At 68.3% G+C, this 45,120-nt stretch carries 42 protein-coding genes; 19 read left to right on the top strand and 23 right to left on the bottom strand.

Going from position 1 to position 45,120, the window contains the following annotated elements:
• From ACE3N6_RS10685 to ACE3N6_RS10670, 4 genes are all read right to left on the bottom strand, one after another.
• Positions 1-2,949 (bottom strand): tetratricopeptide repeat protein (locus tag ACE3N6_RS10685; protein WP_374245585.1); only part of this gene is annotated, 2,949 nt, incomplete at its 3' end.
• A gap of 13 nt (positions 2,950-2,962) precedes the next feature.
• The gene (locus ACE3N6_RS10680; protein WP_374245583.1) at positions 2,963-3,262 is read right to left on the bottom strand and encodes a hypothetical protein; all 300 of its coding nucleotides are present in this window, start codon (positions 3,260-3,262) and stop codon (positions 2,963-2,965) included.
• A gap of 244 nt (positions 3,263-3,506) precedes the next feature.
• The gene (locus tag ACE3N6_RS10675) at positions 3,507-3,710 is read right to left on the bottom strand and encodes a YbdD/YjiX family protein (protein WP_374245581.1); all 204 of its coding nucleotides are present in this window, start codon (positions 3,708-3,710) and stop codon (positions 3,507-3,509) included.
• A gap of 13 nt (positions 3,711-3,723) precedes the next feature.
• Positions 3,724-5,784, bottom strand: a complete 2,061-nt coding sequence (locus ACE3N6_RS10670) for a carbon starvation CstA family protein (protein ID WP_374245579.1) — start codon at positions 5,782-5,784, stop codon at positions 3,724-3,726.
• 384 nt (positions 5,785-6,168) lie between these two features.
• On the opposite strand from ACE3N6_RS10670, the gene ACE3N6_RS10665 reads away from it, so the two are divergent.
• Positions 6,169-7,320, top strand: coding sequence for a glycerophosphodiester phosphodiesterase (locus ACE3N6_RS10665; RefSeq protein ID WP_374245577.1), 1,152 nt, complete (start codon positions 6,169-6,171; stop codon positions 7,318-7,320).
• 274 nt (positions 7,321-7,594) lie between these two features.
• On the opposite strand, the gene parE is transcribed toward ACE3N6_RS10665, so the two are convergent.
• The 3 genes from parE to ACE3N6_RS10650 all read right to left on the bottom strand — a co-directional run bounded on the left by parE (position 7,595) and on the right by ACE3N6_RS10650 (position 11,508).
• A complete protein-coding gene (parE, locus tag ACE3N6_RS10660) occupies positions 7,595-9,556 on the bottom strand; it encodes a DNA topoisomerase IV subunit B (protein WP_374245575.1) in 1,962 nt (653 codons plus the stop codon).
• Positions 9,557-9,650: 94 nt separating this feature from the next.
• Positions 9,651-10,136: a DUF302 domain-containing protein gene (locus ACE3N6_RS10655; protein WP_374245574.1), complete on the bottom strand. Its 486-nt coding sequence runs from the start codon at positions 10,134-10,136 to the stop codon at positions 9,651-9,653.
• Positions 10,137-10,275: 139 nt separating this feature from the next.
• Positions 10,276-11,508, bottom strand: coding sequence for a porin (locus tag ACE3N6_RS10650; protein ID WP_374245572.1), 1,233 nt, complete (start codon positions 11,506-11,508; stop codon positions 10,276-10,278).
• 414 nt (positions 11,509-11,922) lie between these two features.
• Here ACE3N6_RS10650 and pyrF point away from each other — a divergent pair, with 414 nt between their 5' ends.
• The 3 genes from pyrF to ACE3N6_RS10635 all read left to right on the top strand — a co-directional run bounded on the left by pyrF (position 11,923) and on the right by ACE3N6_RS10635 (position 14,373).
• Entirely contained in the window at positions 11,923-12,741 is an 819-nt protein-coding gene (gene pyrF / locus ACE3N6_RS10645) for an orotidine-5'-phosphate decarboxylase (RefSeq protein ID WP_374245570.1), read from the top strand.
• A gap of 179 nt (positions 12,742-12,920) precedes the next feature.
• A complete protein-coding gene (locus ACE3N6_RS10640; RefSeq protein ID WP_374245568.1) occupies positions 12,921-13,799 on the top strand; it encodes a transglutaminase family protein in 879 nt (292 codons plus the stop codon).
• Between the two features lie 49 nt (positions 13,800-13,848).
• Positions 13,849-14,373 carry a hypothetical protein gene (locus ACE3N6_RS10635; protein WP_374245566.1) on the top strand — a complete coding sequence of 175 codons (525 nt, stop codon included), beginning with the start codon at positions 13,849-13,851 and terminating at the stop codon, positions 14,371-14,373.
• A gap of 4 nt (positions 14,374-14,377) precedes the next feature.
• On the opposite strand, the gene ACE3N6_RS10630 is transcribed toward ACE3N6_RS10635, so the two are convergent.
• Both ACE3N6_RS10630 and ACE3N6_RS10625 read right to left on the bottom strand, forming a co-directional pair.
• Positions 14,378-14,986 carry a DUF938 domain-containing protein gene (locus ACE3N6_RS10630; protein ID WP_374245564.1) on the bottom strand — a complete coding sequence of 203 codons (609 nt, stop codon included), beginning with the start codon at positions 14,984-14,986 and terminating at the stop codon, positions 14,378-14,380.
• A complete protein-coding gene (locus tag ACE3N6_RS10625) occupies positions 14,983-15,888 on the bottom strand; it encodes a LysR substrate-binding domain-containing protein (protein WP_374245562.1) in 906 nt (301 codons plus the stop codon). The genes ACE3N6_RS10630 and ACE3N6_RS10625 overlap by 4 nt, the downstream gene beginning before the upstream one ends.
• Positions 15,889-15,988: 100 nt before the next feature.
• On the opposite strand from ACE3N6_RS10625, the gene ACE3N6_RS10620 reads away from it, so the two are divergent.
• The 4 genes from ACE3N6_RS10620 (at position 15,989) to ACE3N6_RS10605 (ending at position 18,964) form a co-directional block, all read left to right on the top strand.
• Complete coding sequence (locus ACE3N6_RS10620; RefSeq protein WP_374245560.1) at positions 15,989-17,176, top strand: YbfB/YjiJ family MFS transporter; 1,188 nt, start codon at positions 15,989-15,991, stop codon at positions 17,174-17,176.
• A 35-nt stretch (positions 17,177-17,211) separates the two neighbouring features.
• On the top strand, positions 17,212-17,607 hold the full coding sequence (locus ACE3N6_RS10615) for a 4-oxalocrotonate tautomerase family protein (RefSeq protein WP_374245558.1): 396 nt from the start codon (positions 17,212-17,214) through the stop codon (positions 17,605-17,607).
• Between the two features lie 28 nt (positions 17,608-17,635).
• Positions 17,636-17,857 (top strand): 2-hydroxymuconate tautomerase family protein, encoded by a 222-nt coding sequence (locus tag ACE3N6_RS10610; RefSeq protein ID WP_374245556.1) that lies wholly within the window; start codon positions 17,636-17,638, stop codon positions 17,855-17,857.
• Positions 17,858-17,947: 90 nt separating this feature from the next.
• Positions 17,948-18,964, top strand: a complete 1,017-nt coding sequence (locus ACE3N6_RS10605; protein WP_374245554.1) for a Fe(3+) ABC transporter substrate-binding protein — start codon at positions 17,948-17,950, stop codon at positions 18,962-18,964.
• Between the two features lie 72 nt (positions 18,965-19,036).
• Here the strand turns inward: ACE3N6_RS10605 and ACE3N6_RS10600 are convergent, their stop codons facing one another.
• Positions 19,037-20,701, bottom strand: a complete 1,665-nt coding sequence (locus ACE3N6_RS10600; protein ID WP_374245552.1) for an ABC transporter permease — start codon at positions 20,699-20,701, stop codon at positions 19,037-19,039.
• A 40-nt stretch (positions 20,702-20,741) separates the two neighbouring features.
• Between ACE3N6_RS10600 and ACE3N6_RS10595 the strand changes: the two genes are divergently transcribed.
• Positions 20,742-21,809 (top strand): ABC transporter ATP-binding protein, encoded by a 1,068-nt coding sequence (locus ACE3N6_RS10595; protein ID WP_374245550.1) that lies wholly within the window; start codon positions 20,742-20,744, stop codon positions 21,807-21,809.
• A 7-nt stretch (positions 21,810-21,816) separates the two neighbouring features.
• On the opposite strand, the gene ACE3N6_RS10590 is transcribed toward ACE3N6_RS10595, so the two are convergent.
• A complete protein-coding gene (locus tag ACE3N6_RS10590) occupies positions 21,817-22,485 on the bottom strand; it encodes a pseudouridine synthase (protein ID WP_374245548.1) in 669 nt (222 codons plus the stop codon).
• Positions 22,486-22,665: 180 nt separating this feature from the next.
• The gene (locus ACE3N6_RS10585) at positions 22,666-24,675 is read right to left on the bottom strand and encodes an ATP-binding protein (protein WP_374245546.1); all 2,010 of its coding nucleotides are present in this window, start codon (positions 24,673-24,675) and stop codon (positions 22,666-22,668) included.
• A gap of 402 nt (positions 24,676-25,077) precedes the next feature.
• Between ACE3N6_RS10585 and ACE3N6_RS10580 the strand changes: the two genes are divergently transcribed.
• The gene (locus ACE3N6_RS10580) at positions 25,078-26,469 is read left to right on the top strand and encodes a circularly permuted type 2 ATP-grasp protein (protein ID WP_374245544.1); all 1,392 of its coding nucleotides are present in this window, start codon (positions 25,078-25,080) and stop codon (positions 26,467-26,469) included.
• Between the two features lies 1 nt (position 26,470).
• Positions 26,471-27,418 carry an alpha-E domain-containing protein gene (locus tag ACE3N6_RS10575; protein ID WP_374245542.1) on the top strand — a complete coding sequence of 316 codons (948 nt, stop codon included), beginning with the start codon at positions 26,471-26,473 and terminating at the stop codon, positions 27,416-27,418.
• 84 nt (positions 27,419-27,502) lie between these two features.
• Here ACE3N6_RS10575 and ACE3N6_RS10570 read toward each other — a convergent pair whose 3' ends face one another.
• A complete protein-coding gene (locus ACE3N6_RS10570; RefSeq protein WP_374245540.1) occupies positions 27,503-28,978 on the bottom strand; it encodes a transglycosylase SLT domain-containing protein in 1,476 nt (491 codons plus the stop codon).
• A 208-nt stretch (positions 28,979-29,186) separates the two neighbouring features.
• On the opposite strand from ACE3N6_RS10570, the gene ACE3N6_RS10565 reads away from it, so the two are divergent.
• A complete protein-coding gene (locus ACE3N6_RS10565; RefSeq protein ID WP_374245538.1) occupies positions 29,187-30,140 on the top strand; it encodes a diguanylate cyclase in 954 nt (317 codons plus the stop codon).
• A 9-nt stretch (positions 30,141-30,149) separates the two neighbouring features.
• Here ACE3N6_RS10565 and gloB read toward each other — a convergent pair whose 3' ends face one another.
• A complete protein-coding gene (gloB, locus tag ACE3N6_RS10560) occupies positions 30,150-30,911 on the bottom strand; it encodes a hydroxyacylglutathione hydrolase (RefSeq protein ID WP_374245536.1) in 762 nt (253 codons plus the stop codon).
• A 49-nt stretch (positions 30,912-30,960) separates the two neighbouring features.
• Here gloB and ACE3N6_RS10555 point away from each other — a divergent pair, with 49 nt between their 5' ends.
• Genes ACE3N6_RS10555 through dnaQ form a run of 3 tightly spaced genes read left to right on the top strand, consistent with a single transcriptional unit; the run spans position 30,961 to position 32,978 of the window.
• Complete coding sequence (locus ACE3N6_RS10555; RefSeq protein WP_374245534.1) at positions 30,961-31,740, top strand: class I SAM-dependent methyltransferase; 780 nt, start codon at positions 30,961-30,963, stop codon at positions 31,738-31,740.
• Between the two features lie 36 nt (positions 31,741-31,776).
• A complete protein-coding gene (rnhA, locus tag ACE3N6_RS10550; protein WP_374245532.1) occupies positions 31,777-32,250 on the top strand; it encodes a ribonuclease HI in 474 nt (157 codons plus the stop codon).
• Positions 32,247-32,978 carry a DNA polymerase III subunit epsilon gene (dnaQ, locus tag ACE3N6_RS10545; protein ID WP_374245530.1) on the top strand — a complete coding sequence of 244 codons (732 nt, stop codon included), beginning with the start codon at positions 32,247-32,249 and terminating at the stop codon, positions 32,976-32,978. Before rnhA ends, dnaQ begins: the two co-directional genes overlap by 4 nt.
• Before the next feature lie 63 nt (positions 32,979-33,041).
• Here dnaQ and fabI read toward each other — a convergent pair whose 3' ends face one another.
• Positions 33,042-33,839: an enoyl-ACP reductase FabI gene (gene fabI / locus ACE3N6_RS10540; protein WP_374245528.1), complete on the bottom strand. Its 798-nt coding sequence runs from the start codon at positions 33,837-33,839 to the stop codon at positions 33,042-33,044.
• Between the two features lie 109 nt (positions 33,840-33,948).
• Between fabI and ACE3N6_RS10535 the strand changes: the two genes are divergently transcribed.
• Positions 33,949-36,138, top strand: coding sequence for an ABC transporter substrate-binding protein (locus ACE3N6_RS10535; protein WP_374245526.1), 2,190 nt, complete (start codon positions 33,949-33,951; stop codon positions 36,136-36,138).
• Between the two features lie 10 nt (positions 36,139-36,148).
• Here the strand turns inward: ACE3N6_RS10535 and ACE3N6_RS10530 are convergent, their stop codons facing one another.
• From ACE3N6_RS10530 to ACE3N6_RS10505, 6 genes are all read right to left on the bottom strand, one after another.
• Positions 36,149-36,610, bottom strand: a complete 462-nt coding sequence (locus ACE3N6_RS10530) for a hypothetical protein (protein ID WP_374245524.1) — start codon at positions 36,608-36,610, stop codon at positions 36,149-36,151.
• Positions 36,603-37,523: an FAD:protein FMN transferase gene (locus ACE3N6_RS10525; RefSeq protein WP_374245522.1), complete on the bottom strand. Its 921-nt coding sequence runs from the start codon at positions 37,521-37,523 to the stop codon at positions 36,603-36,605. Before ACE3N6_RS10525 ends, ACE3N6_RS10530 begins: the two co-directional genes overlap by 8 nt.
• Positions 37,520-38,089, bottom strand: a complete 570-nt coding sequence (locus ACE3N6_RS10520) for an FMN-binding protein (RefSeq protein WP_374245520.1) — start codon at positions 38,087-38,089, stop codon at positions 37,520-37,522. The genes ACE3N6_RS10525 and ACE3N6_RS10520 overlap by 4 nt, the downstream gene beginning before the upstream one ends.
• A gap of 79 nt (positions 38,090-38,168) precedes the next feature.
• Positions 38,169-39,557 (bottom strand): porin, encoded by a 1,389-nt coding sequence (locus ACE3N6_RS10515; protein WP_374245518.1) that lies wholly within the window; start codon positions 39,555-39,557, stop codon positions 38,169-38,171.
• A gap of 7 nt (positions 39,558-39,564) precedes the next feature.
• Positions 39,565-40,737: a cytochrome-c peroxidase gene (locus tag ACE3N6_RS10510; RefSeq protein ID WP_374245516.1), complete on the bottom strand. Its 1,173-nt coding sequence runs from the start codon at positions 40,735-40,737 to the stop codon at positions 39,565-39,567.
• 276 nt (positions 40,738-41,013) lie between these two features.
• Complete coding sequence (locus tag ACE3N6_RS10505) at positions 41,014-41,394, bottom strand: rhodanese-like domain-containing protein (protein WP_374245514.1); 381 nt, start codon at positions 41,392-41,394, stop codon at positions 41,014-41,016.
• 180 nt (positions 41,395-41,574) lie between these two features.
• Here ACE3N6_RS10505 and ACE3N6_RS10500 point away from each other — a divergent pair, with 180 nt between their 5' ends.
• From ACE3N6_RS10500 to bfr (ACE3N6_RS10490), 3 genes are all read left to right on the top strand, one after another.
• Positions 41,575-42,204, top strand: coding sequence for a cyclopropane-fatty-acyl-phospholipid synthase family protein (locus ACE3N6_RS10500; RefSeq protein ID WP_374245512.1), 630 nt, complete (start codon positions 41,575-41,577; stop codon positions 42,202-42,204).
• A gap of 312 nt (positions 42,205-42,516) precedes the next feature.
• Positions 42,517-42,996, top strand: coding sequence for a bacterioferritin (gene bfr / locus ACE3N6_RS10495; RefSeq protein ID WP_374245510.1), 480 nt, complete (start codon positions 42,517-42,519; stop codon positions 42,994-42,996).
• Between the two features lie 9 nt (positions 42,997-43,005).
• Entirely contained in the window at positions 43,006-43,488 is a 483-nt protein-coding gene (bfr, locus tag ACE3N6_RS10490) for a bacterioferritin (protein ID WP_374245508.1), read from the top strand.
• 441 nt (positions 43,489-43,929) lie between these two features.
• Here the strand turns inward: bfr (ACE3N6_RS10490) and ACE3N6_RS10485 are convergent, their stop codons facing one another.
• Together ACE3N6_RS10485 and ACE3N6_RS10480 are read right to left on the bottom strand one after the other, a co-directional pair.
• Complete coding sequence (locus tag ACE3N6_RS10485; protein WP_374245506.1) at positions 43,930-44,730, bottom strand: DNA adenine methylase; 801 nt, start codon at positions 44,728-44,730, stop codon at positions 43,930-43,932.
• A gap of 201 nt (positions 44,731-44,931) precedes the next feature.
• A partial coding sequence (locus tag ACE3N6_RS10480; protein ID WP_374245504.1) for a hypothetical protein occupies positions 44,932-45,120 on the bottom strand: 189 nt, incomplete at its 5' end.

Genomic DNA, 45,120 nt, shown 5'->3' with positions numbered 1-45,120 from the left:
GTCGTCGAGGCGCGCGTTTCGCCGGTGGAGGTCGCCGAGGGCTTTCAGGGTGTTGGCCTCGCCGAGTCGAGCGTCGACGGCGCGGTAGAGTTCGAGGGCCTTTTGATAGGCTTGGCGGGCGTCGTCGAGGCGATCGTTTCGCCGGTGGAGGTCGCCGAGGGCTTTCAGGGTGTTGGCCTCGCCGAGTCGATCCTCGACGGCGCGGAAGAGTTCGAGGGCCTTTTGATAGGCTTGGCGGGCGTCGTCGAGGCGCGCGTTTCGCAGGTGGAGGTCGCCGAGGGCTCTGAGGGTGTTGGCCTCGCCGAGTCGATCCTCGACGGCGCGGTAGAGATCGAGGGCCTTTTGATAGGCTTGGCGGGCGTCGTCGAGGCGATCGTTTCGCCGGTGGAGGTCGCCGAGGGCTTGAAGGGTGTTGGCCTCGCCGTGGGCATCGTGGTGGGCGCGGGCATCGTCCAGCCCGGCTTCGGTGAGTTGCTGCCAGACTCCAAGACGTTGCGACATCATCATCAGGTTGCGGGCCGTGCCAGCGATTCGGGCGAGGGCAGACGGGCCGGTGGCAGGGGTTTCAACAGGGGCGGGTGGGCGGGCGAGGCTGAGCAAAGTGCGCTCTTCCTTGAGCCAGTCGGCCACCCAGGTGGGCGACTGGTCGCCAACCAGACCGGCGTTGAGGGTGTCCACGTAGTCGGCGTAGGCGACAAGGGCGGCCTGCCGGGCGGCAGGGCTCAGGCGGGTTGCACCCCGGGCCTTGTGCTCGGCGTACCACTGCAGGGGCATGGGATAGTGGGTGCGGCTGCCTTGCCATTCCAGCAGGTGGTAGCGGTAGAGCTGGTCCAGGCTGTCGGTGGCGAGGGCTTCCCGTTGCCAGGGCGTGGCGTCGATGTTGGCGGCGAGGGTGGCGATGGCCACGGATTCGGGCACGCCGCCGGGAAACGCCGCCAGCTGCAAGAATGCGGCGGCGGCCTGGGGATGGCGTTCGGCCACCACGTCGAAAGAGAAATCGATGCTGGCCACGAGGCTGCGCATGCGTTGGGCGTCGGCGTCGCTCAGAATGGCATGGGCGTCTTTTCGGCCGATGAGGGCCGGGTCGACCACCGCATCGGCGCGGGCTTTCTCGAGGCGTTCCACCACTTTGCTCAGGCTGGCCCGCGGGCCGTCGAAGTGGCGCGACACCAGCCACACCGAACGGGGGTGACCGTCGAGAAAATCCAGCAGTCGCTGCCAGGCTGGGTCTGCGGCCCAGGCGGCGCGGATTTCGGCCGTCTGCACTGCGCCCAGGGCAAGCTCGGCCGTGAGCAGCGTATCGGTTTCGGCGCGGCTCATGGGCGGAATGTCGATGGGCAGCTCGCGAACCGCTTGTGTCTCGCCCACCGCCCAGCGGGTTGTGAGGAGCAGTTGCAAAGCCGAGGCATTGGAGAGCCATTGGTCGATCTGGCGGGCGAAGGCGGTCTGGGCCTCGCTGCTTGCCATCATGTCTTCGGCGTTGTCGATCACCAGCAGGGTGGGCTGCGCATCGAGCAGGCGGCCGAGGCCGGCGTCGCTTTCCGGCACGCTGGCGTGCCCCAGGCTGGTGGCAATCAAGCCGCGCAGGGCACCGGGGGCGAGGCCACGGTTGATGGTTTGATAGACGATTCGCCGCTCTGGGTGAGCAGCCCCATAGTCGCGAGCGCATTCCTTGCCGAGTTCGGTCTTGCCGATACCGGGCAGGCCCACGAGGGAAACCAGGCGATGCGCGGCGAGGCCCGCACGAATCTGCGCCATGATCTCGGGGCGCGGTTGAAAGCTGTCGCGTGTGGGCGGCAGCGTATTGCGGGCAGCGTGGTCGCGGGCCCGTGCCGCGGCATCTTGCGGCAGCAGCCAGGGGCGGGCGAGGCAGATGGGAATGCTCCAGGCGTCCCGTAGCGGGGTACCTTCGTAGGCCCGCGCGCGAGCGCTGGCGAGGGCTTGGCCGGGGCTGATACCGGCTTTGGCGATGAGTTGGTGATAAAAGCCCGCGGCGAGCTCTGCGCTGCGGGCCACCGGCAGGTTGGCCTGGGTGGCAATCACCACGTTCAGGTTGCCCCCGGCGGGCGACAACAATTGCTGGGCCACGCCGGAGAGGCTGACCTCGCCGGTAATGCCGCTCTGACACGAGCACAAAAAGGCGAGCTGCACGCCCAGCCCGCGGATCGCTTGCCCCAGCTGCCCGGCTTCTACCCAGTCGGCTTGGCCATCAGGGCCGTTGAGGGCAATGAGGCCAGACAAACCGTCATGCCCGCCGTGGGCGAGCAGATGGAGCAGCGCAAAGGGTTGGTGTTGGTCGGCAGCAGCCTGCAAGGCCGCTTTGAGGCTGCCGAGGCTGGCATCGTGTAGCACGGTGAGGCGGTCGCCGAACCCATCCCGTAACAGGTCTTCATGGGGGCTGGGGTCGAAACAGTAGCCAGCGCCCTCGGGCCGTGCCCACGCGAAGAGGATGCGGGCGGGAGCTGAGAGGCAGAAGTCGGCCGCGGGTTCGTACTCGAAACAGCGGGTGAGCGCGGCGCGGGGCCGGGCGAACAGAAACTGGCCTTGGTCGTGGAGGAGTTCAAGGGGGAGTTGGGCGAAGGCTTCGGTCTGCGATCCGAAGCTGACGATGAGGCTCAGCGGACGCCCGGCAGCCCTGGCGAGAATGGCCGCCCAAGCTTGACCGAGGGTCGCATCGGCTTTCAACAGGGCCCCCAGCAGCGCTTGACCGAAGGCCAGCTGATCGCCCGTGCCGCTACGGTTAGTCCGGTAGTCGTCCAGAAAACCTGCCCAACTGATCGTGTGGCCCGGCAGCGTTTGTTCGGCGTGGATATCGAGATCGAGCACGCCGGATCCGTGGGCGCCGGCCGCATCGCGAAGGATAAGGTGAATCTTGCGGCGGTTCTCGCTGGCCGAGAGGGTTGCGGACAAATAGACCGGGTAGGCCTCGGCGGTTTCGAAGGGTTGCATGGAGGCTCCCGGCTCAGGGGGTGTCGTGGTCGGCGAACAGGCGATCGACCCGCAGTTGCAGGTCGGCATCACTCACGCCGGGCTTGCGCTTGACGCGGCGCATTTCGTCCAGCACCCGCGCCTTGAGATCGTCTACCCGGCGGGCGCCGTAGCGGCTGCGGAGATTCTTGAGCACGTCGTAAGCCATGTTGCCGACAATGCCGGAGGCGAGAATCTCGGCCAGCCATCGGGCGATCTCGGCAAGATTGGCCAGATCGAGGCTGGGCTGGTTGGCAAGGCCGTCAGGCGTCGGGTTGGTGATCGAATCAGTCATGGTGGCTTGCCTCCGTCATTGATTGACAAATTTTATGGCGAGGTGGGGGGCTACACAAGCGTACAGGCAGGGGCGGGTTCAAGCGTCGCCTTGGCGAGCTGGGTTTGTCTTCGGTGCGGCGGCTTGGCATGCGCCGGTTGGCGCGTCGATAACGTCCGGCCTTCGATGGAAAACTGCCCGCAAAAAAACGGCCGGGGCATTGCCCGGCCGATCGATGAAGCGCGAGTGCGTTCAGCTGCTTGGGTCAGCAACACCGCCCCGGCCGCCCGTCGGCGCCCCCGTACCGCGCCTCCTGACGTTCCCGGAAGAAGGCTTCGTAGGTCATCACTGGCTGGTCGGGGTGGGTGAGGCGCATGTGCTGGACGTAGGTGTCGTAGTCGGGCACGCCCACCATCAGGCGGGCGGCCTGGCCGAGGTATTTGCCCATGCGGGCGAGGTCGCCAAACATCTGCCGGCTTCCTTCAGCTGCTGGCCGGCATCGGCTCGAAGGGGGTTTCCACCGCCGTCGGCTTGCTGTTGCCCAGGGCGCGGAAGCAGGCCGGAATCGCGTAGGCGAGGATGCTCACCACCAGCAGCATGAAGAGGCCCGCCAGCGCCGCGTCCACGTAGTTGTTGGTGACGATCTGGTGCATCTGCTCCAGCGACTTGGCCGGGGCCAGCACTTCGCCGCGGGCGATGCCGCCTTCGTACTTGTGGGCGTTGGCCAGGAAGCCGATCTTCGGGTTGTCGTGGAAGACCTTCTGCCAGCCGGCGGTGAGGGTGCACACCAGCAGCCACGCGGTGGGCGCGGCGGTGACCCACGCAAAGCGCTGGCGCTTCATCTTGAACAGCACCACGGTGGCGAGGGTGAGCGCCACGCCGGCGAGCATCTGGTTGGCGATGCCGAACAGCGGCCACAGGGTGTTGATGCCGCCCAGCGGGTCGACCACGCCCTGGTACAGGAAGTAGCCCCACGCGGCCACGCACAGGGCGGTGGCGACGAGGCTGGCGAAGATGGAATCCATCTTGCGCATCGACGGCACGAAGGTGCCCAGCAGATCCTGCAGCATGAAGCGCCCGGCGCGGGTGCCGGCGTCCACGGCGGTGAGGATGAACAGCGCCTCGAAGAGGATCGCGAAGTGATACCAGAAGGCCATCATGGCCTTGCCACCGAGGGCGTTGGAGAGGATGTGGGCCATGCCGACGGCCAGCGTCGGGGCACCGCCGGCGCGGGAGATGATGGTCTTCTCGCCCACGTCCTGGGCGGTCTGGAGCAGCATTTCGGGGGTGACCGTGAAGCCCCACTGGCCGATGGCCTGGGCTGCGCTTTCGGCGGTCTTGCCGATCACGGCGGCCGGGCTGTTCATCGCAAAGTACACGCCCGGTTCGATCACCGATGCCGCCACCAGCGCCATGATCGCCACGAAGGACTCCATGAGCATGCCGCCGTAGCCGATGAAGCGGGCGTTCTTTTCGTTATCCAGCAGCTTGGGCGTGGTGCCCGACGAGATCAGCGCGTGGAAGCCGGACACCGCGCCGCAGGCGATGGTGATGAACAGGAAGGGGAACAGGCTGCCGGACCACACCGGGCCGGTGCCGTCGATGAACTTGGTGAGCGCCGGCATCTGCAGGGTGGGGGCGACGATGGCGATGCCGATGGCGAGGCCGACGATGGTGCCGATCTTGAGGAAGGTGGAGAGGTAATCCCGCGGCGCCAGCAGCAGCCACACCGGCAGCACCGAGGCGACGAAGCCGTAGCCGATCAGGAGCCAGGTGAGCTGCTTGCCGTCGAAGGTGAACAGCGGGCCCCAGGTGGGGCTGGCGGCAATGTCGCCGCCGTAGACGATGGAGGCCATCAGCAGCACGAAGCCGATCACCGACATCTCGCCGATGCGGCCCGGGCGGAGGTAGCGGCTATACACGCCCATCAGGAGCGCGATGGGGATGGTGGCGGCCACGGTGAACATGCCCCACGGCGATTCGGCCAGGGCCTTCACCACGATCAGCGCCAGCACCGCGAGGATGATGACCATGATCATGAAGGTGCCGAACAGGGCGATCACGCCGGGCACGGCGCCCAGCTCGGACTTGACCAGATCGCCCAGCGAACGGCCGTCGCGGCGGGTGGAGATGAACAGCACCATGAAATCCTGCACCGCGCCGGCAAACACCACGCCGGCGAGGATCCACAGCATGCCCGGCAGGTAGCCCATCTGGGCGGCGAGCACCGGGCCCACCAGCGGGCCGGCGCCGGCGATGGCGGCAAAGTGGTGGCCGAACAGCACGTATTTGTTGGTGGGGACGTAGTCCAGCCCGTCGTTGTGACGCAGGGCGGGGGTCATGCGGGTGGGGTCGAGTTCCATCACCTTCTCGGCGATGAACAGGCTGTAGTAGCGGTAGGCGATGAGATAGCAGCACACCGCGGCGATGACCAGCCACAGGGCGTTGATGGATTCTCCGTGATTGAGCGCGACGATGGCGGTGGCGACCGCGCCCAGGATGGCGACGGCGCCCCATCCCAGGTGACGCTGGATGGCGTTCATGGCTTTCCTCTTTTCTTGTTGGCGAAAGCGGAAAGGCCCGGCCTGCAGGAAAGATGAAGCAACAGTTCGGGGCGACGCGGCGCGGGGAGCTGCACTGGATCTAACGCGGGGTCGGGGCTCTACCCGCTGGAGCCTGAGGCCGCGGCCCGACCGCGAACTCAGCCCGCGGGCATTTTTCCATACGGAGCCGTATGGTCAATCAGGGTTTTACACATCATTGACCTGGGGTTGACCCAGATCAGCGAATCGCCCGGAGCCGGCGGCGCCGGTGCGGGGTGGCGCGCCGTCACGCCCCCTTAACCGCGGGCGGCTAGGCTAAGGCGCGTCTCCCTTCTTTCTGCACGCTCCCTGCTCCCTCCACCCCAACCCCACGGAAGCCCCACGATGAAGATCAAAGCCCTGATTCCGCTGCTGTCCCTCGCCTTTCTTCAGGCCTGCGGCGGCAGCGACGACGACAGCCAGCCGGCGTTCAAGACCCTCTCCGGTGCCGCGCCGCTGGTGATCGGCCACCGGGGAGCCTCGGGCACCTTCCCCGAGCACACCCTCGAATCCTACAAGGCGGCCATCGACCAGGGCGCCGACTTCATCGAGCCCGATCTGGTGCTGACCAAGGACGGCGCGATGATCGCCCGCCACGAGCCCATGCTCGATGGCACCACCGACGTGGCGACCAAGTTTCCGGCGTCGCGCATGAGCACCCGCAACGTGGACGGCGTGCCCACCACGGCCTACTTTGCCAGCGACTTCACCCTGGCCGAGATCCGCACCCTGCGGGCGGTGCAGGCCCGCGCGGGCCGGTCGCAGGTGTACAACGGGCTGTTCGGCATCCCCACCCTGGACGAGGTGATCGCCCTGGCCAAGTCGGAAGGCGCCCGCCTGGGGCGCACGGTGGGCATCTACCCGGAGATCAAGCACTCCACCTTCCACGCCGACGAGGTGCGCTTTGGCGCCAACGTGTTCGAGGACAAGCTGCTGGCCACCCTGCACGCCGCCTATGGCAACGTGGCCAGCGCGCCGGTGTTCATCCAGTCCTTCGAGGTGAGCAACCTGCAATACCTCAACACGAAAACCGACATCAGGCTGGTGCAGCTGATCGACGCCGACGACGTGAACAACGACGGCAGCCTGTCGCTGGTGGCGCCCTACCACAAGCCCTACGATTTCGTGGTGAAGAACGACGCCCGCAGCTTTGCCGATCTGCTCACCGCCACCGGGCTGGACTTCGTGAAGACCTACGCCGACGCGGTGGGGCCGTGGAAGCCCTATCTGGTGAAGACGGTGAACGACGGCGTGGAGCGCACCGGCGACGGCACGCTCACCATCAACGACCGCCGGGTGGACGGGAGCACCGGGGTGATCGAGCTGGCCCACCGCAAGGGCCTGCTGGTGCACACCTGGACCTTCCGGGATGACGCCAGCGGCTACGGCTTCGCCGACCCCAAGGCCGAGATGCAGTACTACATGCGTCTGGGCATCGACGGAGTGTTCACCGACTTCCCGGCCACCGGCGTGGCGGCGGTCAGCGGCATCCGCTGAACGCCAGGCAGGCTTGAGCCCACCGATGGGTTGCGGCAAGCCATCGATGGGCAAATTCCGCTCATCGATGGGTGACGGACACTCACCCCTGAGCAACCGCCACTCACCCGTGACCGCCCGCGACCCACGCATGAGCAACAGCTGCCCATGCGTGGGTCGCGGCCATTCATCGATGAGCGGATTTCACCCATCGGTGAGTCTCGCGAACTCATGCATGAGCAAAAATCACTCATCGATGAGTGCCGGAGACCCACGCATGGGCGGCGGCGGGGCATCAAACGTCGGCTTCGACCGAATCGCCTTTCTCTTCCATCCAGGCGCGGCGGCCGGAGGCTTCGCCCTTGCCCATCAGCAGGGTGAACATGCGCTGGGTTTCCTCGAAGGCGCCGCCGCGCACGTGCACCGGCAGCACCCGGCGGGTGGCCGGGTCCATGGTGGTCTCGCGGAGCTGTTCGGGGTTCATCTCGCCCAGGCCCTTGAATCGGCCCACCTCGATGTGTTCGGGCTTGACGCCTTCGTGGCCCAGGCGATCGCGGAGCGAGGCCAGCTCCTGGTCGTCCAGGGCGTAGAGGCGGCGCGGCGGGCGCTTCTTGCCGGAGGCGGGCACGTCGAGGCGGTACAGCGGCGGCTGGGCCACGTAGATGTGGCCGCGCTCGATGAGCTTGGGGAAGTGGCGGAAGAACAGGGTGAGGAGCAGGGTCTGGATGTGGGAGCCATCCACGTCGGCGTCGGACATGATGATGACCTTGCCGTAGCGCAGCTCGGAGAGATCGGGCTCGGAATCCTGGGTGTGGGCGTCGACGCCCAGGGCCACCGCGATGTCGTGGATTTCGGCGTTGGCGAAGAGGCGCTCCCGGTCCACCTCCCAGGCGTTCTGCACCTTGCCGCGCAGCGGGAGGATGGCCTGGGTGTCCTTGTCGCGGGCCATCTTGGCGCTGCCGCCGGCGGAGTCGCCCTCCACCAGGAAGAGTTCGTTGCGCTCGATGTCCTCGGATTCGCAATCCGAGAGCTTGCCCGGCAGCACGGCCACGCCGGACGACTTGCGCTTTTCCACCTTCTGCGCGGCGCGGGCGCGGGCCTGGGCGGCCTTGATGGCCAGCTCGGCGAGCTTCTTGCCGTAATCCACGTGCTCGTTGAGCCACAGCTCGAAGGGGTCGCGCACCATGCGCGACACCAGCTGCACCGCGTCGCGGCTGTTGAGGCGCTCCTTGGTCTGGCCCTGGAAGCTCGGGTCGAGCACCCGGGCGGAGAGCAGGAAGGAGGCACGGCCGAAGGCGTCGTCGGCGGTGAGCTTGACGCCCTTGGGCAGCAGGGCGTGGTGATCGATGAAGTTCTTGATGGCGGTGAAGATGCCGTCCCGCAGGCCAGCCTCGTGGGTGCCGCCGGCGGGGGTGGGGATGAGGTTCACGTAGGATTCGCGCACCGGGGCGCCTTCCAGCGTCCACGCCACGGCCCACGCGGCGCCTTCGCCGGCGGCAAACGTTTCGTCGCCCTTGGGGGCGAACTTCTCGCCGGAGAACAGGGGGATCAGCGGCTCGTCGGAAAGGGCTTCGCCCAGGTAGCCGCGCATGCCTTCCTCGAACAGCCAGGTGCGGGTGTCGCCGCCTTCGATGGCGAGGCTCACTTCCAGGCCCGGCATCAGCACGGCCTTGGAGCGCAGCAGGCGCTCGAGTTCGGCGCGGGGCAGGTCGGGGGCGTCGAAGTACTTGGCGTCGGGCCAGGCGCGCACGGTGGTGCCGCTCTGCTTCTTGGGCGCGTCGCCCAGGCGGGCCAGGGGTTCGATCACGTCGCCGCCCGAGAACACCAGCCGGTGCCGCCCGCCGTCGCGCACCACGTCCACCTCCAGCCGGTGCGACAGGGCGTTGGTGACCGACACGCCCACCCCGTGCAGACCGCCGGAGAAGCGGTAGGCCGAGTCGTCGTCGGTCTTGTTGAACTTGCCGCCGGCGTGAAGGCGGGTGAACACCACCTCGACCGTCGACACGCCCTCGACCGGGTGGATCTCGACCGGAATGCCGCGGCCGTCGTCGGAAACGCTCACCGAGCCGTCGAGGTGCAGGGTCACGCCGATCTTGCGGCAGAAGCCGGCCATGGCCTCGTCGGCGGCGTTGTCGATGACTTCCTGGATCACGTGCAGGGGGTTCTCGGTGCGGGTGTACATCCCCGGCCGCTGCTTGACGGGTTCGAGGCCCTTGAGGACGGTGATCGATTCGGCGGTGTAGGTTTTCTGGGTCATGCTTGAGGCGTGAATCCGGTGGGGTTTTCGAAGCGGTGCGGACTATACCGCGCGCTGGGCGTTCGGGCGAGGCGTCGTGGCGCCGGCCGGGCGCTCAGTGGTCGATGCCGGCGCGTCCGGCGTTGTCGGCGGTCTGGCGGGCGATGCGGGCCAGCAGGGCGTTGGCGGCCCGGGCGCCGGGGCTGTCGCCCAGCGCGCCGCGCCAGGCCAGGTACACCGTGGCGGGCTCGCCGGGCAGGGTGAAGATCGCCATCGACAGGGGGCACTGGGCCACGTTGAGGGGGTTCTCCTTCGCCATCTGCCAGGCGATGCGGGCGCTGCAGAAGTGGAGCACCTCGGCCTGGGCATAGACGGGCTTGTCTTCGCCCAGGGCCGGGCCGGTGCGGGCCAGCATGTCGCCGAAGACGCTGGGCGGGGAGGGCATCAGCCCTTCGGCCTCGATGGCATCCACCAGCGCCTCGCGGGCGTCGGCGTAGCGGCTGGGGGCGATGCGCTGCTCGCGGATGTCGTCGGCCGTGGCGGCCGGGCTGGTGACCAGAAAGGCGAGGGCGGCGAGGGCGGTGAGCAGGGGGCGCGGCATGGACGGCTCCGGGGCAGGGGCGAAGACCGGACGATACAAAAAAAGATGGCGCCACGGGGGCGCCAGAAGGAGGGAGAACACAGCAAGAGACGGTTTCGATGGCGGGCCTTGTGGCGGCCCGTCCATCCGATCGGGTTGTTTAGAAGAACAGGATCGCGCCGGCGGACAGGGTGCGGTTCTTGGTTTCGCTGTCGTCCACGGTGCTGGTGATCTTTTCCTGGTTCAGTTCGCCCACCAGGGTCACGAACTTGTTCAGGCTGTGATAGACGCCCAGGGTGTAGGCCTTGTTCTTGCGCTCGTTGCCGGCGCCCAGGATGCCGTCGTTGTCCTTGTTCTGGCCGAAGTTGATGCCGAACTTGGTCTTGTTGTACTGGTAGGTGCCCTGCAGGAAGTAGCCCTTGGAGTCGGTCTTGTTGCCAAGGCCGTCGGAGCCGCCGAAGAACTGGGCGCCCACGGTGGACAGGCCCAGGCCCTTGCCGGTGAAGGCGTAGGCCACGGCGCCGAAGTTGTTCATGCTGGCCTTGGCACCGACTTCGTAGCCGGAGGCGGTGAAGGACTTGTCCGGGTTGGTGCCGGTGCCGTCGCACACGGAGCCCTTGGAGCAGCTGGTGCTCTGGGTGATCAGGCCGCCCCAGACCTTGCCCGGCGCCATGCCCTTCCAGTCGTAGTCCACCTTGGCCTGGAAGCCCGGGGTCTTGGTCTGGTCGCCGGCGAAGGAGCTGGGCTGGAAGATGCCGGCCGAAGCCTGCAGGCCGTCGAAGTTGGGGGTGGTGTAGGTGATCTGGGCCTGGAAGCCGGTGTACATGTAACCGTGGCCGATCATGCCGAAGGTGGTGTTGAACGGGATGCCGGCGTTGGAGGTGCCGCCCACACCCAGCAGGGTCATGTCGGACAGGATGATGTTCTGACCGAACAGGCCGATGTCGCGGCCGAACTTCAGGGTGCCCCAGTCGTTGTTGCCGAACTGGAAGTACACGTTACGCACGTCGATCTGGCTGTACGGGCTGGAGGCGCCCGGCACGGCGCCGGCACCGGTGCCGACGGTAGAGGGCAGGCCAACCACGGAGGAGGAGTCGTTGATACCCGGGGCAAAGCTGAAGTGCGCCTTGATGTCCTGGTCGGCGGCCTTGGTGGTCACCACGAAGTTGATCCAGCCCGGCAGCAGGCCGTTGGTGAGGGCGCTGTTCTGGGTCTTGGTCTCGGGACCGCCGGCGACGGTGGTCTTGGATTCGCGGTTGACGTAGAAACCGTTGATGGTGCCGTTGATGTCGAGGGTCACATCGTTCTGGGTGAAGCTCACGGCGTGAGCGCCACCGGCGGCAGCGGCAAGGCAGGCAAGGGCGACGGACTGAGCCAGCAGGGACTTCTTCATGATCTTTTGTCTCCGGAATTTTCTGTTTGATTTCACCCGCGCAACGGCAACGGCCCTGCGCTTGTGCTCCGCTCCTCCCGTTGTCGCATTCCAGCGTCGATCGCGCCTTGAAACACGCCGTTACGGAGCGCGCTAAACATTGCGAGTGCTGTGCCAGCCCGAAGGCCAGACACCGAAGAAATAGATCAAGCTTATGATCGGAAAAGGAAAATTTACATTGCCGGGAAAAATGCCCGGGTAAAGCCGGGCAATCCGGTGTTCATTTCCTGAACAATTGCCCCGCAGCCGCTGAAACGGGGTGGAGCATGCTGTAGCGCAACATGTGCCGTTTTGCACAGCGGGCGGCGGGGTGCCAAGGGCTGGTAAAATCGGCGCCGACCTTCAACTGCCCGGCCGTGCGCGGCCCGTCTCCCCATGGATTTCCGTTCCAAGCTGGCTGCCGCCTGGCAGCGTCACGACTCCCTGCTGTGCGTCGGGCTCGACCCGGACATTGCCCGCTTTCCGGCCCACCTGAAGGATCGCCCGGACGCGGTGCTGGCCTTCTGCAAGGGCATCGTCGATGCCACCGCCGACCTGGCCTGCGCCTTCAAGCCGCAGATCGCCTACTTCGCCGCCGCCCGCGCCGAAGACCAGTTGCAGGATCTGATCGCCCACATCCACGCCACGCACCCGCAGGTGCCGGTGGTGCTCGACGCCAAGCGCGGCGACATCGGCGCCACCGCCCAGCAGTACGCCCGCGAGGCCTTCGAGCGCTTCCAGGCCGACGCGCTCACCGTCAACCCCTACATGGGCTTCGACTCGGTCGAGCCCTACCTCGAATTTGCCGACAAGGGCCTGATCGTGCTGTGCCGCACCTCCAACCCGGGCGGCTCCGATCTGCAGAACCTCGAGATCGCCGGCGGCCGCAAGCTCTACCAGCACGTGGCCGAGCTGGTGGCCGGCAAGTGGAACACCCACGGCCAGAACGCGCTGGTGGTGGGCGCCACCTTCCCCCAGGAGCTTGCCGACGTGCGCGCCATCGTGGGCGATCTGCCGCTGCTGGTGCCGGGCATCGGCGCCCAGGGCGGCGACGTGGAGGCCACCGTCAAGGCCGGCCGCAGCGCCGCCGGCACGGGGCTGATGATCTCCTCGTCGCGGGCCATCCTGTACGCCGGCAAGGGCGAGGATTTTGCCGCGGCGGCCCGTCAGGTGGCCCTGGCCACCCGCGACGAGGTGAATCTGTACCGTCGCTGAGGCGTCGGCGCCCGGCCGACGACCACCGCGCCGGGCAGAAAACCTGTCATGTTGCAGCGCCGCAGAGTAGGATGAAGGGCCTTGCGCCGGTGCCGACCTTCCGTCGGCGCCGGCGTCGGCTTTTTTTGCTGCTGAGACAGGCGCAATCCCGCGCCGAAGCAGGCCCCTTTGGAACGCCCATGGTCAGGCTGAAGTTTTCGGTGGAGTTGAAGTACGCGGTGGCCGCGCCGGGCTGCGACTTCATCTTCAACATCCACGCCGCCCACACCCGCCGCCAGCGGGTGGTGACGGAGATGATGGAGATCGGCCAGTTCCTGCTGCCCCAGGTGCACACCGACGCCGCCACCGGCAACCGCTACATGCGCCTGAAGGCCGAACCCGGCCCGCTGCGTCTGCGCTACAGCGCCACGGTCGAGGTTCAGCATCACCTCGGCGTGCCGGCGCTGATCGGCGAGCAGCCGGTGTCGCGCCTGCCGCCCGAGGTGCTCACCTATCTCTACCCCAGCCGCTACTGCCAGTCCGACCGCCTCTTCGACCTGGCCCTGCGGGAGTTCGGCCATCTGCCCACCGGCTACGGGCGGGTGCGGGCGATCTGCGACTGGGTGGCGAACCACGTGCGCTTCAAGTCCGCCACCACCAACGCCAGCACGTCGGCGCTCGACACGCTCCACGACCGGGTTGGCGTGTGCCGCGATTTTGCCCACCTGATGATCGCCCTGTGCCGGGCGCTCAACATGCCGGCCCGCTTCGCCACCGGGATCGACTACGGTGCCGACCCGGCCCTGGGGCCGAGCGATTTTCACGCCTACGTGGAAGTCTACCTGGAGGACCGCTGGTATCTGTTCGACCCCTCCGGCACCGCGATCCCGATGGGGCTGATGCGCTTCGGGGTCGGGCGCGACGCGGCCGACGTGTCCTACGCGACGATCTTCGGCGGGGTGCAGGCCGAGCCGCCCCACATCGCCATCGTCGCCATCGAGGACAGCTTTGCCGGCGCCGAACTGCCGCGCCACCGGCCCGACGCCTTGTCCACCGACGACGGCCCGCCGGTTGCCTGAACGCCCGCAGCCACCCCACCCGATTCAAACCTTCCGAGAGGAGCAAGCCATGACCACCATCGACGACATCGCCGCCCGCCACGGTTTCAGCGGGGACGCCGGCCGCGCCGCCTACGCCGCCCTGCAGGCCGGCGGCTTCAGCCAGGCCCAGTTCTGCCACCCCGAACTGGGCGGCATGGGCCAGTGGATGAGCGGCGGCATGATGATGATCGGCGACATGTTCAACGAAGGGCTCAAGTGGCGCGTGGGCGCGCTGCTGGCCGAGCTGTCCCAGCACCGCGAGCCGGTGCAGCAGGCCGCGCCGGCCTTCGGCGGCGGCTTTGCGGCCAACCCCAACTGGTGGCCGGCCGAGCTGGGCTACCCGTCCACCTCGGGCAGCCAGAACGACATGGCCTACGCCTGGTTCCCCAACGCCGCCAAGCTACTGGTGAAGGTGGGCAGCGACGTGTTCGCCTTCGACACCGGCGCGCTCACCATCTACGGCGTGCAGCAACAGCAGGGCGGCGGCATCGGTTCGGTGGTGCTCAACACCTCCAACGGCCCGATGGGGCTGCTCGGGCTCAACCGGGCCTGATCCCTCAGGGGCCGCGCCGCCACACCGCGCAGCGGTTGTTGGCGGGCATCGCGCGGTCCTCCAACAGCGTAAAGCCCCGCGCCCGGGCGAGCGCGTCCACGGCCTCGAAATCGCGGATGCCGCGCTTCGGGTCGTCGGCCCGCAGCGCGGCATCGAAGGCGGCGTTGCTGTCGCTGGAGAACTTTCCCCCGTAATTGAACGGCCCATAGATCGCCAGCCGCGCGTCGGCGGCGAGGGCGGTGTCGAGCCCGGCGAAGAGGGCTTCCACCTCCGGCCAGCCCAGGATGTGCAGGGTGTTGGCCGAGAAGGCCGCATCGAAGCCCGTCGCCGGCCACGGCCGGGTCACGTCCAGCGCCAGCGGCGGCGGGGTGTTGGGCAGGCCCGCCTCGTCCAGCCACAGCCGGATGCCGGCCAGGTGGGTCGGCCGGTCGCTGGTCTGCCAGACGAGGTGGGGCAGGGCGGCGGCAAAGTGCACCGCGTGTTGGCCGGTGCCGGCGCCCAGCTCCAGCACCCGGCGGCGGTCGGCAAAGTGGCTGCGCAGCACCGTCAGGATCGGCGCCCGGTTGCGTTCGCAGGCGGCCGACCAGGGTTTCTCGGGCTGGATCTCCATCATTGCAGCGACGCACCAGGCTGGCCGAGCTTCGCCGTCAACCTGGCGGCGAAGGCTTCCCGCGCCGGCTGCCGGCTGCGGGCCTTGTGCCAGATCATCACGGTGGTCACCCAGGCCATGTCCTCGGGCAGGGGGTGCACCTTCAACACGCCGGCGGCTCCGGTGAGCGGTTTGCCGACGATGGCCCGCGGCACCAGGCTCACCCCCATCCCCGCCGCCACGCAGCCCACGATGGCCTCGAAGGTGCCAAAGCTGCTGGTGCTGGCGATGGGCACCCCGTCGCGCCACAGCCAGTCGAGCAGGCGCTGGCGATAGCTGCAGCCTTCGCGGAAGGTAATCAGCTCCACCGGCCCGCGGGCCACCAGATCGGCGCTGGAGGCGATCGGCGCCCAGTCGGCGGCGCTGATGAGCACCAACTCCTCGCGGATCGCCGGCAGTTGCGCCAGCTCGGGGTGGTTGATCGGCCCGGCGACGAGGGCGGCGTCGAGGCGATGGGCCAGCACGTCCTGCACCAGCCCGGCGGTGTGGGCGGTGGCGAGGCGCAGCTCGACCTGGGGGTGGTGGCGCCGGAAATCCGCGATCACCGCCGGCAGGCGGGTGGCGGCGGTGGTCTCCATCGAGCCCAGGCGCAGCAGCCCCTGGGGCGCGGCGGCGCTGCGCACCGCGTCGCGGGCCTCGTCGGCCAGCTTGAGCAGGCGGTCGGCGTAGCGCTCCAGCAGGCTGCCGGCGGGGGTGATGACCAGCCGCCGGTTGATGCGGTCGAACAGCGGCGTGCCCAGGCTCTCCTCCAGCAGACGCAGGCGGGTGGTGACGTTGGACTGCACCGTGTGCAGGCGCTGGGCGGCGCGGGTGATGCTGCCTTCCTCGGCCACGGCGCGGAAGAGGCGAAGATCGGCGAGATCCATGAGGTCATCTCTTTTTGTGATGAAGTCGATCCTATTAAATCATTTTTGTTGCTGATCTGTCCCGGTTAGGCTGCGCCCATTCCTTCCCCGAAAGCCCGCCATGGATCGCCGCACCGTCGCCCCCCGGCCCTCCGTCCTGTCCAGCCCGCCCGCCATCGCCGCCGCCGGCCTGCTGGCGCTGCTACTGGCGATGGGCATCGGGCGCTTTGCCTTCACCGCGCTGCTGCCGCGGATGCGGGACGAGGGCCTGCTGGACATCGACGGCGCCGGGCTGATGGCGGCGATGAACTACCTGGGCTATCTGGCCGGCGCCCTGTGGGCGGCCTTCAGCCGCAAGGCCGATCCGGCCCGCAGGCTGGCCGGGGGGCTCGCGGCCAGCGTGCTCACCACCCTGGCGATGGGCGTGGACCTGGGCTTTGGCGGGTGGTGTGCGCTGCGTTTCGTGTCGGGCGTGGCGAGCGCGGCGGTGTACGTCTACGCCACCGGGATCGTGCTGCGCAGCCTGGCCGACGCCGGCGCGGCGGGCTGGAGCGCCTTCCACTACATGGGCGTGGGGGCCGGCATCGCGGTGTCGGCGACGGTGGCCCAGCGGCTGGGCGACGGCGCCCTGGCCGGGTGGCGTGCGCTGGGCCTGCTGGCCGGGCTGGCCGCCCTGGCGGTGGGCGCGGTGCTGGTGCCCCGGGGGCACAAAGCGAGTGGGGCGGGCGGGGCCGGCGCGGCGCCGGTGGCGCCCGCCGCGGCGCCCGGATTGGGCTGGCTGGCAGCGGCCTACGGGCTGGCCGGGTTTGGCTACATCGTGAATGCCACCTTTCTGCCGACGATCCTGCGCAGTCAGGCGGGCACCGCCGACGCGGCGCTCACCGGCTGGCTGACGGTGGGGCTGGCGGCGCTGCCGGCCACGGCCCTGTGGGTGCGGCTGTCGTTCCGCTGCGGGGTGTATCCGGTGCTGATCGCCGCCACCTTGATCCAGGCCGTCGGCGTGGCGCTGCCGGTGCTGGCGACCGGCGTGCCGGCGGCCTTGGCCGGGGCCGCGCTGCTGGGGGGCACCTTCATGGGGATCGCCGGGCTGGCCCAGTGGCTGGCGCGGGTGCCGGACCCCCACCTCACCGCCCGCCGGATCGGGCTCATCACCGCCTGCTACGGCGTCGGCCAGATCGCCGGGCCGCTGCTGGTGGCGCTGCGTGGGCGCGACGCCGGCTTTGCGCTGCCCGTGCTGCTGGCCGCCGCCGCGCTGGTGCTGAGCGCGCTGCTGCTCGAAGTGTCCCGCCGCCGGGAGCGGCTGGGCTGATCGCTCTTCACCTCACACCCATAGGAGGACTCGCCATGCCTTACCTGAAACTCGCCTACGCCTCGCCCGCTGCGGTGGCCGCCGCCGATCTGGCCGCCACGCTCACCCGCATCACCGTCGACCTGCTCGGCAAGCAGCGCGAGCTGACGGTGGTCGCCCTGGAGCCGCTGCCGCCTGCCGGCTGGTTCGTGGGCGGCGCGGCGCTGGGCGAAGGCCAATCCGGCGCGGTGCTGGAGATCCGCATCACCGAGGGCACCAACACCAAGGCCCAGAAGGCGGCCTTCGTGCGCGCCGCCTTCGATGCGCTGGCGACGGCGCTGCCCGGCCTGCATCCGGCCAGCTACGTCACCCTCCACGAGCCGCCCGCCGACGCCTGGGGCTACGCCGGCCAGACCCAGGAATTCCGCTTCATCCGCAGCCAGCTGCTGTGATCCCACCCACCCGACCCGGAGAGCACGCATGCCCTACGTCAACATCCGCATCACCCGCGAAGGCGTCACCGCCGCCCAGAAGGCCGAACTCATCGAGGGCGCCACCCGGCTCCTGGAGACGGTGCTGGGCAAGCACCGTGCGACCACCTTCGTCATCGTCGACGAGGTGGAAACCGACAACTGGGGCGTCGGCGGCGAACCGGTGACGACGCTGCGGGCTGCTGCAAAGGCGGCTCGGGGCGAAATCTGAGTTTGAGAATCAGTCGCATTTACATTTTCGAGAAGGCTGGTTAGACTCGGGGCATCCACTTTCCGTCATGCCTTTTCCGGAGTCTCACCGATGAACTGCAAGACCACCGTGCTCGCCGCCGCTCTGGCCGGCATCGCCTTCGGCGCCCAGGCCGACGACAAGGAACTTAACCTTTACTCGGCCCGGCATTACCAGACGGATGAAGCGCTCTACAGCGACTTCACCAGGCAGACCGGCATCCGCATCAACCGCATCGAGGGCAAGGAAGACGAGCTGCTCGAACGCATCCGCAACGAGGGCGCCAACAGCCCGGCGGACATCCTGCTCACCGTGGATGCCGCGCGGCTGGCCAAGGCCCACGAGCTGGGGCTGTTCGTGCCGGTGAAGTCGAAGGTGCTGGAGTCGCGCATTCCGGCCCACCTGCGCGCCGACGACTGGTTCTCGTTCTCGACTCGCGCCCGGGTCATCATCTACAACAAGCTGGGCGTGAAGGCCGACGAGGTGCGCAACTACGACGACCTGGCCAAGCCGGCGCTCAAGGGCAAGCTGTGCTCGCGCTCGGGCTCGCACCCCTACAACCTGTCCCTCGGCGCCTCGGTGATCGCCCACCAGGGCGAGGCCAAGGCCGAAGAGTGGGCCCGCGGCATGGTGGCCAACTTTGCCCGCGCGCCCAAGGGCGGCGACACCGACCAGATCAAGGCCGTGGCGGCCGGCGAGTGCCAGGTGGCGCTCTCCAACACCTACTACATCGCCCGCATGATGCGTTCGACCAAGCCGGAAGACGTCAAGACCATGGAGCGGGTGGGCGTGGTGTGGCCCAACCAGGCCGGCACCGGCACCCACATCAACGTATCCGGCGCCGGCGTGCTGAAGCACGCGCCCCACAAGGAGGCGGCGGTGAAGTTCCTCGAATACCTCGCCTCCGACGACGCCCAGCGCTACTTCGCCGACGGCAATAACGAGTGGCCGGTGGTCGATTCGGTCAAGGTGAGCAACAAGGCGCTGGACGCTCTGGGCAAGTTCAAGGCCGACACCCTGCCGGTGAAGCAACTGGAGATGTATCAGGTGAAGGCCCAGATGATCTACGACCGGGCCGGCTACAAGTAATCGCGGCGCCTTCGCGCCAGGCAAGAACGCCCCGCAATGTCGGGGCGTTCTGCATTTCGACGGCCGGCGCGGCTACTTGCGATCGCGCACGATCTGGCGCGACAGGGCGATCAGCGGCAGCAGGCCCACCGCCACGATCGCCAGCGCGGCGGTGGAGGCTTCGGCCAGCCGCTCGTCGGAGGCCAGCGTGTAGGCCTGGGTAGCCAGGGTGTCGAAGTTGAAGGGGCGCATCACCAGGGTGGCGGGCAGCTCCTTCATCACGTCCACGAAAACCAGCAGCCCGGCGGTGAACAGGCTGCCCCGCAGGATGGGCACGTGCACCCGGCGCAGGGTGTCGCCCTGACCCAGGCCCAGGCTGCGGGCGGCGTCGTCCATGCTGGCGGTGATCTTGGCGAGGCTGGCGTCAACGGTCTGCAGCGCCACCGACAGGAAGCGCGCCAGGTAGGCGTAGATCAGCGCCGCGATGCCGCCGGTGAGGAGCAGGCCCGGGTTGCTGCCGAACCACGCCGCCCACTGGCCCGCCAGCCAGTTGTCGAGCCGGGTGACGGGAATCAGCACGCCCACCGCGATCACCGTACCCGGCACCGCGTAGCCCAGGCCCACCAGCCGGTTGAGGGCGGTGGCGAGCAGGGTCTTCGACAGCCGCGCGCTGTAGGCCAGGAGCACCGCCAGCAGCACGGCGAGGAGCGCGGTGAGCCCGGCCAGGGTGAAGCTGTTGCGGGCCAGCAGCACGAAGCGTTCGCCGAACTGGGCGTCGCCTTCGCCCAGGGCCATGCGCAGCAGCAACCCCGCCGGCAGCAGAAAGCCGAGTACCAGCGGCGTAAGGCAGGCGAGGCTGGCCGCCAGCCCGGCCAGACCCGACAGCCGCGGCGGCGGCGGCCGGTGGCGGTTGGAGGTGTTGTGGTAGCGGGCCCGGCCGCGGGTGATCCGCTCGATGGCCACCAGCAGCAGCACGAAGCCCAGCAGGATGGCGGCCAGCTGGGCCGAGGCGATCCGGTCGCCCAACGAGAACCACGCCCGGTAGATGCCGGTGGTGAAGGTGTTCACCGCGAAGTAGGCCACGGTGCCGTAGTCGGCCAGGGTCTCCATCAGCGCCAGGGCCACGCCGGCGGCGATGGCCGGCCGGGCCAGCGGCAGCGACACGGTGAAGAAGGCCCGCCACGGCCCGATGCCCAGGGTGCGCGCCGCCTCCAGCACGCCGCCGGCCCGCTCCAGAAAGGCCGTGCGGGCGAGCAGATAGACGTAGGGGTAGAGCACGAAGACGAACATCAGCATCGCGCCGGGCAGGGTGCGGATGTCGGGGAAGTAGTAGTCGCCGAACGCCCAGCCGAAGGCTTCGCGCAGGGCCGTCTGCACCGGGCCGACGAACTGCAGGAAGTCGGTGTAGACGTAGGCCATCACGTAGGCCGGCATGGCCAGGGGCAGCACCAGCGCCCAGTCGAACACGCGCCGGCCCGGGAAGTCGTGCATGGCGGTGAGCCACGCGGTGGCCACCCCCACGACCGCCACCCCGACGCCCACCCCCAGGCACAGGGCCAGGGAGTTCTGGATGTACTCGGGCAGCACGGTGGCGGCGAGGTGGCTCCAGGTGGCGCTGGTGCCGCCGGCAAGCAGGTTGAAGCCGACGCTGGCAACGGGCAGCCCGGCCAGCAGCGCAACCGCTAGCGCCGCGATGACCAGCGGCGAGAGATGTCGGGAAACCGCGCCAAGCGGCGAAGAAGGAAGTCGTGAGTTCATGGCATTCTTTTTGGCCTGGATGAGAATTATAATTGATTGCATGTCCAAGCTAGAACTCAAGGCGGTCGCCCAGCGCTACGGCCAGCACACCGTCGTCAATGGCGTCGATTTTCGCCTGGAGCAGGGCAGCATCGCCTGCCTGCTGGGGCCGTCGGGCTGCGGCAAGACCACCTTGCTGCGCTGCATCGCGGGCTTCGAGGAGATCTCCGGCGGCGAGATCCTGATCCACGACGAATCCATGAGCCGCGCCGGCTTCCGGGTGCCGCCCGAGCGTCGGCGGGTGGGCATGGTGTTCCAGGATTACGCCCTGTTCCCCCACCTCAGCGTGAAGGACAACGTGGGCTTCGGCCTGCGGGCGGTGCCGGCGGCGGAGCGTGGCCAGCGGGTGGAAGCCCTGCTCGCCACGGTGGGGCTGGCGGGGCAGGGCGACAAGTTTCCCCATGAGCTTTCCGGCGGCCAGCAGCAGCGGGTGGCGCTGGCCCGGGCGCTGGCGCCGCGGCCCGAGCTGGTGCTGCTGGACGAACCGTTTTCAAACCTCGACGTGGATCTGCGCGAGCGGCTGTCGGTCGAGGTGCGGGAGATCCTCAAGAGCGAGGGCATGACCGCCGTGCTGGTCACCCACGACCAGCACGAGGCCTTCGCGATGGCCGACGAGATCGGCGTGATGTACGAGGGGCGCATCCAGCAGTGGGATACGCCCTACAACCTCTACCACCGGCCAGCCAACCGTTTTGTGGCCGATTTTGTGGGAAAAGGGGTTTTTGTGCCCGGCACGGTGCTCGACGCGAACCGGGTGCGGATCGAGCTGGGCCAGCTCAACTCCGGCGTGCCGGTGGAGTGCGGCGCCGGCTGCGCCGCCTGCGGCAAGGGCTGCGGGGTGGATGTGCTGCTGCGCCCCGACGACGTGATCCACGACGACGCCAGCCCGACCCGGGCCGAGGTGCGCCACAAGGCCTTCCGCGGGGCCGACATCCTGTACACCCTGCGCCTGCCCAGCGGCACCGAGGTGCTGTCGCTGGTGCCGTCCCACCACAACCACGCCATCGGCGAGGCGATCGGGGTGCGCCTGGAGGCCGACCACGTGATCGCCTTCCGCCACGTGGGCTGAGGCGGTTTCAGAACGCGGGCGGGCTCGAAAGCCGGAGCAGCGCCCCGGTCCGGGGGTGGGGCAGGGCCAGCGCCGTGGCGTGGAGCAGCAGGCGCGGCGCCGCACCCCGGCTCGCCGCGTCGCCGTAGAGGTCGTCGCCGAGGATGGGGTGGCCGATCGCCAGCAGGTGCACCCGCAGCTGGTGGGAGCGCCCGGTGTGGGGGTAGAGCGCCACCCGGCTGGCGTTGCGCGCGGTGTCGCGAGCAAGCACCTCGAAGCCGGTGAGGGACGGTTTGCCCAGCTCGAAATCCACCTTCTGACGCGGCCGGTTGGGCCAGTCGGCGATGAGCGGCAGGTCGATCTCGCCGCTGTCTGCGACGATCTGGCCGGCCACCACCGCCACGTAGCGCTTCTCTACCTGCCGCTGCTGGAAGGCGATGCTGAGTGCCCGCTCCATCGCCGCGCCCCGGGCCATCGCGATGAGGCCGGAGGTGGCCATGTCGAGCCGGTGCACGATGCGCGCGTCGGGGAACATCGCCTGCACCCGGCTGGCAAGGCTGTCGGCGTGGGCCGGGCCGCGGCCGGGCACTGAGAGCAGCCCGGCGGGCTTGTCGAGGACGATGAGGGCTTCATCCTGAAAGACGATCCTGGGCGGCCCGGGGGGCGGCGCATAGACCGGTGGCGGCAGTGCGGACATGGCGAAGCGGGGTGAGGGCGGGGGCCGCATTCTGGCACAGGCGAGCCCCCCACCGGCTGTGGATAAGTGTGTGGATTGGCGGGGGAGAAGCGGTGGGCGAATTGTGGATGGCTGCCGTGCGTCGGCCTGCGCCCCGCAGCGTGTACGCCGGGCACGCGCTGCGGGGCCCGCTTTGACCAATCAGATACGCTGCTCCGGTGTGGCTTCGCGGCTGCGCGGCCGGTGACGCATCAGCACGTCGCGCAGCGCGGCCTGGCTGTAGGGCTTGGCCAGAAAGTCGTCCATCCCGCAGTCGAGGGCCAGGGTGCGCTCGGCCACTTCGCCGGTCACCGCAACGATGGCGATGCGCTGGGGCAGGCGCCCCTGACGCTCCAGGTCGCGGATGCGGCGGGTGGTCTCGTAGCCGTCCAGCCCCGGCATCTGGCCGTCCATCAGGATCAGGTCGAAGGCGCAGCGGTCGAGCAGCGCCAGCACTTCGGTGCCGTTGGCGGCGGTGGTGACTTCGCAGTGGAGCTGCTCCAGCTGGGCGGTGGCGAGCACCTGGCTGAGGCGGTCGTCGTCGGCCACCAGCACCCGCAGGCCGGCCAGCTGGGCGGCGCTGCCGCGGGTGTCGAGGGGGTGGAGGAGGGCGCTGGGTTCGCTCGCCGCGCTCTGCACCGGCGCGCTGAGGGTGAACCAGAAATCCGATCCCTTGCCCGGCGTGCTCTCCACGCCGATCTCGCCGCCCATCAGGTCCACCAGCTGCTGGCAGATCGCCAGCCCCAGCCCGGTGCCGCCGAAGCGCCGGGCGTAGGAGCTGTCGGCCTGGGTGAAGGGGGTGAACAGCCGGGGCAGCACGGCGGGGTCGATGCCGATGCCGCTGTCGCGCACGCTGAAGTGGAACAGCGACAGCTCGGCGTCGTCGTTGCCCTCCAGGGGCCGGTGGTCCACCCGCAGCACGACCTCGCCGCCGCTGGTGAACTTGAGGGCGTTGGCGATGAGGTTGCCGAGGATCTGGCGCAGGCGGATCGGGTCCATCTTGGCGGAGGCGGGCAGGTCGGCGGCGATGTGGCAGCGGATCACCAGCCCCTTGTCGGCGGCCTGAAACTGGAAGAAGGCGGCGGTGTCCTCGACGATGTTGCGGGGCGAGCACCACACCGCCTCCACGTCCATCCGGGCCGCCTCGAGCTTGGAGAAATCCAGGATGTCGTTGATGACCCGCATCAGCCCGTCGGCGGACATGCGGATGTGGCGGAGGATCTGCTGCTGGGCGTCGTCGAGGCGGGTGAAGGCGAGCAGGTCGGCCATGCCGATCACCCCGTGCATGGGGTTGCGGATCTCGTGGCTCATGGTGGCCAGGAACAGCGACTTGGCGCGGGAGGCTTCCTCGGCGGCGTCGCGGGCGGCCTGGAGTTCGCTGTGGCCGGCCTGGATCTGGTCGAGCATGGTGTTGAAGCCGTGCATCAGGGTGCCGATCTCGTTGCGCCCCACCGGCGTCGCGCGGACGCTGTAGTCGCCGGTGTGGGTGACCTTGCGGATGTGGCTGGCGAAATCCTCGACCGGCGCCGCGATCAGCCGCTGGAGCCGCGCCGCCAGCAGCCAGGCCAGCAGCGCGGCGGCCAGCAGCACCGCCACGGCGGCGATCACCCGGCCGCGGATCAGGCGGTTGAGGGGCGTCAGGTCGAAATAGGTCTCGATGGTGCCGATCCGCTCGCGGCCGGCGTGGATGGGCCGGGCGATCTCGAGGAAGGGGGCATCGGCCAGCGTCAGCAGCGGCAGCGCGCCGGCGTCCAGGGGCACGTCGGGCCCGATCCGGTTGGCGTGCCGGGCGTCGATGGCGGCCAGCAGGTCGGCGTGCCCCGGCAGCGGGCTGCGGTAGCGGGCAAACACCTGGCCCGCGGCGTCGTGGACGGTGACGGCGATCACGTCCCGGTCGGTGCCCAGGGCCGCCAGCATCTCGGCCGCCATCGCCGGGGTGCCGCGGGTGAGGGCGTCGGCGCTGTGCAGGCCGACCAGCCGGGTGAGGCGCTCGGCGCTCTCGTGACGCGCGGCGGCCGCGGCGTCGAGTTCCCCGGCCACCAGGCACACCAGGGACACCACCAGCGCCAGGGCGGTCGTGGCGAAGGCGATCAGGACCACCTGATGCTTGATCGGCAGGTCGCGGATGCGGCGTCGCAGTCGGTGGAAATTCAGGGTTGCAGCAGACGGCAAGATGAACGGGCAGGACTTTGGAGGGCGAGTTTCGGAGCACGACACAAACCGGGCCAATCCCAGTCTGCAAGCGGGATTGTACCGGGTGAATCTATAACTAAAGCAATAGATTTTCTCACGCCCTTACGATACAGATTCCGGGCCGCCCGGCTCGCGGGTGTGTCATATGCCCCGACCCACCCTCCGCCCCGCCCGAAAGTGCACGCACCGAGATGTGGCGGCCCGATTCCCCACGCCGGTGCGACAGCACCAACTTAGTGCAGGCAAAATGCAAATCGGGCGAAAGATTTTGGTTTTATCTCGATTTTCCTCTTGGCACGCTTCTAGCTACGCCAAAAGTGGTATTTCCGCCTCACAACATGACAGGGCACAGAGATGGCCATCACAAAATTCTTCAATGAAATGACTGCGGACGATGGGAGCGTTCGTGAGCATTACGCGGCTTACGCCAAGTGGCTCAGCGATACTCCGGCTGACCGAATTGCGCGCAAGCGTGCCGAGGCCGACTCCCTGTTCCATCGCTACGGCATCACCTTTGCGGTGTACGGCGAAGAATCCGGAACCGAGCGTCTGATTCCCTTCGACATCATCCCGCGCATCATCCCCGCCAAGGAATGGAAGGGCCTGGAGGCCGGCATGCGCCAGCGGGTGAAGGCGCTCAACGCCTTCATCCACGACATCTACCACGACCAGGACATCCTCAAGGCCGGGCGCATCCCGAAAGAGCAGGTGCTCAACAACGCCCAGTACCGTCCCGAGATGCAGGGGGTGGACGTGCCGTGTAACGTCTATGCCCACATCGCCGGGGTGGACGTGGTGCGCGCCGGCGCCGGCGAGTTCTACGTGCTGGAGGACAACCTGCGGGTGCCGTCGGGTGTCTCCTACATGCTCGAAGACCGCCGGATGATGATGCGGCTGTTCCCCGAGCTGTTCGCCCGCCACCGCATTGCGCCGGTCGAGCACTACCCGGACATGCTGCTGCACACCCTGCGCAGCGTCGCGCCCCAGGGGGTGGACGACCCGACGGTGGTGGTGATGACCCCCGGCGCCTACAACAGCGCCTACTTCGAGCATGCCTTCCTCGCCCAGCAGATGGGCGTCGAGCTGGTCGAGGGGCAGGATCTGTTCGTGCGCGACGATCAGGTGTTCATGCGCACCACCCAGGGCCCGCGCCGGGTGGACGTGATCTACCGCCGGGTGGACGACGACTTCCTCGACCCCACCGCCTTCCGCAAGGATTCCATGATCGGCGTGCCGGGCCTGCTCAATGCCTACCGGGCCGGGCGGGTGACCCTCTCCAACGCCATCGGCACCGGCGTGGCCGACGACAAGTCGATCTACCCCTACGTGCCGGACATGATCCGCTTCTACCTGGGCGAGGAGCCGATCCTCAACAACGTGCCCACCTACATGTGCCGCAAGCCGGAAGACCTGGCCTACACCCTGGCCCACCTGCCCGAGCTGGTGGTGAAGGAAGTCCACGGCGCCGGCGGCTACGGCATGCTGGTCGGCCCGGCCTCCACCAAGGAGCAGATCGAGACCTTCCGCAAGTACCTGGAGGCCAACCCCGAGAAGTACATCGCCCAGCCCACGCTGGCCCTTTCGAACTGTCCGACCTTCGTCGACAGCGGCGTCGCGCCCCGTCACCTGGATCTGCGTCCCTTCGTGCTCTCGGGCAGCGAGATGCGCCTGGTGCCGGGCGGGCTGACCCGCGTCGCGCTGCGCGAAGGATCGCTGGTGGTGAACTCCTCGCAGGGCGGGGGCACCAAAGACACCTGGGTACTGGAGGCCTGACATGCTGAGCCGCACCGCCGACCATCTTTTCTGGATGGCACGCTACATGGAGCGCGCCGAGAACACCGCGCGCATCCTCGACGTCACCTATCGCCTGAGCCTTCTGCCCCAGAATGGGCAGGAAGTGGAAGCCATGTGGGCCGGGATGCTCAAGATCATGGAGCTGCAGGACGCCTTCCACGCCAAGCATCCCCACTTCACCACCGAAGCGGTGCTGGAGTTCATGATCTTCGACCGGGACAACCCGGGCAGCATCCTGCGCTGCCTGCGGGCCACCCGCGAGAACGCCCACGCCGTGCGCGGCACGCTCACCTCCGAGCTGTGGGAGACCTCCAACGCCACCTGGCTCAAGATGCGCGACTTCTCCATGGCCAAGATGATGGAGACCGGCCCGGGCGCCTTCTTCGAGTGGGTGAAGTACCGCTCGCACCTGTCCCGCGGCGTCACCATCGGCACCATGCTGCAGGACGAGGCCCTGCGCTTCATCCGGCTGGGCACCTTCCTGGAGCGCGCCGACAACACCGCACGCATCCTCGAGGTGAAATACCTCAACCTGCTGCCGGGTTCCGAGAGCGACGCGGAGAGCGCCGACTACTACCAGTGGAGCGCGCTGCTGCGCTCGGTATCGGCCTTCGAGGTGTATCGCAAGGTGTACCGCGACCACATCACCCCGCTGCGGGTGGCGGAGCTGCTGATCCTGCGCGCCGACATGCCGCGCTCGCTGGCGCGCTGCATGAAAGAGGTGTATTCCAACCTCGGTCGTGTCGCCAACTCCCGGTCGGCCGAAACCGAGCGGATGGCCGGCGAGCTGGAGGCCCACCTGCGCTTCGGCCGCATCGAGCGAATCTTCCAGGGCGGGCTGCCCAACTACCTCGGGGCGTTCCGGGACAGCATCTTCGATCTGGGCTGCCGGATCTCCGATGACTTCCTGATCCCTACCAGCGCCTGAGGAGGCGCCGGTAAAAGGCAGAAGGCCCGATCCTGGCGGTCGGGCCTTCTGCTTTGCGGCGCACGCCGGCGGGCGGCGGTGATCTCAGCGGCGCTTCTTGGCGGGCGCAGCCGGAGCCGACGGCTTGGCCGCCGCAGCCTTCGGCGCCTCGGCCTTGCGGGCGCCAGCGGCCTTGGCCGGGGCCGGCGGCGCCTTCTCGGGCCGGGCCCCTTTCTGGCGGCCGGCGGCCGGCGCCGGGTCGGCCGGCACGGCGATCTTGCGTTCGATCACCACCGGGCGGCCGTTCTTGCCCCGCACGGTGGTCCGCTGGACCAGGGTGCGCGGCGGCGGTGGCGGCTCGACGGCGCCGGCCTGGGGCCGGTTGGGCATCAGGCTGGCCAGGCTGATCCGGTCGCCCTCGCTCTCCGACGGCACGATGAGGGTGTAGCCGGTGCCGATGCGCGCCCGCGGCGACAGGCCATTCACCTGCCGCAGGCGGCTGGCGGACACCCCCAGGCGATCGGCGACGCCCTCCAGGCCCTCGCCCTCCCGCAGCGCGTAGGTCTTCCAGCTTGCGCTGGCCGGGTCGTGGCGCTGCAGATTGATGAGGAAAGCCTCCAGCTTCTCGGCCGGCACGACCAGCGACTGCGGGCCCGCGGTGGGCAGCACCGGCCGCTTGTAGCCGGGGTTGAGCGCCAGGATCTCCTCCACCGGCGTCTCGGCAAGGCGGGCCGCGGTGGCCAGATCCAGCGGCACCCGGCTCTCCACGGTGACGAAGTAGGGCCGGTTGGCGATGGGCGGCAGGGTGATGCCGAACAGCTCGGGCTGGGCGACGATGTTCTTGAGTGCCTGCAGCTTGGGCACGTAGTAGCGGGTTTCCCCCGGCATGTTGAGGAACTGGTATTCGGTGGGCAGGCCCGCCGCCCGGTTCTTGGCCACCGCGCGGCCCACGGCGCCTTCGCCCCAGTTGTACGACGCCAGGGCCAGATGCCAGTCGCCGTGCATCTCGTAGATGGTCTGGAGGTAATCGAGGGCGGCGTTGGTGGAGGCGATCACGTCGCGGCGCTCGTCCACCCACCAGTTCTGTTCCAGGCGGTAGCTTTTGCCGGTGGACGGGATGAACTGCCACAGCCCCGACGCCTGGGCCGACGACAGGGCCATCGGATTGAACGCGCTCTCCACCATCGGGAGCAGCGCCAGCTCGGTGGGCATGCCGCGCCGCTCGAGTTCTTCGACGATGTGGTAGAGGTAGCGCTGGCCGCGGGTGAAGATCTGGCGCAGCGCACCCGGGCGGTTGATGTAGTAGATCTGCCGGTCGGTGACCAGATCGGTGTTCAGATCGGGCATCGAGAAGCCCCGGCGGATGCGCTCCCACAGGTCGTCGGTCTCGACGGTGAGATCGATGGTGGGCACCCGGACGTGCTGATCCCGGATCTCGAACACCTTTGGCGGTTGGGCGCTGTCGTCCTCGAAGAGCGGGATCGAGCTGACAAAACGTGGCGCAAATCCGTCGGCCTCCTGGGCCAGCAAGGGTGTGGCGCCCAGGAGCGTCAGGAACAGCGCGATAACTCTCGGAAACATCAGACTTTGTCGCGCGAGAACCAAAGGGCGGATTCTAGCCGCGGGCGATGGGGAGGGTCAAACCGGCATAACGGCGCCGGGCGGGCAGGCGGCGGCGCAAACGGGCTTCGATGGACGCCTGGAATCCGTTAAAGTACGCGTCTGGCCGTCAGGCGGCCGGACATCCACCCATTTCCATGGTTTTACGAACTGGTTTGCCGGGACTTCCGTGAAAGCGCTATTGATCGAGGACACGCTGACAAGTGCCACGCTGGTTTCTCATCAATTGCGCAAGATGGGGATCGACCCGATCCTCGCGCGGGATGGCGAGCGGGGCATCGAACTGTTCAAATCCGAGCGGCCCGATCTGATCCTGCTCGACATCATCATGCCGGGGATGGACGGTTTCGAGGTGGCGCGGCGCATCCGCCAGCTCGAGCAGGCCGGCGAATGGACGCCGATCATCTTCCTCACCGCCCGCACCAGCGACGCCGACCTCGAAAAGGGCATCGGCGTCGGGGGCGACGACTACCTCATCAAGCCGGTCTCCGAAACCGTGCTCGCGGCCAAGGTGAAGGCCATGCAGCGCATCGCCCAGATGCGCTACTCGCTGCTGGTGCTCACCCGCAAGCTCGACGACGCCAACCAGGAACTCACCCGCCTGTCGTCCCTCGACGGCCTGACGGGCATCTCCAACCGCCGCCAGTTCGACGAGATCCTGCTGCGCGAGTGGCGCCGTTCGAGCCGGCAGGCCAAACCGCTGTCGATCCTGCTGTGCGACGTGGACCACTTCAAGCAGTTCAACGACGGCTACGGCCATCAGGTGGGGGACGAATGTCTGAAGGCGGTGGCGCGCACGCTGCAATCTTCCCTGCGGCGCCCGGCCGATCTTGTGGCCCGTTACGGCGGCGAGGAGTTCGCCGCGATCCTGCCGGATACCGACCTGCCCGGTGCGCTGCGCGTGGCCGAGGCGATGCGCGGCGCCGTGGAGGGCCTGCGCATCACCCATCGATTCACGCCGAAGGGGGTGGTGACGGTGAGTGTCGGCGTGGCGTCGATGATCCCGCCCCGCGGCGACCAGGAATCCGCCGGCCTCGTCAAGCGGGCGGACGATGCGCTCTACTGCGCCAAGCAGGCCGGGCGCAACCGGATCTCGGCCGCGCCCGTGGCGGTGGCGGGCTGACTCAAGCCCTCAGAAGCGGTTCTTCCATTCGCGGACGGCGGCGAACACCTCGACCGGCGACACCAGCGCGTGCCCGGCCTGGGCTTCGGCCTGCCGGATGACGGCCGGCTCGCTGCTGCGCAGGAAGGGGTTGGTCTTCAGCTCGCCGGACAGGGGGAAGGGCACGGTGGGCCGATTGGCCGCCCGCTCGGCCGTGCAGGCGGCGATCCGCGCGGCGATGTCCGGGTTGGCGGGCTCGACGGCGGCGGCGAACTTCAGGTTGCCTAGGGTGTACTCGTGGGTGCAATACACCTGGGTGTCGCCGGGCAGCGCCGCGAGCGCCGCCAGCGATTCGTACATCTGCGCCGGAGTGCCCTCGAACAGGCGGCCACAGCCGGCGGCAAAGAGCGTGTCGCCGCAGAACACGCAGCCTTCGCCGTAGTAGCCCACATGACCGGCGGTGTGGCCGGGCAGATCCAGCACCCGGAACTCGACGCCCAGCTCGGGCAGGAGCACCTCGTCGTCCTGACTCACCGGGTGGGTGAGGCCGAGGATGTCTTCCATCGCCGGGCCGAACACCGGCACCGGATGCGCCGCCGTCAGGGCTTCGATGCCCGCGACGTGATCGGGGTGGTGATGGGTGACGAGGATCGCCGTCAGGGCGAGGCCGTGTTCGGCCAAGTAGCGGAGAACCGGCGCGGCGTCGCCCGGGTCAACCACGGCGGCATGGCTGCCCGCGCGAAGCAGCCAGATATAGTTATCGTTGAACGCGGGAAGAGGGATAATCTGCATTCCGCAATTGTACCGCCTCGCCACGTCTCCCTCCCGTCATCGCTACCCAATGAGAGAATCCGAATCCTTCCCCGGGCTCCACGCGTGGCTCGACACCCCGCTGGGGCGCTACGTGATGGCGTGGGAGGCGAGCTGTCTCGACGGGCTGGTGGCCGACATCTTCGGGTACAACGCGGCCCAGCTCGGGGTGCCGGAATTCGACTTCCTGCGCGCCAACCGGATGCCGCTCCGCTTCCGCGCGGGGGCCGGCGACGTGGCGGTGGAAGCCGATCATGCCGCGCTGCCTTTCGCGGCGGCGAGCCTCGATCTGGTGGTGCTGCCCCATGTGCTGGAGTTCGCCGCCAACCCCCATCAGGTACTGCGCGAGGTGGAGCGGGTGCTGGTGCCCGGCGGGCATGTGGTGATCGCCGGCTTCAACCCGGCCAGCCTGTTCGGCCTCAAGCGCCTGCTGGCAGGCCGCGACGGTAGCTACCCGTGGCGCGGCCAGTACTTGTCGCTGCGACGGATCAAGGACTGGCTGGCCCTCCTGAGCTTCGAGACCGGCAGCCAGGCGTCGGGCTGCTACGTGCCGGCGGTGGAGCAGCAGCAGTGGATCGAGCGCCTGCGCGGGCTCGATTGGGCGGGCGGCCGCTGGTGGCCCATCGGCGGCGGGGTGTACGTCATCCACGCCATCAAGCGGGTGCAGGGCCTGCGGCTCATCACCCCGAAATGGGATCGCAAGGCCGGCGCGCGGGCGCTGGCGCCGCTGGTCCAGAAAACCGGCGGATCGGCGCGGCGGCCCTCCGGGCTGCACCGGGGCATCACCCGCGACGACGAGCCCGCCGCCTGAGGCACCGCCTCAACAACACGCAACACGAGAGATTCAGTGGACGAAATCGACATTTATACCGACGGTGCCTGCTCGGGCAATCCGGGCCCCGGCGGCTGGGGGGCCTTGCTGCGGGCCGGCCCCCACGAGAAGGAGCTATGGGGCGGCGAGCCGGCCACCACCAACAACCGGATGGAGCTGCTGGCGGTGATCCGCGCCCTGGCGGCGCTCAAGCGGCCCGTCACGGCCCGGGTGCACACCGATTCCCAGTACGTGCAGAAGGGCATCTCCGAGTGGATTCACGGCTGGAAGGCCCGCGGCTGGAAGACGGCCTCGAAGGCACCGGTGAAGAACGAAGACCTGTGGCGTGCCCTCGACGAGGCAGCGTCCCGCCACCGGATTCAATGGCTGTGGGTGAAGGGCCACGCCGGCCACGTCGAGAACGAGCGCGCCGACGCGCTGGCCCGGCAGGGCGTGGAGGCCGTGCGCAAAGCCGGCCGGATCGTGGATTCGGAGGACATCAAGGCATGAGACAGATCGTACTGGACACGGAAACCACCGGCCTCGACTGGAAGAGCGGCGACCGGGTGATCGAGATCGGCTGCGTCGAGTTGCTCGACCGCAAGCTCACCGGGCGGCACTACCACGTCTACATCAACCCCCAGCGGGAGATCGACGCCGGCGCCATCGCGGTGCACGGCATCACCAACGAGTTCCTCACCGACAAACCGGTGTTCAAGGACATCGTGGCCGAGTTCGAGGCCTTCGTGGATGGGGCCGAGCTGGTGATCCACAACGCCACCTTCGACGTGGGCTTCCTCAATTACGAGCTGGGCCTGCTGGGCCGCCCGCTGCTCACGGCCATCTGCCCGAGCGTGATCGACACCCTCAAGCTCGCCAAGGAGCAGAACCCGGGCAAGAAGGCCTCGCTCAACGCGCTCTGTTCGCTCTACGAGATCGACAACACCCACCGCACCCTGCACGGCGCGCTGCTGGATGCCGAGCTGCTGGCCGATGTTTACCTGGCGATGACCCGCGGCCAGGAGAGCCTCATCATGATGCTCGACGAGCCGGCGCCCCTGCACGACGACACGGACGCCGGCGGCGTGCCCATCGAGCGGGTGCCGCTGCGGGTGCTGCGGGCCACCGAGGACGAACTGGCCGGCCACGACAAGGTGCTGGCCGAGATCGCCAAGGCCAACAAGGGCCACTGCCTGTGGATTCCGCCGGCGCCCCCCGAGCCTGCCCCGGCTGCCTGAGCGGCCGGCCAAGCAAAAGGGCGACCCGTGGGTCGCCCTTTTTTGGGTGCGGCGGAAGCGCGCTTACTGGCCGAGCGGCTCTGCGTTGCCCAGGGCGGTGGTGTTGAAGCCACCGTCCACGTACATGATCTCGCCGGTCATGCCGCTGGCGAGGTCGGAGCACAGGAAGGCGGCGGCGTTGCCGACTTCCTCGATGGTGACGTTGCGACGCAGCGGGGCGTTGTGCTCGTTGAAGGAGAGCAGCTTGCCGAAACTGCCGATGCCCGACGCCGCGAGGGTCTTGATCGGACCGGCGGAGATGGCATTGACGCGGGTGCCTTCGGGGCCCAGGGTGACCGCCATGTAGCGCACCGAGGCCTCAAGGCTGGCCTTGGCCATGCCCATGATGTTGTAGTTCGGCATGGTGCGCACCGCGCCCAGGTAGGACAGGGTGAGCAGCGCGCCGTTGCGGCCCTTCATCATCGGGCGCGCGGCCTTGGCCAGCGCCGGGAAGCTGTAGGCGCTGACTTCCTGCGAGATGCGGAAGGCCTCGCGGGACAGGCCGTCGAGGAAGTCGCCCTCCAGGGCTTCGCTGGGCGCGAAGGCGATGGAGTGCACCAGGCCGTCGAGGTAATCCCACTTCTGGCCGAGCTGATCGAAGAGCCTGGCGATTTCCTCGTCGTTCTGGACGTCGCACGGGAACACCATCGCGCTCCCGAATTCGGCCGCCATCTTGGTGACGCGATCCTGGAAGCGTTCGTTCTGGAAGGTAAAGGCAAGTTCGGCGCCTTCGCGGTGCATTGCTTTGGCGATCCCATAGGAGATCGAGCGGTTGGACAGCAGCCCGGTGATGAGAATGCGCTTGCCGGCAAGAAAGCCCATGTAAGGTGTCTCCTGTGAATAACCGCACAATTATAACGGATGCTCCAAGCGCGTGTGCTGCCGCTGTTTTTCGATTGCGGGGGCGGGGCGATCCGGTAGACTCGCCACCATGCACGCGATCCCATCTTCCACTCCCCTCCGGCGCTTTGCCGCGGTGCTGCTGACCACCCTGGCGGCCGGCTGCGGCGATGTGTGGAACGACCCCTACCCGGCGGCGGAGCGGGGCCGCAACATCCTGTACTCGGCCTTCACCCAGCGGCCCAAGCACCTCGACCCGGTGCAGTCGTACAGCGAGGACGAAGCCACTTTTTTGTATCAGATCTACGAGCCGCCGCTCCAGTACCACTACCTCCGGCGGCCCTACCGGCTCACCCCCGCCACGGCGGCGCGGATGCCGACGCTGCGCCAGTTCGACGCCGCCGGCGCGCTCCTGCCGGCCGATGCCGATCCGGCCCGGATCGCCCGCAGCGAGTACGAAATCGCGATCCGGCCGGGCATCCGTTTCCAGCCCCATCCGGCCTTCGCCACCGACGCCAGGGGCCAGCCCCTTTACCTCGCCCTCAGCGCCAGCGATCTGGCCGACAAGCGTACCCTGGGGGATTTCCCCAAAACCGATACACGCGAGCTGACCGCTGACGATTTTGTGTATCAGATCAAGCGGCTGGCACACCCCCGCCTGCACTCGCCGGTGCTCGAGCTGATGGGCGACTACATCGTCGGCCTGAAGGATCTCCACGCGCGCCTGGCGGCCGACGAGAAGCAGCGCGTCGCCGACGGCAAGGGCGGCGCCTGGATCGACCTGCGCAACTACCCGATGGAAGGCGTCGAGGTGGTGGACCGCTACACCTACCGCATCCACCTCAAGGGCACCTACCCGCAGTTTCCGTACTGGCTGGCGATGCCCTTCTTTGCGCCGGTGCCCGTCGAGGCCGACCGCTTCTTCGCCCAGCCGGGCATGGCCGAGCGCAACCTCACCCTCGACTGGTGGCCCATCGGCACCGGGCCCTACATGCTCCGGGAGAACAACCCCAACGCCCGCATGGTGCTGGCCCGCAACCCCAACTTCCGCGGCGAGACCTACCCCTGCGAGGGCGAAGAGGGCGACAAGGCCGCCGGCCTGCTGGACGACTGCGGCAAGCCGATCCCGTTTATCGATGAGGTGGTGTTCACCCGCGAGAAGGAAAGCATCCCCTACTGGAACAAGTTCCTGCAGGGCTACTACGACGCCTCCAGCGTGTCGTCCGACAACTTCGACCAGGCCGTGCAGCTGGGCGGCCAGGGCGACGTGACGCTGTCCGACGAGATGGTGCGGAAGGGCATCAAGCTCAACACCGCGGTGGCACCCACCGTGATGTACATGGGCTTCAACATGCTCGACCCGGTGGTGGGCGGCACCGGCGAGCGGGCCCGCAAGCTGCGGCTGGCGATCTCCATCGCCATCGATCAGGAAGAGTTCATCTCGGTGTTCCAGAACGGCCGCGGCGTGCCGGCGATGCACCCGATCCCGCCGGGCATCTTCGGCTACCGGGCCGACGAGGCCGGCATCAACCCGCAGGTCTACGACTGGATCGACGGCAAGCCGCGCCGCAAGCCGGTGGAGGAGGCCCGCCGCCTGCTGGCCGAAGCCGGCTACCCGGGCGGCCGCGACGCCAGGACCGGCGAGCCGCTGGTGATCAACTTCGACACCACCGGCGGCGGCATGGGCGACAAATCCACCGTGGATTGGCTCACCAAGCAGCTGCGCAAGCTGGATGTGCAGCTGGTGGTGCGCCCCACCGATTACAACCGCTTCCAGGACAAGATCCGCAAGGGCAACGCCCAGCTCTTCTACTGGGGTTGGAACGCCGATTACCCCGACCCCGAGAACTTCCTGTTCCTGCTCTACGGCCCCCAGGGCAAGGTGAAGAGCCAGGGCGAGAACGCCTCAAACTACGAGAACCCCGAGTACGACCGGCTCTTCGAGCGCATGAAGGCGATGCCCGACAGCCCCGAGCGGGGCGAGATCATCCAGCGCATGCTCACCATCCTCCAGCACGACGCGCCGTGGGTGTGGGGCGCCTACGAGAAGGCCTACACGCTCCAGCACGGCTGGCTCGACAACCGCAAGCCGGGCAAGATCGTCCGCAACACCCTCAAGTACCAGCGGGTGGACGTGGCCCAGCGGGACCGGCTGCGCGCCGAATGGAACCAGCCGATGCTGTGGCCGCTGGCGTTGATGGGGCTGCTGGGGGTGGCGGTGGTGGCGCCGGCGGTGGCCCACTACCGGCGCCGGGAGCGCAGCGCGTCCGCCCAGGCTTGAGCGGCGCGGTTCAGGCGGGCCGCCTGCGCCAGCGGCCCACGGCAAGCAGATGGGCGCCCAGGGCCGCCGGCAGGGCCAGCCCCAGGCCCACGTGGCCCCAGCCCACCGCCCACCGCCAGGCTTCGTCCGCCAGGTAGTACAGCCCATATCCGGTGAGCGCGAGGGCCAGCCACAGGGCGGCCATCGTGCCGCCCGAGCGCCGGTGGCGACCTGCGCCCCAGGCGCCCAGCACATGCTGGCTCCACACGCTGCCCAGCACCGCCAGCCCGAACATCGTGGCCGCGCCGTGGACCCGCATGGCCCAGGGCTCGAGGGGGTGGCGGGCGGCGAACTCGGGCAGCGGCAGGAGGTGATGGGCGATCAGCCAGACGAGGCCGCTCGCCAGGAGCAGCGCGGTGGCCAGATAGGCCAGCCGGCGTTGTCGGCGGCCCGGCCGGGTTGGCCGGCGGGGGCGGGGAGGGGGCTCATGCATGCAGGACGTCCGGCGGGTTGGCGTGCCCCAGCGCCTGCCAGAAGCCCGGTGCGGCGTGCACGCCGTCGGTGTCGTCCACGATGGCGGCGGTGGCATCGAAGCGGGTGAGCAGGGCCTGGGCGGCGCGCCCGCTCAGGCTGACGACCTTGGTCAGCCCGTCGGCCACGGCGCAGCGCCCGGCGATCACCGTGACGCTGCGGGCGCGGGCTTCGCGGGTGCCGCCGGCGGGGTCGACGATCGGCGAGCACCCGCCCAGGTCGCCCGGGCGGCCCAGGAAGAACTCGCCGGAGGTGGCCACCGCGCAGTTGCGCAGCGCGCCCAGGAAGATCGGCGCCGCGGGGCTGGCCGGGTTGCGCACGGCCAGGGGCATGGCGGTCGGGGTGTCGCCGAATACCCGCAGGTCGCCGCCGGCATTCACCGTGCCGCCGACCGCGCCGTGGGCGAGCAGCGTCTCCACCGCCAGGTCGACGGCGTAGCCTTTGGCGATGCCGCCCAGGTCGATCCACAGCGGCCGCCGGAAGCGCACCTGCCGGGCGTCGCCGAGTTCGATGTCGCGCCAGTTGGCCCGGGGGTCGGGCGGCGGCGCCGCGGGGCAGGGCAGGGCGCCGTGGCGGACCAGGGTGGGCGCCACGGTGGGGTCGAAGACGCCGCCCGAGGCGCGCGCCAGGGTGAGGGCCAGGTCGAGGACGGCCCAGGTGTGGTGGCTGACCGGGGTGGGGGCCGCGTGGGCCTCGCGGTGGAGCCGGGCGAGATCGCTGTCGGCGCTGTGAAAGCTCATGGCGGCGTGGATCGTCGCCACTTCGGCGTAGGCGGCGTCGATGGCGCGGGCGGCCTGGGCGGGGTCGTCGGCGGCCGCCTCGATGGCCACGTAGGTGCCCAGCCAGGGGCGCAGGCGGCGGACGGCGGTCGTCATCGGGCGGCGGTGCCGGGCTGGGCGTGCAGCGCGAGCAGCCGCTGCACACCGGCGGTGAGGTGGGCGCACGAGAGGGTGGCGCCGCTGATGTTCTTGATGTCCTCCCCGAAGTGGAACGGCGCGTCCGCCCGCCGGCCGACGAACTGCTTGCGCCAGCCCGGTGTGCGGATCTCGAAGCCGTGGGTTTCCCGGTAGTCGAGAATCTCGACGCCCCGCACGGCGCCGTCGGGCCCCACGGCGAGGGCGTAGGTCACCCACTCCACCTTGCCGATCACGTCGTCCACGTAGAGCGTGCCGAGCAGGCGGCTGCCGGCCCAGGCGTCGACCCGGCGGATCTCGCCGCGCTGGCGAACCGGCGCCACGGCGTCGAGGGCCTTGAGCCGATCGGGGGTGAGGCGCAGGACGCGGGCGTCGAAGCGGTCGGCGTCGGGGAAGGCGGCGCGCTGGGCCTGCTCCACGCTCATGTACTGGGCGGCCACGGCGGCGGGCGGCGCGAAGGCGGTCAGGCCGGCACCGGCGATGGCGACGAGGGGAACGGTGGTCCAGCCGGAGTGGGAGGCGGTCATCTTGGGTTCCATGGGCGGCAAGACGCCCGACAGGCCGGTGCAGACCTTCGGGCGGGGATCGATGGAAGGAGGGCGGCGCTCAGAACTGGTAGCCGATCCCCAGGTTGAGGCGGTCGCGCTCCCGCGCAAGCTGGAAGCGCTGGACGTCGGCCTTCAGCACCACGTTCTCGCCCACCCGAAGGTTGGCGCCGGCGGTGACGACCTTCTCGTCCCGGTCGGCATCGACGCCCAGGCCGGCGGGCATGGTGGCAAAGCCGGCGGCGGTGTTGAAGACCTCGTAGCGCACGAAGGGGCTGAGGGCGTATTCGCCACCTTGCCACAGGGCGTAGGCGGCCTGGGTGTACCAGCCGAAGAAGGATTTGGGCACGTAGGTCTGGCCCAGGTAGAGGGTGTTGATGCGGTCGGTGTCGGAGATGGTGCCGCGGGCGTAGAGGGCCGACAGGTTCCACTTGCCCGGCGTCCAGCGGGCGTGGGCGTCCCACAGGGTCACCCGGGCGTCGGGCGCGACGTTGCCGGCGCTGCCGGCCACCTTGGAGCCGTGCGCGGCCTTGCCGGTGAACACCCCGGCACCCACGTCCAGCCCGGGCGTGCCCCGCCAGCTCAGGGCGCCGTAGACGGCCGGGTCCTTGCCCTTGGCCATCTGGCCTTCCTGGTGGATGGCGCCGAGGGGCGAGTCGCGGCCTTCGGTGCTGGCGCCGTCCCACTTGTTCAGGTCGAAGCCGCTGGTAATGCCCACGTCCCAGCGCAGGCCGGCGTCGGATACGCCGAAGGCGGACAGGCCCACCTCCCGCCAGGTGGAGGGAATGATCGCGGTCTCGACAAAGTTCCGCTCCACGCCGTAGTAGGCGGTGGGTTCGTGGTTGAGGTTGAGGAAGCCGAGCGGGATGAGGAACAGGCCGCCCTTGAGGCCGACGTTGTCGGTGGCGCGGTGTTCCACGTAGAGCTGTTCCACGGCCACTTCGCCGGCGTCGTCGGCGGAGGTGACGGCGTGCTCGAACTCGAACTCGCCGACGATGCGGGTGCGCTCACTGGCCTGGTGGGCGATGCCGACGATGGCCCGGCGCACGTCGAACTGGGTCTGGCTCTGATCGCGGAACGGGCGGTTGTAGTTGATCTCGCCGTAGCCGAAGAGGCTGGTCTGCCCGCTTCGGGACGCCAGCGGCGCGGTGTGGGGCGCGGGCTCCGCGGCCGCGGGCAGGGGGGGCGGCGGTGCCAGCACGGCCACCTGGGCGGGCGTGGCGACGGGGCCGCTGGGGGCGACCGCCGGCCGCGCCGCGACCGTGGCGGTGGCGGGCCCCGGCTGCGTGGCTACGGCCTGGGCCTTGACGGTCTTCAGCTCGGCCTTGACCTGATCGAGTTCCGCCGCCAGGCGTTCGAGGCGGGCCATGAGCTGGGCGTTGGAGGCGGCGTGGGTGGGGCCGGCGACAAGCAGCGCGGCGAGGGCCAGACAGCGTCGGGTGGTTTTCATCTTGCGTTCAGGGCGTGTAGCCGTCGGTGAGGGTGTTGAGGAAGGCGACCACGTCGGCAATCTCGCTCTCCGACAGGGCCGGGGCGTCGCCCGGTTTGCGGTTGTAGGGCGCTTCGGTGACGTTGACGTTGGCGCGGTAGGCCGGCGGCAGGTCGTTGAACTTCCGGACCACGCCGTTGCTGTCGGTGGGGTACCACTCCTCGGGGTTGGTGTCCCGGCGCACGTAGAAGCGCACGGCGTCGGTGAGGGTCTTGATGGCGCCGTTGTGGAAGTAGGGCGCCGTGCGGGCCACGTTGCGCAGGGTGGGCACGCGGAAGGCGCCGCACAGGTCGGTGCGACCGGCCAGATCGGTGCGGCTCGGGCCGCACAGGCCCAGGTCGTAGTAGCCGGCGTCGGCGTTGGCCTGGATCTCCGGGTTGCGCGGAACGCCCAGGGCGTCGAAGGTGTTGTCGGTGAAGAGCGGCGGGTTGCCGTTTGCGCCGGTGCTCGTGTGGCACGCGGCGCAGTTGCCCTTGTTGGGGTCGTTGAACAGGGCCAGGCCCTTGAGTTCGGACGCGGTGAGCTGGGCCTTGCCGGCGAGCCAGTGGTCGAACTTGCTGCTGAAGGGGGCGAAGTCGGGGTCTTCGAGCTGGTATTGCTGGAGCGCGAAGCGCAGCCGGGCGAAGGCGTCGGCGGGGCGGTCGAAGATGTCGCTGCCGAACACCTTCTGGAACTCGGCGGCGTTGGTCGAGCGCCGGAGCTTGGCCACCACGTCCTCGACGCTGGCGTTGGCCATCTCGTTGGGGTTGAGCAGCGGCCCTTCGGCCTGGGCGGCCAGGGTGGCGGCGCGCCCGTCCCAGGTGAAGCCGCCGGTCGGCGTGCCGTCGCTGGCGAAGGCGAAGCGGCCGTTGAAGCGGAGATACTGGAGCGACGGCGCCTGCCGGCCGGCCTCGTGACCGGCATCCGCGCCGGCCGGCACCGAGCGGGTATCCGGTGCGGCGTGGTGATTGCCGGCGTCGTGACAGCTGGCGCAGGACATGGCGCCGGTGCTGGAGAGCGCGCTGTCGTTGAACAGCTTGGCGCCCAGTTCGGCCGCCGCCGACATGCTGCCGGCGCCGGTGGCGGTGCTGCCGCCTCCGCCACCGCAGGCGGCAAGGCTCAGGAGCAGGATGGAACAGATGGCTGGAACGAGGCGGCGCATCGGCAGGCACTTTCAGTCGGACGAAGATCGATCAGCCCGAAGGCCGGTCGGTGCTGTCTCGTCGCTGGCTGGCTGACCGATGAGGAGGCTGGCTGGCTTGCGTGTGGAGCGCCTCGTAGATCGCGGATTACGTATTGCGAGGCATTCGCAAATGAGAATTAATACTATTAAATGACGCAGACAGCGCCCTTGTCAATGCCCTTACGCGGTGTGGGGGTGATTTCCTCCGGAAAACTTGACGGCGCGCAAGAAGCTGCCTGGCGCCGTCGGGCGGTTTTAGTCGAAGGACGGCATGGCGGGCTTGGCAACGGGCAGGCCCGCGGCCAGCCAGGCGTCGAACCCGCCGGCGATGGATTGCACCTTGAGGTAGCCCATGTCGTGCAGCGCGGCGGCGGCCAGGGCAGCGCGGCCGCTGGTCTTGCAGTACAGCACGATGGCGATGTCGCGGGCGGCCAGCTCGGGGTTTGCGCTCATGCGGAACTCCAGCATGCCGCGGGACATGTGCACCGCGCCCGGAATGTGGCCGGTGGCAAACTCGTCGGCTTCCCGCACGTCGATCAACACCTGGGCGTCGCGGATCGCCTGCTCCGCGTCGGCGAGCGGCACTTCCTGGATGCGCGCCTTGGCGGCGAGAACGAGATCGTGGGCGGATTTCATGGTGGGCTTTCTCCTGGAGTCGATGGGGCGCGGCCGGAAACGTCTCGCGCAAAACGCGCATTATATTAGACTTTACTTATCGATAAACGGCGGGAGGTTTGAACGAACGCCGGTTTTGCCCGTCTGTTCGGATGACCCGATCACGACACGAGCGCATTCATCACACCAAGGAGGAATACGATGACCCAGGAAAGCATCTGGAGCACCCGCTACCGGGAGGCGGGCGAGGATTACCTGTTCGGCACCGAGCCGAACCGCTTCCTTGCCCGGCGCCAGAACCGGCTGGCCGAGGGCCGGACGGCGCTGTCGGTGGCCGACGGCGAAGGGCGGAATTCGGTGTGGCTGGCCGAGCAGGGGCTGGAGGTCACCGCAATCGAGATCTCCGCGGTGGCCATCGAGAAGGCCCGGCGTCTGGCAGCCGGCCGTCAGGTGAGCGTGGATTTCATCCAGGCCGACATGCTGGCGCCGGGTTGGCCGCCGGCCCAGATGAAGGGCGCGTTCGACTGGGTGGTGGGCATCTTCATCCAGTTCGTGGGCCCGGAATGGCGCGAGCGGCAGTTCGACGCGATGAAGGCGCTCACCGCACCGGGCGGCTGCATCCTGCTGCAGGGTTACACGCCGGCACAGCTCACGTACCGCACCGGCGGCCCGTCGGCTGTGGAAAACCTCTACACCGAGGAGATCCTGCAGGACGCGTTTGCCGACTGGAAGATCGAAGAGCTGGTGAGCTACGAGGAGGACATCGTCGAAGGCAGCGGCCACAAAGGCCGGTCGGCACTCATCGGCATGATCGCAAGAAAACCCGCCTGAACGTAGGTGGCCGCCTTGAGCCGGTTTCAAGGCGGCCACGCAAGGATTGGCGCCGCCAGCGCCTGAAACTGTATTTCTGAAAATTACTGTTTTCAGAACTTGGAAGATGATGCAATCCACCCCGCGTCGGAGCGCTCCATCGCCGGGGCCCTTTAGCCGGCAATGAGAACTGTTCGTAATAAACTGAATTCCAGGCACTCTTTTTTGCTGCACCTGCACCAAGCCGATTCGCGGGCGATAAAATCCCTCGCGAGGCAAGCCAGCCGCAGCCGCAAGCCAGCCTATCGATCAACCGATTCCCGGAGGAATGCCATGAAAGGCGACAAGAAGATCATCGATATCCTGAACGGCCTGCTGGCCGGCGAACTCACCGCTGTCGATCAATACCTCATCCACGGCGAGATGTACGCCGACATGGGTTTTGCGCAGCTGGCCGAGAAAGCCCTGCACGAATCCGACCACGAGCGCCAGCACGCCCGCGCCCTCATCCAGCGCATCCTCTTCCTCGAAGGCAAGCCCGATCTGTCCAAGCGCGACGACCTGAAGATCGGCAAGACCGTCCCCGACATGCTCAAGGCCGATCTCGAGGTGGAATACAAGGTCGTGGGCGAGCTGAAGAAGGCCATCGCCGCCTGCGAGAAGGCTCAGGATTACGTCACCCGCGACATGCTGGTCATCCAGCTCGACGACACCGAGATGGACCACGCCTACTACCTCGAAAAGCAGATCGGCCTGATCGAGCTGGTTGGCCTGGCCAACTATCAGCAGAGCCAGATGAAGGCCGGCGCTTAAGGAGTGACCATGAAAGGCGAAAAGAAAGTCATCGACACCCTCAACAAGGTCCTCAAGAACGAGCTGACCTCGATCAACCAGTATTTCCTGCACGCCCGCATGTTCGGCAACTGGGGGCTTGAGAAGCTCAACGACTACCGCTACAAGCAGTCGATCCGCGTGATGAAGGAAGCCGACGAACTCATCGAGCGCATCCTCTTCCTGGAAGGCCTGCCCAACCTGCAGAACCTGGGCAAGCTGATGATCGGCGAGAACGTGGTCGAATGCCTGGAGGGCGATCTCAAGTACGAGCGCGACATCCAGCGCCCGCTGCTCATCGAGGCCATCGCCCTGTGCGAGGAGCTGCAGGATTACGTGAGCCGCGACCTGCTCGAAGACCTGCTCGAGCACTGCGAGGAGGCCATCGACTGGCTCGAAACCCAGCAGAGCCTGATCGAGGACGTCACCCTGCCCAACTACCTGCAGGCCCACATGGAGCCAGGCGAAGGCTGAGCGCACCCCCCCGGCCCGATCCGGAAGGGAACCGGCGCGCCGGTTCCTTTTTCGTTTACCGGTCTGCCGGGTTCGCACGCCGGGCCCGGCAAAATCTGTCCGCCCCCATGCGACAATCCGCCCTTTCCCGTGCCCAGGCCCGCCACCGGCCACCCTCCCCCGGCGTCGGCCCGACCAGAAGAAGACATTTAGGATCAACGCGTTGAGCAAGCACAGCACGAAGCCGCAGGCGCCTTCGGACGACGACATCGGCCGCCACACCCCGATGATGCAGCAGTGAGCACACCTGTTTTTATGCGGCCTTTCAGCGAAGCTTTAAGAAAACTGCACAAAAAACCGCACAGATGAAACTCTGTTCGCGCCGGACGCAAGCACTCAGCGCGAGATTATGTTCGCCTAGGCTTTGGCTGTTTTTTCAGCCAAAGCCATGTGAATGGGGACTTAAAACAACTGCCCGCCTCCCCCCTCGTCCCAGTTCATGATCACCAGCTCCCGCGCCGCGGCCCTGCCGGCGCGTTCCACCCCCACGCTGTAGGTGATCTCCAGGTCGTACATCTTCAGCCCGTCGAAGGCCTGACGGATGGCAGGATGGTCGTTGATGCTGACCATCATCTTGCCCTTCATGCTCCGCATGGCGTCGGCCATGGCCAGGTACTCCTCGAAGGGGAACGGGACGCCGTAGCCTTCGGTCTGCCAGTACGGCGGGTCGGCGTAGAAAAAGGTGTGGGCACGGTCGTAGCGTTCCAGGCAGTCGCGCCACGACAGGTTCTCCACCGTGGTGCCCGCCGCCATACGCAGGTGGGCGGCCGACAGGCTCTCCTCGATCCGCAGCAGGTTGATGGCCGGCGCCGTGGTGGCGGTGCCGAAGGTCTGGCCTTCGATACGGCCGCCGAAGGCGTGGTGCTGCAGGTAGTAGAAGCGCGCGGCGCGCTGGATGTCGGTGAGGGTGTTGGGCCGGCTCTCCTGGTGCCACTTGAACATCTGCCGGCTCGACAGCGCCCACCTGAACTGGTGCACGAACTCGCTGAGGTGATGCTGCACCACGCGGTACAGGTTGGTGAGCTCGCCGTTCACGTCATTGATGATCTCCACCGGCGCCGGCATGGGGCGCAGGAAGTACAGGGCTGCGCCCCCACAGAACAGTTCCACGTAGCACTCATGCTGGGGGAACAGGGGCAGCAGCTTGTCTGCGAGACGGCGCTTGCCGCCGAGCCAGGGGATAATCGGTGTTGCGGTGTGCATTATTTCGATCCTTGCATATGTGGCCGTGATAAGGTCCACCCGCCTCGCGAGGCATGGGGGGCCTTGGCCGAATCTGCAGGACTGCTCTGCGGTGGAGGTGGCCAGCTCGGTGTTACAGCACCTTGCTGGTCGCCCTCCTTCTCTTCCAGGCATGAAAAAAGCCGGCGCTTGCCGGCTTTTTTCATTGGATGTTGCTGTTAGTCAGGTCGTTCGGTGGTGATCCACCATCCCGGCCAGGTAGGCGGCCTTGAGGGCATCGCCGAGCGTCCAAGACGAAAGAATGTGGTAGTCCAGATTGTCGTTGCCGCTGGCCTCGAAGCCAAAGACGCGCAGCTTGGTTCTGGCAATGTGTTCGAGTTCGGCGAGGGCGGAGGCGGATAGTTCGGGGCT

Origin of the sequence: Zoogloea sp., from assembly GCF_041904905.1 — a bacterium.
Lineage (GTDB): Bacteria > Pseudomonadota > Gammaproteobacteria > Burkholderiales > Rhodocyclaceae > Zoogloea.
The sequence above is the reverse complement of the archived record's forward strand: the minus strand, read 5'-3'. Positions and strand labels throughout refer to the sequence as shown.

Excerpts from the sequence above, each read along its gene's own strand:
- ACE3N6_RS10600 (WP_374245552.1), bottom strand. The coding sequence starts at position 20,701 with ATGAACTCACGACTTCCTTCTTCGCCGCTTGGCGCGGTTTCCCGACAT.
- ACE3N6_RS10615 (WP_374245558.1), top strand. The coding sequence starts at position 17,212 with ATGCCTTACCTGAAACTCGCCTACGCCTCGCCCGCTGCGGTGGCCGCC.
- bfr (WP_374245510.1), top strand. The coding sequence starts at position 42,517 with ATGAAAGGCGACAAGAAGATCATCGATATCCTGAACGGCCTGCTGGCC.
- ACE3N6_RS10595 (WP_374245550.1), top strand. The coding sequence starts at position 20,742 with ATGTCCAAGCTAGAACTCAAGGCGGTCGCCCAGCGCTACGGCCAGCAC.
- ACE3N6_RS10515 (WP_374245518.1), bottom strand. The coding sequence starts at position 39,557 with ATGAAAACCACCCGACGCTGTCTGGCCCTCGCCGCGCTGCTTGTCGCC.
- ACE3N6_RS10575 (WP_374245542.1), top strand. The coding sequence starts at position 26,471 with ATGCTGAGCCGCACCGCCGACCATCTTTTCTGGATGGCACGCTACATG.
- ACE3N6_RS10535 (WP_374245526.1), top strand. The coding sequence starts at position 33,949 with ATGCACGCGATCCCATCTTCCACTCCCCTCCGGCGCTTTGCCGCGGTG.
- ACE3N6_RS10500 (WP_374245512.1), top strand. The coding sequence starts at position 41,575 with ATGACCCAGGAAAGCATCTGGAGCACCCGCTACCGGGAGGCGGGCGAG.
- ACE3N6_RS10555 (WP_374245534.1), top strand. The coding sequence starts at position 30,961 with ATGAGAGAATCCGAATCCTTCCCCGGGCTCCACGCGTGGCTCGACACC.
- fabI (WP_374245528.1), bottom strand. The coding sequence starts at position 33,839 with ATGGGCTTTCTTGCCGGCAAGCGCATTCTCATCACCGGGCTGCTGTCC.
- gloB (WP_374245536.1), bottom strand. The coding sequence starts at position 30,911 with ATGCAGATTATCCCTCTTCCCGCGTTCAACGATAACTATATCTGGCTG.
- pyrF (WP_374245570.1), top strand. The coding sequence starts at position 11,923 with ATGGATTTCCGTTCCAAGCTGGCTGCCGCCTGGCAGCGTCACGACTCC.
- ACE3N6_RS10610 (WP_374245556.1), top strand. The coding sequence starts at position 17,636 with ATGCCCTACGTCAACATCCGCATCACCCGCGAAGGCGTCACCGCCGCC.
- ACE3N6_RS10620 (WP_374245560.1), top strand. The coding sequence starts at position 15,989 with ATGGATCGCCGCACCGTCGCCCCCCGGCCCTCCGTCCTGTCCAGCCCG.
- ACE3N6_RS10505 (WP_374245514.1), bottom strand. The coding sequence starts at position 41,394 with ATGAAATCCGCCCACGATCTCGTTCTCGCCGCCAAGGCGCGCATCCAG.
- ACE3N6_RS10640 (WP_374245568.1), top strand. The coding sequence starts at position 12,921 with ATGGTCAGGCTGAAGTTTTCGGTGGAGTTGAAGTACGCGGTGGCCGCG.
- ACE3N6_RS10655 (WP_374245574.1), bottom strand. The coding sequence starts at position 10,136 with ATGCCGCGCCCCCTGCTCACCGCCCTCGCCGCCCTCGCCTTTCTGGTC.
- ACE3N6_RS10530 (WP_374245524.1), bottom strand. The coding sequence starts at position 36,610 with ATGCATGAGCCCCCTCCCCGCCCCCGCCGGCCAACCCGGCCGGGCCGC.
- ACE3N6_RS10605 (WP_374245554.1), top strand. The coding sequence starts at position 17,948 with ATGAACTGCAAGACCACCGTGCTCGCCGCCGCTCTGGCCGGCATCGCC.
- ACE3N6_RS10675 (WP_374245581.1), bottom strand. The coding sequence starts at position 3,710 with ATGTTTGGCGACCTCGCCCGCATGGGCAAATACCTCGGCCAGGCCGCC.
- parE (WP_374245575.1), bottom strand. The coding sequence starts at position 9,556 with ATGACCCAGAAAACCTACACCGCCGAATCGATCACCGTCCTCAAGGGC.
- ACE3N6_RS10635 (WP_374245566.1), top strand. The coding sequence starts at position 13,849 with ATGACCACCATCGACGACATCGCCGCCCGCCACGGTTTCAGCGGGGAC.
- ACE3N6_RS10650 (WP_374245572.1), bottom strand. The coding sequence starts at position 11,508 with ATGAAGAAGTCCCTGCTGGCTCAGTCCGTCGCCCTTGCCTGCCTTGCC.
- ACE3N6_RS10570 (WP_374245540.1), bottom strand. The coding sequence starts at position 28,978 with ATGTTTCCGAGAGTTATCGCGCTGTTCCTGACGCTCCTGGGCGCCACA.
- ACE3N6_RS10670 (WP_374245579.1), bottom strand. The coding sequence starts at position 5,784 with ATGAACGCCATCCAGCGTCACCTGGGATGGGGCGCCGTCGCCATCCTG.
- ACE3N6_RS10525 (WP_374245522.1), bottom strand. The coding sequence starts at position 37,523 with ATGACGACCGCCGTCCGCCGCCTGCGCCCCTGGCTGGGCACCTACGTG.
- ACE3N6_RS10590 (WP_374245548.1), bottom strand. The coding sequence starts at position 22,485 with ATGTCCGCACTGCCGCCACCGGTCTATGCGCCGCCCCCCGGGCCGCCC.
- bfr (WP_374245508.1), top strand. The coding sequence starts at position 43,006 with ATGAAAGGCGAAAAGAAAGTCATCGACACCCTCAACAAGGTCCTCAAG.
- ACE3N6_RS10630 (WP_374245564.1), bottom strand. The coding sequence starts at position 14,986 with ATGATGGAGATCCAGCCCGAGAAACCCTGGTCGGCCGCCTGCGAACGC.
- ACE3N6_RS10520 (WP_374245520.1), bottom strand. The coding sequence starts at position 38,089 with ATGACCGCCTCCCACTCCGGCTGGACCACCGTTCCCCTCGTCGCCATC.
- dnaQ (WP_374245530.1), top strand. The coding sequence starts at position 32,247 with ATGAGACAGATCGTACTGGACACGGAAACCACCGGCCTCGACTGGAAG.
- ACE3N6_RS10580 (WP_374245544.1), top strand. The coding sequence starts at position 25,078 with ATGACTGCGGACGATGGGAGCGTTCGTGAGCATTACGCGGCTTACGCC.
- ACE3N6_RS10625 (WP_374245562.1), bottom strand. The coding sequence starts at position 15,888 with ATGGATCTCGCCGATCTTCGCCTCTTCCGCGCCGTGGCCGAGGAAGGC.
- ACE3N6_RS10680 (WP_374245583.1), bottom strand. The coding sequence starts at position 3,262 with ATGACTGATTCGATCACCAACCCGACGCCTGACGGCCTTGCCAACCAG.
- ACE3N6_RS10485 (WP_374245506.1), bottom strand. The coding sequence starts at position 44,730 with ATGCACACCGCAACACCGATTATCCCCTGGCTCGGCGGCAAGCGCCGT.
- ACE3N6_RS10665 (WP_374245577.1), top strand. The coding sequence starts at position 6,169 with ATGAAGATCAAAGCCCTGATTCCGCTGCTGTCCCTCGCCTTTCTTCAG.
- ACE3N6_RS10510 (WP_374245516.1), bottom strand. The coding sequence starts at position 40,737 with ATGCGCCGCCTCGTTCCAGCCATCTGTTCCATCCTGCTCCTGAGCCTT.